At 61.5% G+C, this 45762-nt stretch carries 36 protein-coding genes and 4 pseudogenes; 28 read left to right on the forward strand and 12 right to left on the reverse strand.

Going from position 1 to position 45762, the window contains the following annotated elements; translation table 11 throughout:
* Positions 1–572: 572 nt before the first annotated feature.
* Positions 573–1451 carry a GNAT family N-acetyltransferase gene (locus XI09_RS07460; protein WP_271566302.1) on the reverse strand — a complete coding sequence of 293 codons (879 nt, stop codon included), beginning with the start codon at positions 1449–1451 and terminating at the stop codon, positions 573–575.
* A gap of 347 nt (positions 1452–1798) precedes the next feature.
* Here XI09_RS07460 and XI09_RS07465 point away from each other — a divergent pair, with 347 nt between their 5' ends.
* The 3 genes from XI09_RS07465 to XI09_RS07475 all read left to right on the forward strand — a co-directional run bounded on the left by XI09_RS07465 (position 1799) and on the right by XI09_RS07475 (position 4755).
* A complete protein-coding gene (locus XI09_RS07465; RefSeq protein ID WP_271566336.1) occupies positions 1799–2722 on the forward strand; it encodes a 2-hydroxyacid dehydrogenase in 924 nt (307 codons plus the stop codon).
* 13 nt (positions 2723–2735) lie between these two features.
* On the forward strand, positions 2736–3092 hold the full coding sequence (locus XI09_RS07470) for a cupin domain-containing protein (protein WP_271566303.1): 357 nt from the start codon (positions 2736–2738) through the stop codon (positions 3090–3092).
* A 205-nt stretch (positions 3093–3297) separates the two neighbouring features.
* Positions 3298–4755 carry an NAD-dependent succinate-semialdehyde dehydrogenase gene (locus XI09_RS07475; protein WP_271566304.1) on the forward strand — a complete coding sequence of 486 codons (1458 nt, stop codon included), beginning with the start codon at positions 3298–3300 and terminating at the stop codon, positions 4753–4755.
* 118 nt (positions 4756–4873) lie between these two features.
* On the opposite strand, the gene XI09_RS07480 is transcribed toward XI09_RS07475, so the two are convergent.
* Entirely contained in the window at positions 4874–5563 is a 690-nt protein-coding gene (locus tag XI09_RS07480; protein WP_271566305.1) for a haloacid dehalogenase type II, read from the reverse strand.
* A gap of 339 nt (positions 5564–5902) precedes the next feature.
* On the opposite strand from XI09_RS07480, the gene XI09_RS07485 reads away from it, so the two are divergent.
* The gene (locus XI09_RS07485) at positions 5903–7279 is read left to right on the forward strand and encodes an aspartate aminotransferase family protein (RefSeq protein ID WP_271566306.1); all 1377 of its coding nucleotides are present in this window, start codon (positions 5903–5905) and stop codon (positions 7277–7279) included.
* Positions 7280–7309: 30 nt separating this feature from the next.
* Here the strand turns inward: XI09_RS07485 and XI09_RS07490 are convergent, their stop codons facing one another.
* Together XI09_RS07490 and XI09_RS07495 are read right to left on the reverse strand one after the other, a co-directional pair.
* The gene (locus XI09_RS07490; RefSeq protein WP_271566307.1) at positions 7310–7786 is read right to left on the reverse strand and encodes an Lrp/AsnC family transcriptional regulator; all 477 of its coding nucleotides are present in this window, start codon (positions 7784–7786) and stop codon (positions 7310–7312) included.
* A gap of 113 nt (positions 7787–7899) precedes the next feature.
* Positions 7900–9225, reverse strand: coding sequence for an NAD(P)/FAD-dependent oxidoreductase (locus XI09_RS07495; RefSeq protein ID WP_271566308.1), 1326 nt, complete (start codon positions 9223–9225; stop codon positions 7900–7902).
* Between the two features lie 653 nt (positions 9226–9878).
* On the opposite strand from XI09_RS07495, the gene XI09_RS07500 reads away from it, so the two are divergent.
* The 15 genes and pseudogenes from XI09_RS07500 (at position 9879) to XI09_RS07570 (ending at position 29281) form a co-directional block, all read left to right on the forward strand.
* The gene (locus XI09_RS07500; protein ID WP_271566337.1) at positions 9879–11570 is read left to right on the forward strand and encodes an ABC transporter ATP-binding protein; all 1692 of its coding nucleotides are present in this window, start codon (positions 9879–9881) and stop codon (positions 11568–11570) included.
* The gene (locus XI09_RS07505) at positions 11567–13234 is read left to right on the forward strand and encodes a peptide ABC transporter substrate-binding protein (protein WP_271566309.1); all 1668 of its coding nucleotides are present in this window, start codon (positions 11567–11569) and stop codon (positions 13232–13234) included. The genes XI09_RS07500 and XI09_RS07505 overlap by 4 nt, the downstream gene beginning before the upstream one ends.
* 55 nt (positions 13235–13289) lie before the next feature.
* Entirely contained in the window at positions 13290–14240 is a 951-nt protein-coding gene (locus tag XI09_RS07510; RefSeq protein ID WP_271566310.1) for an ABC transporter permease, read from the forward strand.
* Between the two features lie 38 nt (positions 14241–14278).
* A complete protein-coding gene (locus XI09_RS07515; protein ID WP_271566311.1) occupies positions 14279–15157 on the forward strand; it encodes an ABC transporter permease in 879 nt (292 codons plus the stop codon).
* Positions 15158–15210: 53 nt separating this feature from the next.
* Positions 15211–16521, forward strand: a complete 1311-nt coding sequence (locus tag XI09_RS07520; protein WP_271566312.1) for an NAD(P)/FAD-dependent oxidoreductase — start codon at positions 15211–15213, stop codon at positions 16519–16521.
* A 73-nt stretch (positions 16522–16594) separates the two neighbouring features.
* A complete protein-coding gene (thrC, locus tag XI09_RS07525) occupies positions 16595–18022 on the forward strand; it encodes a threonine synthase (protein WP_271566313.1) in 1428 nt (475 codons plus the stop codon).
* Between the two features lie 33 nt (positions 18023–18055).
* A complete protein-coding gene (locus tag XI09_RS07530; protein WP_271566314.1) occupies positions 18056–19024 on the forward strand; it encodes a homoserine kinase in 969 nt (322 codons plus the stop codon).
* 18 nt (positions 19025–19042) lie between these two features.
* Positions 19043–20245, forward strand: a complete 1203-nt coding sequence (locus tag XI09_RS07535; protein ID WP_271566315.1) for a glycine C-acetyltransferase — start codon at positions 19043–19045, stop codon at positions 20243–20245.
* 19 nt (positions 20246–20264) lie between these two features.
* Positions 20265–21293: an L-threonine 3-dehydrogenase gene (gene tdh / locus XI09_RS07540; RefSeq protein WP_271566316.1), complete on the forward strand. Its 1029-nt coding sequence runs from the start codon at positions 20265–20267 to the stop codon at positions 21291–21293.
* 233 nt (positions 21294–21526) lie between these two features.
* Complete coding sequence (locus tag XI09_RS07545; protein WP_271566317.1) at positions 21527–22402, forward strand: GNAT family N-acetyltransferase; 876 nt, start codon at positions 21527–21529, stop codon at positions 22400–22402.
* Positions 22403–22428: 26 nt separating this feature from the next.
* Positions 22429–23598: an alanine racemase gene (locus tag XI09_RS07550; RefSeq protein ID WP_271566318.1), complete on the forward strand. Its 1170-nt coding sequence runs from the start codon at positions 22429–22431 to the stop codon at positions 23596–23598.
* Between the two features lie 73 nt (positions 23599–23671).
* The gene (locus XI09_RS07555; RefSeq protein WP_271566319.1) at positions 23672–25135 is read left to right on the forward strand and encodes an aldehyde dehydrogenase family protein; all 1464 of its coding nucleotides are present in this window, start codon (positions 23672–23674) and stop codon (positions 25133–25135) included.
* Between the two features lie 158 nt (positions 25136–25293).
* Positions 25294–26259, forward strand: a complete 966-nt coding sequence (locus XI09_RS07560) for a phosphotransferase enzyme family protein (protein ID WP_271566320.1) — start codon at positions 25294–25296, stop codon at positions 26257–26259.
* A 78-nt stretch (positions 26260–26337) separates the two neighbouring features.
* Positions 26338–27665, forward strand: a pseudogene (locus tag XI09_RS07565) (aspartate aminotransferase family protein).
* Between the two features lie 293 nt (positions 27666–27958).
* On the forward strand, positions 27959–29281 hold the full coding sequence (locus tag XI09_RS07570; RefSeq protein ID WP_271566321.1) for an NAD(P)/FAD-dependent oxidoreductase: 1323 nt from the start codon (positions 27959–27961) through the stop codon (positions 29279–29281).
* Between the two features lie 153 nt (positions 29282–29434).
* Here the strand turns inward: XI09_RS07570 and XI09_RS07575 are convergent, their stop codons facing one another.
* Positions 29435–30427 (reverse strand): hypothetical protein, encoded by a 993-nt coding sequence (locus tag XI09_RS07575; protein WP_271566322.1) that lies wholly within the window; start codon positions 30425–30427, stop codon positions 29435–29437.
* A 184-nt stretch (positions 30428–30611) separates the two neighbouring features.
* Here XI09_RS07575 and XI09_RS07580 point away from each other — a divergent pair, with 184 nt between their 5' ends.
* The 6 genes and pseudogenes from XI09_RS07580 to XI09_RS07605 form a co-directional block, all read left to right on the forward strand.
* On the forward strand, positions 30612–31241 hold the full coding sequence (locus XI09_RS07580; protein ID WP_271566323.1) for an RraA family protein: 630 nt from the start codon (positions 30612–30614) through the stop codon (positions 31239–31241).
* 33 nt (positions 31242–31274) lie between these two features.
* Entirely contained in the window at positions 31275–32279 is a 1005-nt protein-coding gene (locus XI09_RS07585; protein WP_271566324.1) for an amidohydrolase family protein, read from the forward strand.
* Positions 32280–32297: 18 nt separating this feature from the next.
* Positions 32298–32693, forward strand: coding sequence for a RidA family protein (locus XI09_RS07590; RefSeq protein WP_271566325.1), 396 nt, complete (start codon positions 32298–32300; stop codon positions 32691–32693).
* Positions 32694–32702: 9 nt separating this feature from the next.
* Positions 32703–33362 carry an RraA family protein gene (locus XI09_RS07595; protein ID WP_271566326.1) on the forward strand — a complete coding sequence of 220 codons (660 nt, stop codon included), beginning with the start codon at positions 32703–32705 and terminating at the stop codon, positions 33360–33362.
* Positions 33363–34016: an RraA family protein gene (locus XI09_RS07600; RefSeq protein ID WP_271566327.1), complete on the forward strand. Its 654-nt coding sequence runs from the start codon at positions 33363–33365 to the stop codon at positions 34014–34016.
* Positions 34017–34068: 52 nt separating this feature from the next.
* A pseudogene (locus XI09_RS07605) lies at positions 34069–34317 on the forward strand (TetR/AcrR family transcriptional regulator); the annotation flags it as partial.
* A gap of 340 nt (positions 34318–34657) precedes the next feature.
* Here XI09_RS07605 and XI09_RS07610 read toward each other — a convergent pair.
* The 7 genes from XI09_RS07610 to XI09_RS07640 are packed head-to-tail and all read right to left on the reverse strand — an operon-like array spanning position 34658 to position 41714.
* On the reverse strand, positions 34658–35968 hold the full coding sequence (locus tag XI09_RS07610; RefSeq protein WP_271566328.1) for a cytochrome P450: 1311 nt from the start codon (positions 35966–35968) through the stop codon (positions 34658–34660).
* A gap of 6 nt (positions 35969–35974) precedes the next feature.
* Positions 35975–37162 carry a cytochrome P450 gene (locus XI09_RS07615; RefSeq protein ID WP_271566329.1) on the reverse strand — a complete coding sequence of 396 codons (1188 nt, stop codon included), beginning with the start codon at positions 37160–37162 and terminating at the stop codon, positions 35975–35977.
* Positions 37163–37219: 57 nt separating this feature from the next.
* Positions 37220–37942, reverse strand: a complete 723-nt coding sequence (locus tag XI09_RS07620; RefSeq protein WP_271566330.1) for an ABC transporter ATP-binding protein — start codon at positions 37940–37942, stop codon at positions 37220–37222.
* Positions 37935–38687 carry an ABC transporter ATP-binding protein gene (locus XI09_RS07625; protein WP_271566331.1) on the reverse strand — a complete coding sequence of 251 codons (753 nt, stop codon included), beginning with the start codon at positions 38685–38687 and terminating at the stop codon, positions 37935–37937. The genes XI09_RS07620 and XI09_RS07625 overlap by 8 nt, the downstream gene beginning before the upstream one ends.
* Positions 38684–39682 (reverse strand): branched-chain amino acid ABC transporter permease, encoded by a 999-nt coding sequence (locus XI09_RS07630; RefSeq protein WP_271566332.1) that lies wholly within the window; start codon positions 39680–39682, stop codon positions 38684–38686. The genes XI09_RS07625 and XI09_RS07630 overlap by 4 nt, the downstream gene beginning before the upstream one ends.
* Positions 39679–40542 carry a branched-chain amino acid ABC transporter permease gene (locus XI09_RS07635; RefSeq protein ID WP_271566333.1) on the reverse strand — a complete coding sequence of 288 codons (864 nt, stop codon included), beginning with the start codon at positions 40540–40542 and terminating at the stop codon, positions 39679–39681. Before XI09_RS07635 ends, XI09_RS07630 begins: the two co-directional genes overlap by 4 nt.
* Before the next feature lie 8 nt (positions 40543–40550).
* Positions 40551–41714 (reverse strand): ABC transporter substrate-binding protein, encoded by a 1164-nt coding sequence (locus XI09_RS07640; RefSeq protein WP_271566334.1) that lies wholly within the window; start codon positions 41712–41714, stop codon positions 40551–40553.
* 177 nt (positions 41715–41891) lie between these two features.
* Between XI09_RS07640 and XI09_RS07645 the strand changes: the two are divergent.
* From XI09_RS07645 to XI09_RS07655, 3 genes and pseudogenes are all read left to right on the forward strand, one after another.
* A pseudogene (locus tag XI09_RS07645) lies at positions 41892–42382 on the forward strand (SDR family NAD(P)-dependent oxidoreductase); the annotation flags it as partial.
* Between the two features lie 505 nt (positions 42383–42887).
* Positions 42888–43076, forward strand: coding sequence for a hypothetical protein (locus XI09_RS07650; protein WP_271566335.1), 189 nt, complete (start codon positions 42888–42890; stop codon positions 43074–43076).
* Positions 43077–44380: 1304 nt separating this feature from the next.
* Positions 44381–45762 (forward strand): annotated as a pseudogene (locus XI09_RS07655) (hypothetical protein); the annotation flags it as partial.

Consider the following 45762-nt stretch of genomic DNA (forward strand, 5'->3'; position numbering starts at 1 on the left):
CACAGCAGAATCGGTGACCTTATGCCGTGGCGCTTCCGTAAGGCGTCAAGCCAGCTTCAATAGGGCCCCGGCTGAGCGCTTACCTACGAATCTGAGGCGCCGACGTTTGAGCCGGAGTTCTGCAAAATCTTGCAACTCCGCTTCAATGTGTCTCAATCAGGCCGCGCGGTGGCCGACGTGATGTGGAAAGGAGTCTCGTCGATCCTTGGTGGGTAGGCGCCCTCCGCCTTGTACCGTCGCGCGGCGAGGCAAGGATTCAGTTATCGTGTCCGACCGTGGATGGCCACTGAAGCCAACTTGCGCCATGTACACGTTTGCGGTACACGTTAGTCACACGGTTAGCCAGAAGATGCTGATTTTTCAGCGATATTTAGTCTCGCTCCAGGGGTGGCTCTGAGTCCCACTCTCTCCGCCATTTGCACGACTTTGTTTGCCAAACTACGATTTCGTGCGCTTGGGTTCGCTTCGCGAGCGACTCGTCCCTCTGCTGGTCGCCCTAGCCACGGCCCATCTCTGTAGGGTTGCGATCGGCCCCGTTGGCACCAGTCCCCGCGGAGCTTCGCTTCATAGCCTCAGCTCAACGCGTGACCGGCTAGCCCGTACACCCACGGCTCATTTTCCTTGCGGTTCAGGAATCGCCGGCCCTTAGACATCGTTGTTACGGTGTCGGTCATCCCGAGGCGGCTCTGTTGAAGGAATTCGGCAAACAGACCCGTCTGCTCCCGCGTATCGACGCGGACGAATTGTCCCGCGAGATCCTTAAGATGCACGGCGGTGAGATGGATCGCGTCACAATCATTGCTGGCGACGATCGGGCCGATCACATGGCCGCGCCCGAATTCGCGCTTCATGGAAAAACCGACGGCCTCTCCGCCGCGGCGCATGACGGAGATTGACGCACCTTCAGAAAGCAATGCGAGCAGCTTCTGCCGGTTAGTTCCGAACGCGCGTTCATCCAGTGCCGCGATCTCTCCGATGTTCGCCGTGGACAGCGGGCTCAATTCGCCTTCCAGAGGCGACACCGGCGGAGGTGGTGAGACGATCTCTCCTTGCCACAGATACACGGTGGCTTCCTTCGTGAACCCCAGCGACAGATATAGATGATAGGCGGCATGGGTTGAGTTGAGGGTCAAATTCCGGTCGCCACACCGCTCGAAAACCTGCTCCATGAGCCAGCGGCCAGTACCTTGTGCCTGGGTTCGGGGCGATGTGATCACCAGGCCAATCGTCGCGAATTCCTGGCTATAAGGGAACCACATCGCGCTGCCGAAAACGCGGTCTATGCCATCAACGGCGACGATGCCGTGGCCGGCGCGGCGTAGGAAATCCCAGTCCTTGGGGCGATGCGGCCAGCCGACACCGATCGAAAGCGCGTGGAGCAGCTTCACATCAACGTCATTGATGTCCTTGGCCACCAGTTCAAAGGACTTCACGCGTACCGTTCGTCCCATTCAGCTCATCCATTCCTTCACGGGGCTCAAAGCCCGCGGCCTATCCCCCGCCGGCCTTCTGCTGCGTGCCGCGGAAGCCCTCTTTTGCAGCAGCATAGCGCGGAAGGCCAGCAGGTTTCGCCTGTTTGGCAGGCGGTATTCGGAATGTTCCTCCGCCAGTGCAACTCGATTCAGCAGGGAAAGCTACTGGTTGCGGCCTATCGATAGCCGGCAACAGCAGGCAGGGTGAGGCCCAGTGAACGTTGAAGGCTTCGCTGGAGGGCTCGCCGCCTTTCCAGCCCTCGGTGGCCGGCCAGGCCGGTCTCAACGCGCCGCATCCCGGGCGAGGACCTGAGAGCACCACGTCGATGGCGTTCCTTTTCAATTCCGATGCTGCTCGGGCGGCGATTTTCCGGAAGGCCCTTGCGCGCGAGTTCCCTGATCTCGAATTCTATCATTCCAGCGAATGCTTCGAGCCGGAAAAGGTACGGTACCTGATAACCTGGAACGCGCCCGACGATCTCTCGCGCTTTCGAAATCTGGAAATGCTCTTTTCCATCGGTGCGGGTGTCGATCAATTCAAGCCGGAGACCATACCCGACCGCGTCAAGCTCGTGCGCATGATCGAGGATGGCATCATACGCATGATGCAGGAATACGTCGTGCTTGGGGTGCTGACACTCCATCGCGAGATGCTTGCCTATCGGGAGCAGCAGGGAAGAGGCCTATGGCAGGCTCTTGCAACGCCCCAGGCGGCCGATCGGCGCGTCGGCTTTCTGGGCCTCGGCATGTTGGCGCAAGCTGCGATTGATCGTCTGAAGCCGTTTGGATTTCCGCTTGCCGCGTGGAGCCGCAGCAACAAGAAGATCGAGAGTGTCACCTGCTTCCACGGCGATGGTCAGCTTGGCGACTTCCTGCGAGGAACCGATATCCTCGTCTGTCTTCTTCCCCTGACGGAGCAAACAAGCGGCATCCTGAACGCACAGCTGCTCTCTCTCCTGCCGGCGGGAGCAAGGCTGCTGCATGTCGGCCGCGGTCCGCAGCTTGACCAGGGCGCACTCATCGAAGCGCTCGACAGCGGGCGCCTCGCCGCAGCGACGCTCGACGTGACCGATCCCGAGCCGCTGCCGGAAGCCCATGCGCTCTGGTCGCATCCGAAGGTGATCATCACGCCGCATATCGCGTCCGTGACGCAACCGCATACGGCCGCGCAATCCGTCATAGAGAACATCCGGCGCCACCGCGCCGGACGAAATCCGATCGGCCTCGTCGATCGAACGCTCGGCTACTAACAGGAAAGATGCCATGTCACTTCTGATTGCCATCGACAGGAATCCGGACTTCGCACCGAAGAAGGCCGTGCCAGCTCCGGAACGGCTCATTTCGGGTAATCCGTCCTTCAAGACCTGGGCGCAGGACGCCTCGAAGGGTGAGAAAGTGCTGACGGGCGTCTGGGAGGCAACCCCCGGCGAGACCCATTCCATCAAGGGCACCACCTTCGAGTTCTGCCACATCATCTCGGGTCTTATCGAAATCGAGGAAAAGGGTGGCGAGACCAGGCGGTTTCGGGCCGGCGACAGCTTTGTGATGAAGCCGGGCTTTGTCGGCGTCTGGCGCACGATCGAGACTGTGCGGAAGATCTACGTCTGCCATTATGACTGAGACTCTATGCTGAGGGCAGCCCTGGAAGCGGCGCACCGAATATTCCACCATCAGGGCCGCGTCTAACCGGATTCAACGCGGCCAAACACTTCATTCTCGATGAAAAATGCGGCGTGCGGTCCTGTACTGCTTGCATCAGGCGGCATCGTCTCGCCAATCGCAAATCCAGCAGTGATGGCGGGATGTCGAAGACAAGGAGCAAGCCATGATTGCATTGAAGGACAAGGAACTGTTTCGTCAGCAAGCCCTGATCGGCGGCAATTGGCGGGATGCGAGCACGAAAGCCACCGTTGATGTCATCGATCCTGCGAGCCAAAGAGTGCTTGGCACCATTCCTGACATGGGCCGAGACGAGACCAAGGCAGCAATCGACGCTGCGGCGGCTGCATTCAAGCATTGGAAGACCAAGGCCCATGCAGAGCGCGCCGCGCTGCTGGAGCGCTGGTATGAGCTCATGCGACACCATGAGCAGGATTTGGCTCTTCTGCTCACGCTGGAGCAGGGCAAGCCACTGGCGGAATCGCTCGGCGAAATCCGCTATGGGGCCTCCTTCGTCAAATGGTTTGCGGAAGAGGCGCGCCGGATCAACGGATCGACGATCCCGTCACCCACCCTGGACCGCCGCATTCTGGTTTTGAAAGAGCCGGTCGGCGTCTGCGGGATCATTACGCCCTGGAATTTCCCCAACGCGATGATTACACGCAAAGTGGCACCCGCGCTGGCCGCGGGCTGCACTGTCGTCATCAAGCCTTCTGAATTCACGCCGTTTTCGGCCCTCGCGATCGGTGTGCTGGCCGAGCGGGCAGGAATTCCACCTGGCGTGATCAACATCGTGACGGGCATGCCGGCAGACATTGGCAAGGAGCTGATGGTCAATGAGACCGTCCGCAAGATCTCGTTCACGGGATCGACCCGCGTCGGCGCGCTGCTGATGAAAGGCGCCGCCGACAACATCAAGCGGCTCAGCCTCGAACTCGGCGGGAATGCGCCGTTCATCGTCTTCGACGATGCCGATATCGACCGGGCCGTTGAGGGCGCGATTGCATCTAAATTCCGCAACGGCGGACAGACATGCGTCTGCTGCAATCGCATTCTCGTGCAATCAGGCATCTACGATGCCTTTGCACAGAAGCTCGCCAGCAAGGTCGCGAAAATGAAGGTCGGCGCCGGCACCGAAGAGGGGGTCGCAATCGGGCCGATGATCAATGGCGCGGCGATCGAGAAGATCAGGCGGCACGTCGCGGATGCCCTGGACAAGGGCGCAAAGATTATCTCGGAGAGTGAGGCGGTGCCGGAAGGCCGGCAATATGCCCGGCCTCTCGTGCTCGGTGGCGCGACGACTGAGATGCTACTGGCTTCGGAGGAGACCTTCGGGCCGGTCGCGCCGCTTTTCCGCTTCGAGGCCGAGGAGGAGGCGATTGCGATCGCAAACGGTACGCCGTACGGCCTTGCCGCCTATTTTTATACCGAAAACCTGAAGCGTTCCTGGCGTGTTGCCGAAGCGCTGGAGTTCGGCATGGTCGGCCTGAACACCGGCCTGATCTCGACGGAGGTCGCGCCTTTCGGCGGTGTCAAACAGTCGGGCCTGGGACGCGAGGGATCTCAGCTCGGGATAGAAGAATATCTTGAGAGCAAGGCCCTCCATGTCGGCGGCCTGGACTGAGCGACCATCGGATCTGTATCTGAAACAAGAAAAGGGGGCGGCTGAACCGCCCCCTTTTCCTTGACCAGCGCAGATCTCTATTACTGAAGTGCCGCGAGAGATTCCGAAAGAACTGCGCTCAGGCGCTTTTGCGAAGAGGCTCCAGGCCGACTGCTGCAGCCAAGCCGCCGATGCCAGAGACCTCGGTGTATTCATAGAAGGGGTTCGCCGGCTCGTGACCGCGGTTCACCCATACCTTGCTCTTGATACCCAGATCGTAGGCGGTCATCAGATCGTAGCGGAACGAGGAGGAGACGTGAGTGATATCTTCCGGGCCGCAGCCCAGCTTGTCGAACATGTATTCGAAGCCTTTCATGTGCGGCTTGTAGGCGCCAGTCTCCTCGGCCGTGATGACCATGTGGAAGGGAGCGCCGAGCTTCTCCACGTTGGACATGATGAGGTTCTTCATGGAGTTCGACAAGATGACCAGCGGGATCTCTTTGGCAACCTTGGCCAGACCAGCCGGGACGTCGGCATGTGGACCCCACGTGTGGATCTCTTCATTGATGCGCTGGGCATGCTCCGGCTGAAAGACGATACCATTGCGCTTGCAGGCGCGCTCCAGCGCGTTGTGCACCACCTCGAAATACGGTTTCCAGGCGCCGAGAACCTCGTCCAGGCGATAGGCTGAAAAGTCCTTGATGAGCTTTGCCATCGCGGCGGCAGAAAGCTCCGAGCCGTAGACACGGGTCGCGGCGCCGGCCATGTCGAAATTGGTCAGCGTGCCGTAGCAGTCGAAGGTGATGTATTTCGGTCTGAATGTCGCCATAGCTCCAATCCTTGCGATCTCGCACCGCTTGCCGGTACGACACGCACCTTAGCGAGCAGCCGACGAGATAAAGCGCCGATGTCGCGGTGGTCGAGAGCAGATTGTGTCGTATCGCATCGGAGCCGTGGCAGAGAGTTGCGCGACGACGGCTCTCCTCGTTTAGCCTTAATGCCGTCCCCGCACCATGCCGGCATAAGATGCCACAGTGGTGCCCAATCAAAGTCAAAACGCCCTCCGTCCATGTCCTGCCTGGGAGCAACTGCTGTCTTCGGCAACTTATGTTGAGCCCGGACACAACGGGCTGCTCGCACAAACATCGCGGCCGATCTGGAGGACAATATGTTGAGCAACTCGCTAATTGAGCTCGATCGCGCGCATCTGATTCACCCGGTCTCTTCTTATCGAAGCCACGAGGCGACGGGCGTCCGCGTGCTGAAGTCAGGCAAGGGCGCGACGCTGACCGATGTCTCGGGACGTCAATTGCTGGACGGCTTTGCGGGTCTGTGGTGTGTCAATGCCGGCTACGGACAGGACAGCATCGTTGAAGCGGCTACGCGGCAGCTGCAGGAGCTGCCTTACGCGACGGGCTACTTCGGGTTGGGCTCCGACCCGGCGATCCGGTTGGCGGCCAGGTTGGCTGAATTGGCGCCTGGCGATCTGAACCATGTCTACTTCACACTGGGTGGCTCCGATGCCATCGACAGTACGATCCGGTTCATCAGGTACTACTATCATTCCAAAGGGAGGCCGCAGAAGGACCAGTTCATTTCCGTGGAGTCTGGCTACCATGGATCGTCGACGGCAGGGGCTGGCTTGACGGCGCTGCCCGCCTTTCATGCGGGCTTTGGGGTGCCCCACAGCTGGCAACACAAGATCCCCTCGCACTACGCCTATCGCAATCCTGTCGGTTCCCATCCCGAGGCTATCATCGCGGCATCGGTCGCGGCCTTGCGGGCCAAGATCGCCGAACTCGGCGCCGAACGCATCGCCGCCTTCTATGTCGAGCCGATACAGGGGTCAGGAGGCGTCCTCGTTCCGCCGCCGTCCTGGCTGAAGGCCATGCATGCGGTCTGCAAGGAGCACGATATTCTGTTCGTTGCCGATGAGGTCATCACCGGCTTTGGCCGTGTCGGTCCGCTCTTCGCCTGTGAAGAGGACGACGTCGTGCCGGATCTCATGACCACGGCAAAGGGGCTGACCTCGGGCTACGTGCCGATGGGGGCCGTTCTCATGTCCGACGGCGTCTACAACACGATTGCCGATGGCGCCGGCAAGGGGGCCGTCGGCCACGGCTACACCTATTCCGCTCATCCCGTCAGCGCAGCCGTTGGGCTCGCGTGCCTTGATCTCTATGAAAACGGCTTGCTGGAAAACGGTCGGAAGGCCGGGCACCGCCTGATGGAAGGTCTCCGCGCGCTTGCCGATCATCCGCTTGTCGGCGATGTCCGCGGTCGCGGGATGCTGGCTGCAATCGAGCTCGTGACTGACAAGGAGCTCAAGACGCCTCTGCCGGCGGAAGCCGACGCGGCGCGCCGCATCTTCGACCGCGCATGGGACAATGGTCTCGTGATCCGCGCTTTCGCGCAAGGCGTGCTGGGCTATGCGCCGCCGCTGTGCTGCACCGATGACGACATCGACGGCATTATTGAGCGGACAAAGACTACGCTGGACCAAACGCTCGAAGACAAGGACGTCCGCGCGGCGATGAAGGGATGATCACCTCGCTGCCGGTCGGCGCCATTGTTCTTAGCTATTGAAGATGCTTTCGAGCGGCAGGTGGGATTTCACGATCGGGGACTTCAGCACGACGAAACTGAAGTACTTGTCGATACCGATATCCATCTCGACCAGGCGTTCCATGACCGCCTGATATTCGCTGATTCCCGCGGTGATGAACTTGACGAGATAGTCGTACCCGCCCGAAACCAGATGGCATTCGACGACCGAATCGATCTTTTCGATCGTCGTGAGAAAGCGAGCGAAATCGATCTGCCGGTGATTCTTCAGGGTGATTTCAGCGAAGACCGTCAGAGTTTGCCCGAGCTTGGCAACGTCGATCTGGGCGGAATAGCCGGTGATGAAGCCCTCAGACTGGAGCCTCTTGACCCGCATCAGGCACGGGCTCGGAGAAAGGTTTATCAGCTCCGCGAGCTCGACGTTGGAAATGCGCCCGTTCTTCTGCAGTTCGCATAAAATCCTGATGTCGATCCTATCGAGCTTCATAGCAATGCCATCAGATGGGGCCGACAACGGCGTCAGGGCTTTGAGTCTTCAGCGTCATATGCATCTTCATAGCATCAACCAGCAGCTTTTCCCAACGAGGCGGAAACTGCAATTCAGAACTCGCTGACCTTGCCCCAGGCGCTCATTTTCAGCCGTTCCGGCCTGTAAGGACGTGGGTCGACGATCGGTGCCCGACCGGTGATGATGTCGGCGATCATGTGCCCGGTGCCGGGTCCAATCCCGAAGCCGTGGCCACTGAACCCCGCCGCAAGGATGAAGCCTGGAATGGATTCAACTTCGCCGATTGCCGGAATGCCGTCCGGTGTGCTGTCGATGTAGCCGGCCCAGACGTTTGAGATGGCGAGGTGCCGCAGCTCGGGGACCAGCTTGCACGCGCATCGATGCGTCAGCCGAATCTGCCTCATGTCGGGGCGGGGATTGAGCGTTCGGTTTAGCTCCATCGGGGTCACCTCGTCGAGCCTCCATTTCGCCAGGGATTCGTGGCCTTGCCGCATGCCCTCGAAGGCCCCGGGGCTGAGGCCTCGCCAGCGGCGGGCGAACATGGGGAGGAATTCGCGGCCGAACCTGACCTGCTGCGGCGTCGGATCGACTCGCGCGCGCCCGCTGATGGCCAGCGTGTATCCGCCATTGCCGCGTCGCGTGGCCGACACGAGCCCTGCGTAAAGGGCATCAGGCAGGCCGGCCGCGCCCGGGGCCAGGGCGAGAATCGAAGAGCGCACGGATGCCTGCGGGAAGCGAATTCCGAGCTGGTTGCAGAACGAAGATGCCCATGCGCCTCCTGCCATGACGACCGTCTTCGTCCGGATCGTGCCCGCCTCGGTCACCACGCCGTTGACCCGGCCGGCACTGAGCTCGATGCCGCGCGCGGCGCAGAGCTGGTGCACCGTGCCACCCGCCGCCATGATCGCACGCGCGGCGATGGGGACGGCTTTTGAAGTGTCCGCCGTCCCGTCTGTCGGCGAGAAGACGCCGCCCTTCCACTTGCGACCCGTCGCCTTGCCCCGACCGCTCGCCTCTTCCGAGCTCAACATATGCGTCGTGACGCCAACGGTCCTGGCGAAGTCTCGCCACTTGGCCCAGCCTGCCAGCTCATTCTCGTCGTTCGATAAATACAATAGGCCGCAGCGGCGAAAGCCCGTGTCTTCACCCGTTTCCTGGGCAACTCGTTCCCAGAGATCGAGGCTCTTGGTCGCAAGCGGCAGCTCGCGTGCGTCGCGGTTCTGTTGGCGGCACCATCCCCAGTTGCGGCTGGACTGCTCGGCGGCGACGCGGCCCTTCTCGAGCAAGGCAACCTTGAGGCCGCGACGCGCGAGATAGTAGCTTGTGAACACGCCTACGACGCCGCCGCCGATGACGACGACGTCCGCTTCACGAGGAAGGGATGGACTGGATTCGATATGCAGGAGCGGCGCGCTCATCCGACAGGGATCTCCGGTGGTCGCCGTAGCGTAACCGAGGAATTGCGGCAGCCCCCGCGGACTTTCGTCGAGAGACCGAATATCCTGCGGTTTACTGCCTTTGACGCAGGCTAATATTGCGAAAATACCTTGCTTGCGTCGCAGCTTGCAGGCGGCGAGACTGATGCACGTGCTCCTGCGATCCGTCGCGCGCCTTTCTGGCAGGGGCCACGGCAGGCCTGGCGGCGCAGATTGAAATGCCAAATCGGACTTCGTTTTCAGAAGTTCGTGCTGCCCCGATGCCGGCTTTCGGCGACTCCGCGGTGATTGAAATCATCAAGATCGGCAGAACGGATCGAAGGATCGAAGTTCATAGAGGCAACCCGCATGAGCCTTGTCCAGGAGCAGATCTTGGCGGAAGCGATCAAGCTATGAGGTCGGCGTCATCCATGCTTCGCTTCGATCGAACTGACCCGTTCGGTTGGCGCCGCGCTCCGAAGAAGAGTTCTTGCCTCTTGCGCGGGGAGGCCTGAATCATGTCGCAGCCTCCAATGGAGGAATGGCACGTCGAGCGTCAAATCATCGACCTGTCGAAGAAGCGTGGCAAGGCAAAGAACCGAAGGCGCGGCCCGCAGCAGGATGGCCGAACGAAGCTGAAAAGGGAGGATGTTCCGATGGCCTCTGGCAAGCCGGCTGCAGCCCCCGCCGATGTCGCGCTCTCGGTGCGGGAGCTGAGCGTAAGTCTGCCGCAAGGAATGGAGCGGGCCTACGCCATCGAGAACATCTCCTTTGATCTGAAGCGCGGACAAATTCTCTGCATCATCGGGGAATCTGGATCGGGCAAGTCGGTCACCGCCAATGCGATCATGGGGCTTCTGCCGAAGGTGATCAGGGTCACCTCTGGGGCGATCCACCTGAATGGGACGAACATCATAGGCCTCGCGCCTGAGAAGCTCCGCAGCCTGCGCGGCCGAGTCGTCTCGATGATCTTTCAAGATCCTCTCTCGGCGCTCAACCCGCTGATGACCGTGGGCGCGCAGATCGAGGAGGTGATGGCCGCGCACGACGCCGGCACGCCGGCCTCGCGTCGCAGCCGGGCCATAGACTTGTTGATTGAAGTGGGTCTGCCTGATCCGCAGCTCATGTATCACCAATATCCCTTCCGGCTTTCGGGCGGGCAGCGGCAGCGGGTGATGATCGCCATGGCTCTGGCCCTCGAACCTGCGATCCTGATCGCAGACGAGCCGACCACCGCACTCGACGTGACGACCCAGGCGCAGATCCTGCAATTGATCCGCGACATTCAGCGCCGCAAGGGAATGAGCGTCATGTTCATCACCCATGATTTCGGCGTCGTCGCGGAGATTGCCGACCACGTTGTGGTGATGGAGAAGGGCCATTGCGTGGAGCAGGGCAGTGCCGCGCAAGTGCTGAAGTCGCCCGGTCATCTCTATACGCGCCGTCTGATCGCAGCCGTGCCCCAGCTGACCGGCAAGGACCGCGTTCCCTCGGAAGCCGGGGAGCGAGCGTCGATCCTGAAGGTCGAATGCCTGGCAAAGACTTATCGCAGCGGCAGCGCGCTTTTCCGTACGCAGCGCATCGTGCCCGCGGTCAATGGGGTCAGCTTCGACCTCACGTCGGGTCGCACGCTCGGCGTCGTCGGGGAAAGCGGTTCGGGCAAGTCGTCGCTCGGGCGGCTGCTGATCAAGCTCATGGAGTGCGACGGCGGCTCGATTCTGTTCGAAGGCCGCGACATCGCCGGGCTTTCCGAAGCCGAGTTTCGGCCGCTACGGCCGAAGATCCAGATGATCTTTCAGGATCCTTTCGCATCGCTCAATCCGCGATCGACGGTCGGGCAAATTCTCACAGTCGGCCCGGTCGCGCATGGCATGCCTTATGGCGAAGCTTGCGAGCGCGCGCGGGAGCTTCTGTCCCATGTCGGCCTGGATGCAGGCGCCTTTGAGCGCTATCCGCACGAGTTCTCCGGCGGGCAGCGCCAGCGCGTCGGCATCGCTCGAGCGCTGATGTTCAAACCAAGATTGCTGATTGCCGACGAAGCGGTCTCGGCGCTCGACGTATCCATCCAGGCCCAGATCTTGAAGCTGCTCGACCAGATCCAGCGGGAGACCGGCGTCTCGATGATCTTCATCACGCATGATCTGCGCGTCGCAAGCCAAATCTGCGATGAAATCGCCGTCATGCATCGAGGACAAATCGTGGAACGCGGACCGCCGTCCCAGATATTCCTCGATCCGAAATCCACCTACACGCGAGAACTGGTGGCAGCGATCCCGGGCGAGCAACCCCGGAGCATGCCCGAACATGCAGAGTACGGCGGACAGCACAAGGGAGGAGAGACGTTATGACCAAGGGTTCTGCGACGACATCGAACTACTCGCGGCGTGATGCTCTGCGCATGGTGGCGATCGGCGGAGCTGCCGGCCTGATCGCGCCCAATCTATTGGGCAAGCCGGCCCACGCGCGCACTCCGACAAAGCCAACCGGGCGCGTGATCGTCGGCCTTGGACAAGAGCCGACCGTCTTCAATCCGCTGATGGCACACATTGAAGTCGATGATGGTGTGCATTTCTCGGTGTTCGATGCGCTCTTCCGCATCGACCCTCAAGGCGTCATTCAACCCAATCTTGCCGTGGAAGTGCCGGACCAAAAGAACGGGGGTATTTCGGAAGACGGTCTCAAATGGCGCATCCGTTTGCGTGACGACGTCCGCTGGCACGACGGCAAGCCTTTCAGCGCCGAGGACGTGAAATTCACGCTGGAACTGATCACGAGTCCCAACTTTCGGAGTTGGCGCACGGCTGGCCATGCCCTCGTGCGCGACATCACGGTGGTCTCGCCGACGGAGATCTCGTGGCGAATGGAGGAGGCCTTTGCGCCCTATCTGTCGTTCCTGACCGAAACCTTCATCGTCCCCAAGCACATCCTCGAGAAAGAGGCCAATCCGAACAACGCCGCCTTCAACCAGGCACCGATCGGTACCGGCGCCTTCAAGTGGGGCAAGAGGGTTGCTGGTGATCATCTCGAACTCGTTGCGAACACCGAATACTTCGGTGATGGCCCTCACATCGAGAGGCTGGTCTTCAAATACATTCCCGATCTCACGGTCCTCTACACCCAGTTCAAGAGCGGCGACATTGATCTCGTAGGCCAGCCTTACATCACGCCCGATCATTACGGGGAAGCCAAGACGCTGCCGAATCGGGTTGTGACGCTCCTCCCAAGGACCTCGTTCGAATCCTTCTACCTGAACCTCGAGCGCCCACAGTTCAAGGAGCTTGCCGTTCGCGAGGCGCTCTACGCGGCGATCGACAAGGAGGCGATCATTCAGGGGCTCTATTACGGCGTGCCGACCCCGACGGAGACGTTCATGCCGAGGCAGTCCTTCTTCTTCAACGCCAATCTGCCCTTGCACCAATTCGACGTGAATCGCGCGAGCAAGATCCTCGATCAAGCCGGCTGGGCAAAGGGCGCGGACGGCATTCGTGCCAAGAACGGCGTTCGCCTGTCCTTTTCCAATTCGACCACGTCGGGCGATCCGCTTCGCGAGCAGCTGCAGCAGTTCCTGCAGCAGACCTTTGCGCAGCTCGGCGTCGAGATGAAGATATCGAACCTGCCGGCCGCCGTGATGTGGGGCGAGTTCTGGATGCAATCGCAGTTCGATTCCGTGATCGTCGGCAGCTCGTATCTAATTGGCGCCGATCCGGATGTCACCAATCGCTTGCACTCGCGCTCGATCGGAGCGAAGGGCGGCCGCGGCTCGAACAACGCGCAGTATGCAAATCCGGAGGTCGATGCCCTCCTTGACAAAGGCGCACGCACCTTCGATCCCGAAGCGCGTCGCGCGATCTACTCTCGCGTGCAGGAACTCGTGCGCCGCGACCTGCCTTTCCTGCCGCTGTATCAGAGCAACTCGGTCGAAGGTCTCAAGAAGGGGATCAATGGATTCGTGCCGAATGGCAATACTCGCACCGAGTCCTGGAACGCGCTTGCCTGGTATTGGGCGAGCTGATGTCTTGCCGGACGGACCACGGCGGACGGCATTGTCACGCTAATGGAGGACTCGAATGTCCGCCTTCCTGCTGAATCGTGTCTTCCAGAGCATCGTGCTGCTGGTGATCGTCTCGATCATCGGTTTCACGGTTCTCAACCTCATGCCGGGCGGGCCCCTCGCGCAATTCGGGCTGGATCCCGGCATGACCCAGAAGGACGTCGAGCGGCTCGCTTCACAGCTGGGCCTCAATCGCCCGCTGTGGATCCAGTATCTCGATTGGGCCTGGCGACTGATGCAGGGCGACTGGGGCCACTCTTTCCGGGACGGCTCTTCCGTGCTTGCGGTGATCGGTCGCCATCTGCTGGCGACGCTGCTGCTGATGGGCACATCCACCGCATTGGCGATCGCGGCCGGCACGTGGATCGGAATCCGCGGTGCCACCCACCGCTATTCCCTCTTCGACTATTGCGCGACTGTCGGCGCCATGGTGGCGCTGTCCGTTCCGACGTTCTGGTTCGGCCTGATCGGCATCTACATCTTCACCCTGAAGCTGGGTTGGGTGCCCGCAGGCAACATGTACACGATCGGCGACGGCTCGGTGCAGGACTATCTGCATCACCTGATCTTGCCGAGTATGGTGCTGTCGCTCGTTCATGTCGCGATCTGGAGCCGTTACATGCGGACGGCGACGCTCGATGCGTTGAGTCAGGATTTCGTCAAGACAGCGCGGGCCAAGGGCGTGAGCGAGCGCCGCATCTTGCTGAAACATGTCATCGGCAATGCGCTGTTGCCGATGATCACGCTGGCAGGAATGCAATTGCCCAGCATTCTCACCGGCGCGCTGGTCACGGAGACCGTGTTCACCTGGCCGGGCATGGGGCGGCTGTTTCTCGACAGCCTTGGCTACAGCGACTATCCAGTCGTGATGGGGCTGTTGATCTTCTCGGCCATCCTGGTCGTGTTGGGCAATCTGATCGCAGACATCGTGATCGCAACCGTCGATCCGCGCATTCGCTTGGCCTGAGCCTGCGAACTCACGCCAGATAAGAGGAGCGAGTAGATATGACCGCCATCGTCGCGCACGCAGATCCGACCCGCTGGTGGCACAGCCGCGCTGTTAACCGCTTCATGCGTCACCATCTGGCACTCCTGGGAATCGCGATGATCACCCTGCTTGTGCTGGCGTGCGCCATCGGTCCCTATGCCTTGCCCTACGACTCGCTCCATATCGATCTGCGCGCTCGCTTTGCTCCGCCCCTGACAGGCCACCATTACTTCGGCACGGATCCCTTAGGGCGAGACCTCGCGGTGCGGCTGTTGATGGCCGGGCGCGTCTCGCTGGCGGTGGGATTCTCCGCGATGTTGCTGTCGACGTTGATCGGTACGCTCGTCGGCGTGACGGCCGGCTATCGCGGGGGCTGGGTCGGGGCGGCACTGATGCGGACGGTGGATGGCTTCCTGTCCTATCCCTCGATCTTCCTCGTGCTGGCGCTGGCCGCAACGCTGCGGCCGAGCCCGGTGATGATCACCGTGATCATTGCCGTCACGAGCTGGATGGAGACTGCGCGAATCGTCGAGGCCGAGGTCCGTTCGCTGCGCGAGCGCGAGTTCGTCCAGGCTGCGCGCATGGTCGGGCTTAGCAGGGCGCACATCATGTTCCGCGAGATCCTGCCCAATGCCATGGGTCCAATCATCGTCGCCGCAAGTCTGGCCGTCGCCCGCGCGATCCTTCTGGAGGCCTATATCAGCTTTCTCGGCTACGGCATCCAGCCGCCGCTGCCCAGCTGGGGCAACATGCTCAATGGCGCCCAGCAATATCTGGCGAGCGCTCCCTGGCTGGCCATCATTCCCGGTGCCGCCATTACGATGGCGGTAACGAGCTTCAATTTCATCGGCGATGGTCTGCGAGATGCCCTCGACGTTCGAAACGACCACATCTGAACGATTTAAACCGAGCCGCGGCTGAACCCAGCAACCATACGAGAAGCAAAGCCATGCACGCGCCGAGAGTTGCCGAGAAGGCCACGCCCTATTGGTGGGAAGCCGCGCCGCTTAAGCCGCCGCCTCAGCAGCCAATAGCCAAGAAGCTCGACGTGTTGATCGTGGGCGCGGGCTATGCAGGGCTCTCGGCTGGTCTGGTGCTGGCGCGCGAGGGCCGCTCGGTTGCGGCCTATGATGCCATGGACCCTGGCGAAGGAGCTTCGACGCGCAACGGCGGTATCACCAGCGGATCCATTCGGCCCGACTACGCGACGCTCACGCGCCGGTTCGGAGAAGAGAAGGCGCTGGCGATCGAGGCGGAAGGCAAGGCCGCGCGTGAGTTCCTGTACGATTTCATCAGGACGGAAGGCCTCGCCTGCGACTTCCAGCCGGTGGGGCAGTTCAAGGGCGCCTTCGGCTATGAGCAATACGAGGCCATGGCGCGCACCGCGGAGAGGCTCGCAAAGAAACTTGGAATCGAAGCTTACGCAGTTCCCTATGCCGAGCAGCGCAAGTACATCGGCTCCGATGTCTATCGCGGCGGTACGGTTCGGATGGACATCGGCGGGCTGCACCCGGCGGAATTTCACGCCGAACTGCTGCGGGTCGCGCTCGCTTCCGGATTGACAGTCCACGCGCGGACGCCCGTGATCTCGATCGACAGAGATGGCTCCGGTTTCCGCGTCGTCACCGCGGCCGGTCCGGTGCAGGCGCGTCAGGTGCTGGTGTGTACCAACGGTTACACCGATGGTGCCGTGCCCTTCCTGCGCCGTCGGCTGGTCCCGGTTCGCAGCCGGATCATTGCGACGGAGGAGCTTGCGCCCGAAGTCATGGCGCGGCTGATGCCGAAACGCATGATGATCACCGAGAACCGGGAGGTCGGCTTCTATTATCGGCCCTCGCCTGATGGCAAACGCATCTTGCTCGGCGGCCGCGACGGCTCTCGGGTCGGCGACCCCGTCGCTCCGAAGCTGCTTCTGCGCAAGGGCCTCGTGAATCTGTTCCCTGAGCTGGAGGCCGTCCGCCTCTCACACAGCTGGTTCGGCAATGTGGCCATGAACCGCGATATGATTCCGCGCATCTTCGAGAAGGAAGGTATCGTCTATGCCAGCGGTTTCTGCGGGTCGGGCGTGGTCTGGGCGCCATGGGTCGGTATGCATGCGGCCCACAAGCTCATGGGACACGAGCAGCGGGCGCGCACCGCGTTCGACTTCAGGCCTCCGGCCTTCATCCCGTTCTATCGAGGCAATCCGTGGTTCATGCCTGCCTTCATTCAGGGCTACCGGATGCGTGACCGGATCGCGATGTGGCGCGCCAGCCGTTGACGGCCGGCAGCACAGCTTACAGCCCAGGGTGTGAATTCCGGAGGCACTTCCGCCTCTCGAAAGAAGATTGACGATGCAGTACGTGTCCACGCGCGGCCATTCAGGCCGCAAGCAATTCTGCGAGGCATTGCTTGAAGGCCTCGCCCCGGATGGCGGGCTGTACGTCCCCGAGACCTATCCTCGCGTGGACCACGCCACGCTGGATGCGTGGCGTACGCTGTCCTACGCCAACCTGGCTTTCGAGATCCTGTCGCTCTATGTCGGCGATATTCCCTCCGCCGACCTGAAAGCCATCTGTGCAAAGACCTACACGCCGGAGATATTCGGAAAGCCTGACATCGCGCCGCTGCGAAAGCTGGAGACGGGACTTTACCTCCAGGAGCTGTCGAATGGTCCCACGCTGGCGTTCAAGGACATGGCCATGCAGTTGCTCGGCAATCTGCTCGAGTACGAGCTGGCGCGTCGGCAGGAGAACTTAAACATTCTTGGTGCGACCAGTGGCGACACCGGAAGCGCGGCAGAATACGCCATGCGCGGCAAGAAAGGGGTGCGGGTGTTCATGCTCTCGCCCCGCGGACGAATGAGCGCCTTTCAACAAGCTCAGATGTTCAGCCTCCAAGACCATAACATCCACAACATCGCGATAGATGGCGTCTTCGACGATTGCCAGGACATCGTCAAGCGGGTGGCGAGCGACCTGGAGTTCAAGCAGCAATACAAGATCGGTGCGGTGAATTCGATCAACTGGGCGAGGCTCCTTGCGCAGGTCGTCTATTACTTCTCCGGTTATCTGCAGGCGTCCGAACGGGGGGCGACAAGTGTAAGCTTTGCAGTGCCTTCGGGGAATTTCGGAAACATCTGCGCGGGGCATGTCGCGCGCATGATGGGGCTTCCAATATCCCGGCTGGTCCTTGCGACCAACGAGAACGACGTGCTCGACGAGTTTTTCCGCACCGGGGTGTATCGCGTCCGAAGTCGCGCTGACACGCTCGAAACGTCAAGCCCGTCCATGGACATCTCCAAGGCTTCAAATCTCGAACGCTTTGTATTCGACCTGTTAGACCGGGACGCAGAGCGAACCAGATCGCTGTTTGCTGATCAGCTCGGGGAGCGAGGCTCGTTCGACCTGAATGGAGAATCCAGATTTACAGAGGCAGCAGCCCGTTTCGGCTTCCGTAGCGGAAGGAGCACACATGCCGACCGGCTCGCGACCATCCGTGACACGTGGAAGCGCCGGAACACCGTGATCGATCCACATACGGCAGATGGCGTGAAGGTCGGGCGCATGCACGCGAGCCCCGAGATGCCGATGATTGTGCTCGAAACTGCACTGCCGATCAAATTCGCCGCGACGATCAAGGAAGCTCTGGACCGGGAGCCCGATCGCCCGCAAAGCTACGATGGCATTGAGAAGTTGCCGAGGCGAGTCAAAGTCCTTCCCGCGAATGCACAGGCTGTCAAGAACTACATCACCGAGATTGTGCGCGATAGAGCCTGCTGAACAGCAGATATCGGAACGAAGACCGCGTCAACCATGGCCGTATTCACGGAGCTGTCATTCGACCAAGTCGCAGCGTTCTTTCGAGCGCTGGGTCTCGGCGCGCCTCGTTTCGTTCGCGGGATCACCAGCGGAATTGAGAACACGAACTACTTCGTCGATACGGATCGGGAAGGCTACGTGCTCACCATTTTTGAGCGCCTCACATTCGAGCAACTGCCGTTTTACCTCCACTTCATGAAGCATCTTGCGGCGCGGGGAATGCCCGTCCCCAATCCGGTCGCTAACTCTGACGGCGCAATCCTTCACTCACTGAAGGGGCGGCCTGCCGCGGTCGTTAACAGGCTTCCCGGTGCAACCGAGACGGAGCCTACAGTCGCGCATTGTGGTGCCGTCGGAAAATTCCTCGCGCAGGTGCACCTGGCTGGGGCCGATTACCCGCGACAGCAGATAAATCCGCGCGGCCTCCAATGGTGGAACGAGGTTGTGCCGGTGGTCGGCCGCTATGCATCTGCTGGACAGCGCTCGCTGCTCTCGAGTGAATTGGCGTTTCAGAACCAGGTCGCTTTGTCCTCGACCTACCGGCAACTGCCCAAGGGACCGGTGCACGCTGATCTCTTTCGCGACAACGCCTTGTTTGAGCGGGGGCAGCTGTCCGGCGTTCTTGATTTCTATTTCGCCGGATACGACGCACTTCTGTTCGACATTGCAGTGTGCCTCAACGATTGGTGCATCGATAGTCCCGCCGGCCGTTACGACGACGAGCGAGTCATCGCCTTCCTCGGCGCATATGAGAGCGTCCGGATGCTGACTCCCTCGGAACGCTTGCTGCTTCCCGCGATGCAGCGCGCTGCGGCATTTCGGTTTTTACTCTCGCGCCTGTGGGACGTATATCTGCCCCGCAAAGCTACGCTCCTGAAGCCACACGATCCGGCTCACTTCGAGCGCATGTTGCGCGTGCTGCGTGGAGAGGTCCCCATGATGATCGCCGAAATGGCACCCTAGCGAGGATTGGGGGTAATTATGACGCCGACTCTCGAAGTCCGGGTTCGCGAGCTTCTCTCTCAGATCGAGGCCGATGGGCTGTACAAGCGCGAGCGCACGATCAGCAGTGCGCAAGCCGGACGGATCCGCGTGGTTTCCCAGGCTTTCGAGCGCGAACTCGTCAATCTCTGCGCCAACAACTACCTTGGCCTGGCCGATCATCCCGAAGTCATCGCAGCCGCCAAGCGAGGCTTGGATGAGTTTGGGTTTGGCATGGCGTCGGTACGCTTCATCTGCGGTACGCAAATCCTGCACCGTGAACTCGAGCGCACCATCGCTCGGTACTTATGTAAGGATGACGCCATCCTGTTCGCGGCCTCCTTCGACGCCAATGGCGGCGTCTTCGAGCCGCTCCTGGAGGCCGATGACGCCATCATTTCTGATTCTCTCAATCACGCTTCCATCATCGACGGCGTGCGTCTTTGCAAGGCGAAGCGCTACCGGTTCGCCAACGGAGACATGAACGAGCTCGAGGACCGGCTGAAGGAAGCGGACAGGAACGGGGCCGGCTTCAAATTGATCGCCACGGACGGCGTGTTCTCTATGGACGGATACGTGGCCAGACTTCCCGCGATTTGCAACTTGGCCGAGAGATACGGCGCCGTCGTCATGGTCGATGACTGCCATGCCACGGGCCATCTTGGCGAAGCCGGTCGCGGCACGCCCACGCTGACAGGCACAGGACATCAGGTCGACATCGTAACGGGTACGCTAGGCAAGAGCCTGGGCGGCGCCATGGGCGGCTTCGTCGCGGCGTCGCAACCCATCATTGATCTGCTTCGACAGCGAGCGCGTCCCTATCTGTTCTCCAACAGCCTCGCTCCAGCAGTGGCAGCGGGATCGATCGAGGCCATCCGGATTGCGGAAAGAGCTGACGACCGACGGCAGCGCCTGACTGCCCATGCCCGGCGCTTTCGGTCGGGGTTGGAACAGGCCGGATTTGAACTGCTCGCGGGGGAGACGCCAATCATTCCAGTCATGCTGCACGACGCACGGCTGGCGCAGGAAATGGCAGCCGCGCTGGATGAACGCGGCATCTATGTCTCCGCGTTCTTCTATCCCGTCGTCCCCAAAGGAAAGGCGCGGATCAGGACACAGATGTCCGCCGGCCTGTCCGAGAAAGACGTTGATTTGGCCGTTGAGGCCTTCACGGACGCCGGCAAAGTGCTTGGCGTGATTTGATGGCTAGAAAGGTGCTCTCATGAAAGCTCTCGTCAAAGCGGCAGCCGAACCGGGACTCTGGCTCGGCGAACGGGTGATCCCTCAGATCGGGCCGGATGACGTTCTCATCAAGATCAACAAGACCGGGATCTGCGGCACGGATATTCATATCTACGCTTGGGATGAGTGGGCGCAGCGGACTGTCCCTGTCCCGATGGTCGTCGGTCACGAGTATGCCGGTGAGATCGCCGAGGTAGGCGCAAACGTCACGAAGTTCGCAATTGGGCAGCGCGTTTCCGGCGAGGGCCATGTTGTTGGCACGAGCAGCCGCGCTGCGCGCGGAGGACGGTTTCACCTGGATCCTCAAACCAAGGGGATCGGTGTCAACATTCCCGGGGCTTTTGCGGAATATCTGCGTTTGCCTGCCTTCAATGTCGTGCCGCTTCCCGACACGATCGATGATGAGATCGGGGCTATCCTCGATCCGCTCGGCAATGCCGTCCACACCGCGCTGTCGTTCGACCTCGTCGGGGAGGATGTGCTCATCACCGGAGCAGGTCCTATTGGCATCATGAGCGCCGCAGTTGCCCGACACGTCGGCGCGCGGCACGTCGTGATAACCGACGTCAATCCGCAACGTCTGGCACTGGCATCTGACGTCGCGGACGTTGTTCCTGTCGACGTGACCAAGGAAGATCTTAGGTCCGTGACCCGGCGCCTCGGCATGAAGGAAGGTTTCGATGTCGGGCTCGAGATGAGTGGTGCTCCCGCCGCATTCGACCAGATCGTCGAGAATCTCGTGATGGGCGGCAAGATCGCCATGCTCGGCATTCCCGCTCGGCCGGCGACGGTCGACTGGACCAAGCTTGTCTTCAAGATGCTCACGGTAAAGGGAATCTACGGTCGGGAGATGTTCGAGACCTGGCACAAGATGCTTGCAATGCTCGAAAGCGGCCTCGACATCCGAAAGATCATCACCCACCGTCTGCCTGTCGCAGAGTTCAAGACCGGCTTCGAGATCATGCGGAGTGGCAATTGCGGCAAGCTCGTACTGGACTGGAAGGCTTGATGGCGTCAGCTCTGACGGCCCGCTTTCGAACGCCGTCTTGGCGCGCCGGCCGCTGACGGCAGATTGGCCGCGTCGAGCCACGAACAATGAAATTGTATGCCGAACTTTTCTCCAGTCCAATTGTGTAATGCTGTCTGGTGCAACGTACAGTGCGGACGATGCGAGGATCAGGTGGCCCTCACCGTCAATCAGGTACTGGCGACAAGTACCGCGAGCAAGAGAAACGTCGACCAATGATGAAGCCCGCAGCTTACCAGGCCGGAGATCGCGACGATCGAGCCGCGGTGCTGGTTCCATTCGCCAGATCGCACCTGGAAGGCGCCCTGAAGCTCTCGCAGGAGATGTCCTGGCCCTATCGGCTCGAAGATTGGGATGTCGCGCTACAGCTGGGCAAAGGCTTTGTTCTGGAACGCGCTGGGACGGTGATCGGGACCGCGGCATGGTGGGCGTATGGCGAAACCCATGCTTCCGCAGGTATGATCATCGTCGCGAAGACCGCTCAGGGCCGTGGCTATGGCGCCCGGCTTATGGATGCGTTGCTGACGTCCGCGCGTCCACGAAGCATTGCGCTGAATTCGACCGCGGAAGGCCAGGCGCTTTACCAGCGGCGCGGTTTCGTCCCCATCGGGGTCATCCACCAGCATCAGGGAATTCCCAGAGGACGCCATGAGCCGCCGCCGCCGGGGCTCGTCAGGCCAATGACTGCATCGGATTTCGAGAAGATCATGCGACTCGATCGCGACGCTGCGGGCTTGGAGAGACGACAGATGCTCGAAAAGCTGCTCCAAAGCGGTGATGGCTATGTTCTGCAGCGCGACGGCATGGCCCGCGGCTACGCCATCTCCCGGCTTTTCGGCCGCGGGCATGTCATCGGTCCTGTCGTCGCCGAAACCGCGACCGATGCACAGGCGCTGATCGAGGCTGCGCTCGCGCGGCTCGGCAGTGTTTTTGTCCGCATCGACACCTCTGCCACATCGCAGCTCGGGGATTGGCTCGAAGGCATCGGCCTGGAGCAGGTCGGCGATGCCACCACCATGATCTTGGGCACGCCGGCACCATCGAGCGGGCCGGCGCGCGTGTTTGCGATTCCCAATCAGTCTTTCGGCTAGGAGACATCGACGTGCTACGCAATGAGATGAGCGGAACGGATCACCAGAACTCCGAGACGGCTGCAACGCTCGGCACGCTGGCAACGCCAGCTCTCCTGCTCGACGAGCATCGGCTCGATCGCAATCTCGCCCGCCTGTCCTCGCGCATGGCGGAGCGGCGCGTCGTGCTGCGTCCCCACATGAAAACCGCGAAATCCATCGACGTGGCCCGACGGGCCTATCCGTTTGGATCGGGGCCGATCACTGTCTCTACCCTGGCGGAAGCCGAGTATTTCGCGCGGCACGGTTTTCGCGACATGACTTATGCGGTGGGTCTGGCGCCCCACACAGCTGAAAGAGCAATGCGTCTGCGCAAAGCAGGCGTTGATCTTAAGGTACTGCTCGATTCGCCGGAGCAGGCAAGAATGCTCGGCGCCGCCGGTCGTGCCGCTGGTGTGACACCGACCGCGTTCATCGAGATCGACTGCGATGGTCACCGCGGCGGGCTGACCGCGAACGATCCAAAACTCATTGCAGTCGCGGTCGCGCTGGGCGAGGCCGGCGTCAAGCTTGCCGGCGTTCTCACCCATGCCGGCGAATCCTACAGCCTGTTCACGCCCGAGGCTCTCGTCGCGGCCGCGGAGAATGAGAGAGCGGTGGCGGTTGCCGCGGCGGAGGCCTTGCGGGTGGCCGGGCACCAATGCCCCATCGTGAGCGTCGGCTCGACCCCGACAGCGCATTTCGCCGAAGACCTGACCGGCGTCACGGAAATGCGGGCGGGCGTCTACATGTTCTTCGACTTGGTCATGCACGGTGTTGGTGTCTGCACGACGGACGACATCGCGATCTCGGTGCTCGCTACCGTGATCGGCACGAAGCCCGAGAAGGGCTGGATTTTGCTCGATGCCGGGTGGATGGCGCTGTCGCGCGACCGCGGCACCGCGGCGCAGCGGGTCGACCAGGGATATGGTCTGGTCTGCGACGTGGCCGGCAAGGTCTATCCCGACCTGATCGTTTCGCAAGCAAGCCAGGAGCACGGGATCCTCGCCATCAGGCCCGGGTCGGCGCACGCTTTGCCCAATCTTCCGATCGGCGCGAAGGTCAGGATTCTCCCCAATCACGCCTGTGGGACGGCGTCGCAACATGAGTTGTACAACGTCGTCTCCGCCGGCAGCGACGCGATTCACGCCCGATGGCCCCGGATGCGCGGCTGGTAGGGCTGGCCGGCCATTCCCGCCCCCTGGTTCCTGCCGCTGATCGGCGCCTATACCGGATCAAGGATCGCTTCCAATGACCTCGCCCCTTCGACACCTGACCGAAGCCGGCTTCCTCCGAAAATTTTACATCGACGGAGAATGGCGGAAGCCGATCGGATCAGTTGCGGCCGCAGCAACCGTCGTCAATCCGGCGACGGAGCAGCCGATCGCCGACGTCGCGCTCGGCGATGACGATGATGTGGACTGCGCGATCGCAGCCGCCAGACGAGCCTTCGCCGGCTGGTCCATGACACCGCCTGCTGAGAGAGCGGCGCTGCTCGACCGGATGCACGCCTTACTTCTTGAGCGGCTGGAGCTGTTCGCGCAGGCGCTTACCTGCGAGATGGGAGCTGCGATCACCTATGCGCGCCGCGCTCAGGTGCCGTTGGCCGCCGAACATATCCGCGTCGCCCGCGACAATCTCGCGAATTATCCGTTCGTCACCCCACGCGGCAGAACCGCGGTCATGCGCGAGGCGATCGGCGTCTGTGGGCTCATTACCCCATGGAATTGGCCTCTCTATCAAATCACAGCCAAGGTCGGTCCGGCGCTCGCAGCAGGCTGTACAGTGGTGTTGAAGCCGAGTGAGCTGTCGCCGCTAAGCGCTCTGCTGTTCGCGGAGTTGATGGACGATGCCGATTTTCCGCCCGGCGTCTTCAACCTCGTCAACGGGACAGGTCCGATCGTGGGCGCCGGTCTGGCGTCGCATCCGTTGGTCGACATGATCTCGATCACCGGCTCGACGCGGGCCGGCGTTCTCGTCGCGCAAGCGGCGGCACCCACCGTCAAGCGCGTTGCCCAGGAGCTCGGCGGAAAATCGCCGAACATCATCTTGCCGGACGCCGATCTCAGCCGTTCTGTTCCGCTCGGCGTCGGCGCCGCCTTCCGCAATCTCGGCCAATCCTGCAGCGCGCCGACCCGGATGCTCGTGTACCGCCCGCAGATGGAAGAGGTCGAGACCCTGGCGGCGTCGACTGCTTCGGAACTGGTGGTCGGCGATCCCCTTGCGGAAAGCACGACCCATGGCCCGATCGCCAACCGGCCGCAGTTCGAGCGCGTGCAGGCGATGATCGGTGTCGGCCTGGAGGAAGGCGCCAAGCTCGTCATGGGCGGGCGAGGTCGGCCGGACCACCTGCGGATCGGCCTCTACGCGCGGCCGACGATCTTCTCGAACGTCCATCGCGGCATGAGGATCGCACGGGAGGAGATCTTCGGCCCAGTGCTGTCGATCATTCCCTACGACACCGTAGACGAGGCGATCGCGATCGCCAACGACACCGTCTACGGCCTCGGCGCCCATGTGCAGGGCACCGATATGGAGATGGTGCGGACCGTCGCCAGGAAGATCCAGTCGGGTCAAGTCCATCTCAATTATCCTGACTGGGACCCCAATGCTCCCTTTGGCGGCTACAAGCGTTCTGGCAACGGTCGCGAATACGGCATCGAGGGCATGGAAGAGTATCTCGAGACCAAGTCCGTCCTCGGATTTTATCGATGAATCCTGGCAGTCACCAGAAGCCGCTTTCAAGCCCAGGCATAGAAACACCCGTGATTGCAACAGTCGACCATCTTTCTTGCGCGTCAGCGTCAACCGAAACCTATTTTCGCGCGGCTGCGGCAGTCCTGGCCGTGCGGTCCGACTCCTCGGGACCGGACATGTCGGGGGCGCTGCTGAAGCGTCACTACGGAGTGACCGGCTCGATCGCGACGTTGTCCTCCGAGATCGAGCGCACCGTTGAAGTCGACACCCCGGACGGCCGCCGGTGCATCCTGAAGACGTCGACCAGACCGGAGGCTGTCGACAGCTTCTGCTTCCAGACCTCAGCCTTGGCAGGCTTGGAAGAGGCTGGGGGCTTCGTTGCACCCGCAGTGCTGCGCACGAGCAGCGGGGCATTGATGTTTGAGGAAGAAGGCATATGCGGGTTCTTGCAAACCCGGCTCGAGGGCATTCCGCTGCACCAGGTGATGCGCACTCCCGACCTGCTATTTCGGACTGGCCGCGCCCTCGCTCGGCTTGATTTAGCGCTTGCGCAAGTCAAGGTGCCTGCAGCCCATCGGCCCGTTCTTTGGCATGTCGAGTGCTGGTCGCGCCTGATGGAACTAGAGCAGTACCTACCAAGCGGGAGCGTTGCCGATTGCGTTCGCGCCGACATGGCCGAGTATCTGGAGTTTGTTGAGCCACAAATCTCGAACGTCGTCTGGCAGGTCACTCATAACGATCCCAGTCCGTTCAACATGATTGTGACTGGCCGGGGTCTGGGCTTCATCGATTTTGGTGACGGCTGCTGGAGCCCCAGGATTCAGGATCTGGCGATCGCAGCAAGCCACCTCGTATCAGATCCGACTCTTCCTCTCGGTGGCGCCGAACATCTCATTGGCGGCTATGCCTCTGTCATTGCGCTTTCGCCGCTGGAAGCAAGACTCCTCGTCGGACTGATGCGGGCGCGACAAAGCGCATTGATCTTGGTCAATTACTGGCGCGCCCACCTTTTTCCAGCCGACGCCCAGTACATCAAAAAGAACGTCGCGCGTGCCGAGCACGGCCTTTCTATCCTGGAGCCTATTGATGTCGCATCGGGCGAGGCGGCAGTCATGGCGGCAGTTTCGTCGTGCTTGCCGTGATGCCGCTTAGGTTCGCTCGATCGACAGGCCGTAAAATTGCGAAGTGACCACGGTATTCTTTCAGACGGGCAGCAGCACATGTCCACAGATCTCATGCCCAATCGCTACCGACCTGGCGAATCAAACCTTCCCAGGCGCGAATCCGAGCTGATTGCTCGTCGTGACAAAGTTCTGGGCGCTTCTTATCGGCTCCAGTACCGCCGGCCCGTGCACTTCGTTCGCGGCGAAGGTATGTGGCTGTACGATCCCGACGGGCGGGCCTATCTCGACTTCTACAATAACGTCCCGTGTCTCGGCCATTGCCATCCGGAAGTAAACGCGGCCATGGCGGAGCAGGCGGGCCGAATAAGCGCCAACACGCGCTATCTCGAGCCAAAGCTTGTCGATTATGCCGAGCGGTTGGTCGATACTTTCCAAAACGAGCTCGACCGCGTGGTGTTTACCTGCACGGGGAGTGAATCCAACGATCTGGCGCTTCGCATTGCGCGATGTGCGAGCGGCAACGAAGGCGTGATCGTTTCCACTTATGCCTATCACGGCACGAGTACTGCGACGGCCGAGGTTTCGCCCAACCTGGGCGACGCAGTCAAGCTCAGCCCGTTAGTGCGGATGGTGTCCCTACCCGGGCCAGCGGGCATACCGGAAGCCCAGGCTGCGGACTTTTTCGAGACACAGATTCGTTCAGCCATGATGGATCTGAACCGTCGTGGTATCGGCGTTGCGGCCCTGCTCATCGACAGTATTTTTTCCAGCGATGGCCTATGGATAGATCCTCCTGGCTTCATCGCGAGCGGAGTTGCGGCGGTGCAGGAGGCTGGTGGTCTCGTCATTGCCGACGAAGTTCAACCAGGCTTCGGACGAACTGCGCCTGTATGTGGGGCTTCGAGCGCCACGGGATCGTTCCGGATCTTGTTACCCTGGGCAAGCCGATGGGCAACGGATTTCCGATTGGCGCTGTCGTTGGTCGCAGAGCATGGATGGACCAATTTGGTGCCACCTCTCGCTATTCGAACACATTCGCTGGAAACACAGTCGGAATAGCAACAGCGAACGCCGTGTTAACGATCCTGCAGCGCGACCAAATCCCGCAAAAGGCGCTTTCGATGAGCCAGCGCCTTCGCGCCGGACTGGAGAAGCTTGCAAAGCAACGTTATGAGGTTCGCGCGATCCGGAACGCCGGTCTCTTCTTTGGCGTCGACATAGGGTCTGAGGGAACCCCGGCGCCAGGCCGTCGTGCGATGGCTTTGGACCTGGTCAATGCAATGCGGGATGACGGCGTGCTTATCAGCACGACCGGGGCCAATGAAGATACCCTTAAAGTGCGCCCTCCGCTCGTTTGCCAAGCCGAGCATGTTGACCTGTTCCTGGCAGCCATGGAGCGCGCGCTCATCAATATCGCACGCTAGATCGCAGACCTCATCGGGGCAGCACCCGTTCCGGGGGGCGAGCTGCGGCGCGGGCTACCAAACCCGATCACGCTTTAAACGAAATCTGCACCTGTCCTGGCAGCCATTACGCCGCCCCTGCGTCGAACTGGGACTTGATCGCGCTTGAGCAGCTTGTATCACTCAAGCGGTCAGAAACCGAACATCTTGCGAAGTCCTAGATGATTTCAGCACATTCTACCGAGCGCACGATGCGATGAAGGGCTGATCGGAACTTTGCTTCCGCATTCTTGGCAGCCGAGGTTCGTTGGAACATGTCGCCCCACGTCGAGCGCATTCACAGCGATGAGCGTCTCCCGGCCGAGGCCGACGTCGTTATCGTCGGCGGCGGCATCCTCGGCTCTACGGCCGCCTATTATCTCGCGAAGCGCGGCCTCTCCGTGGCGCTCCTCGAGAAGGGCCACGTCGCCTGTGAACAATCGAGCCGAAACTGGGGTTGGTGCCGCCAGCAGAACCGCGACCGGCGCGAATTGCCGCTGTCGGTGCTCTCCATGCGGCTGTGGGACGAACTCACGCGCGATATCAATCGGGACCTCGGATTTCGTCGCTGCGGTCTCGTCTATGCGACCCACGACGAGGCTGTGCTCGCCGGCTGGGAAAAGTGGCGCGAGGTCGCCAGGGAGTACGACGTCGATACCCGCGTGCTGAGTCGGGCGGAGGTGGCCGAGCGTGTCCCCGAAGCGCGCGACAAATGGGTGGGCGGGACCTATTCGGAGCGAGACGGCAAGGCCGAACCTGCGCTCGCCGCGCCGGCTATCGCTGAGGGGGCCAGAGTTCTGGGCGCCACGATCCACCAGGGATGTGCCGCGCGGGCGCTCGACTTGGCCAATGGCAAGATTGCGGGCGTGCACACGGAAAAGGGCTACATCAGAACCAACGCGGTGCTTTGCGCCGCCGGCGCCTGGTCCTCGCGCTTCCTTCGGCCGCTCGGGGTCAGTTTCCCCCAAGCGAGCATCCGTCAGACCGCGCTGCGATCCACCCCCACAATCAATATCGGCGAGGCGGTCTCGACACCCTACTGCACGATCACGCGCCGACTGGACGGCAGCTATACGCTTGCGATCAGCGGCAAGGCGAACCTCGAAATCACGCCCCAGGCTATCCGGTACAGCCGGGAGTTCATGCCGCAGTTCTTGCGTCGCCTGAAGAACGTCAGGCTTGGCGTCGGCCAATCGTTCGTTTCGGGGCCGGATTCGATGCCGGCGCTTCTGACCAACGATGATCGGATCTTCGAACAGAATCGCGTGCTGGATCCTCCGCCCTTGAAATGGCTGGTGAGCCAAGTGGTGGAGAGTGTCCGGAAAACCTTCCCCCAACTCGGCGAAATAGAGATCGATAGCGCCTGGGGCGGCTTCGTCGATTGCACGCCGGACGCAGTGCCTGTGGTGTCGCAGGTGGACGGGGTGGAAGGCCTCGTCCTCGCGGCGGGCTGTTCGGGGCACGGCTTCGGTTTGGGCCCGGGGCTCGGCTATCTGGCCGCAGAGCTTGTCGTAAACGACACGCCTTGCGTCGATCCCGCACCGTTCCGGCTGTCGCGTCTGGTCGACGGCTCGAAGCTGGACATCGCCGCCATCTGAAGATCGAGCCGGAAGTCAGGCCTGACGCGCACCAAGCGAAGTCAAGGTGTCGGCAGACGAGTGAGCGGGGACCCCCACGTTCCCGCGCTCGATCGGGCGGCAAACAGCTCGTCCTGGTATGTCCGCGATGTACCTACAGCACCTGCGATACCCTTATTCCCAAGTTGCAAACGCGATACCCGTGCCAGTCCCAGCAGCAGTACGATAAGCGGGATAGTATTCGGACCAGGTGTTGGTTAGTCCTTGAGACATAGCGGACGCCATCACCCAATTAAGGATCTCAGAAGAGCCCGAATTCAACTCGTTACGTGTCAGGCCTCGCAGGACTTGCGGATGCTTGCAACGAATGGCGTTGAGCACCTTGCGATCCAATTGCTCGTCCACCACGAAATGGCTGAGACCGCCGCTTGCGGCAACCGCAACGCGAAGGTCGCTCGGCGATTTTTCGATGATGCGCGCCAGCTTGGTGCCAATGTCGTAGCAGCGACTGGCTGTTGGCGCGTTCGGCGGATAGTAGGTATTGAGAAGCACCGGCACGACCGGGATGGCGCGTCCCCGGAATAGCCGCTCAATGATGAAGCCATAAGCGTGGCCAAATCCCGCCTTCAGCGGATCTTCGACCTTTGCAGCGGCTGCAATGTCGACGTCCTCGGCGATGAGGCTGCGGATCAGTTCGAGCGCGAACTGCGGCTGCCCCGGGAAGCTATGCACGGCGTCCATGGCATAGCCCTTCATCACGGTTCCGACCCAGCCCGGCGTCTGCGGTGTCAGGTGCTTTTCGTGTGTCAGGATCTCCTCGCCGTAGAAGATCGAGATTGCAGGCATGTTGGCGTGGCTGAACAGTTCGGCCTGATCGTCGCCGATGATCACGACCACGTCCGGTGCCACGGCTGCGAGGCGGTCGGCAATCGCATCGAGAGCCTTCTGCGAGGCGGCTTCGATTTCGAGAAATTTGGCTTCGGTCGCCACATCGCCATAAGGCGCGCCGTTTTCCTCTGCGAGATCGTCGTAGCTAATGAATCTGCCGTCGGCCAGGTTCAGCGCCTTGTTCTTCTTGTCGTCTTCCGCGCGCTCGCTCCAGCGCTTTCCCTCAAGTGCGAGCATCGGCGTATGCGATGCAGCGAAGCTGAAGACGACCTTGGCCATGGGGTGCTTCCTCCGATATTATATTTACCAAGTGGATAGTATTACACGCTCGATTTGACGATGCAATGTCCGATTTCTCTCAAACCGCCAGGCGAAAATCCGCTTGCAAATGTCGTCGAGTTATATATACCACATGGACTAATTAAGAATTCCTGGCAAATGCAATCGAGGAGGTCGTGTTCGGATGCCGATCTCGGCAGCGATCGAGGAGGCCCTCCTGAAGGCGGCCAGCGCATTGTCGTCTGCGACGCTTCATGAAGCGGCAGGAAGAGTGGGCGCCCTGCCCACCAACATCAAGCCGATTGATCCGACTATGACCATCTGCGCCCGTGCCTTTCCAGTGCGCTGCCCGCCCGGTGACAATCTTTGGATTCACCGCGCACTGGCCGCAGCGGCGCCTGGTGAAGCACTGGTCGTCGATACCGGTGCGGGGCGCGAATATGGGTACTGGGGCGAGATCATGGGGACGTCCGCCCAGGCGCGCGGCCTCGCTGGGCTTGTGATCTCCGGCGGGGTTCGGGACGTGGCGGCCCTACGGAAGCTCGGACTGCCTACATTTTCTGCGTGTGTCAGTATCCGCGATACGGTGAAGGATCCCAGCGCCGACGGCGCCTTCGGCGAGGCGGTGGCGATTGGCGACGTCCGCATCTCGCGGGGCGATCTGGTTTTCGGAGATGCGGATGGTGTTGTGGTGCTCACGCCCGACCAGGCCCGTAGCGCCGTCCGCGTCGGTATCGATCGTGACGCCCAGGAGCTCGCTATTCTCGATAGGGTTAGAGCCGGCGCGCTTACCCTCGATGTTTACAAACTCTGACCGCTCCGATGATAACCATAGGATGTCCGCATCATGATCATTGACGCTCACGCTCATCTCGTCGCGCCTGCCTCGCTTTATGCGCATCGCAGCAATCTGATCGTCGCGCGCGGGCAGTACGGCAAGTATCCCGCAGCGATTTCCGACGCCGAGCTTGAGAAGTCCGCAGCGCAGAATGTGGCGATCATGGATGGCGTCGGCACCGATTTGCAGGTGCTCTCGCCGCGGCCGTTTATGATGGTGCACGGCGAAAACCGTTGGGAGGATGTCGTCACCTGGGCCGAGGACAACAACGACATTATCGCTCGCACGGTGAAGATGCATCCCAAACGTTTTCGCGGGGTCGGCGGATTGCCGCAAGCGGTTGGCGCTCCGGTCGAGATGATGTTCGATGAAATCAAGCGCTGTATCGAAAAGCTCGGTTTCATCGGCGTGCTGCTCAATCCCGATCCATCCGAAGGCATTGGGAAGAGCCCGACTCTGGCCGATCCTTATTGGTTTCCGCTCTATGAATTCCTCTGCAAGCACGACATTCCAGCGCACATTCACAGTTGCGCCTGCTGCGGTCGCGAGACCTACGACGAGCATTTCATCACCGAGGAGAGCCTCGCCATCACCGCGATCACCCGCTCGGATGTGTTCAAGCGCTATCCGACGTTGAAGCTCATGGTCAGTCATGGTGGGGGATCGGTTCCGTTCCAGGTCGGGCGCTGGCGGTCCAATCGGCAGATGGCGATCGCCGCCGGCCGCCTGCCGAAGGACACTGAGAGTTTTGACGCGAGCCTGAAGCGCTTCTGGTTTGATACCGTCGTTCACAACAAGAAATCGCTGGAACTGCTGTTCGACGTGGTCGGCACCGATCGATGCATGTTCGGCACCGAGCGTCCGGGCAGCGGCGGCGGCATCGATCCGGAGACGGGCCGGCCTTTCGACGACCTCAAGCCGGTGATCGAATCGATCGCCGAACTGACGTCGGCCGACAAGAAGGCAATCTTCGAGAGCAACGCGCGCAAATTCTTCACCCGTCTCGACACCTGAGCAGGAGAGGAGATCAGCATGGCTGCACGGCGAAGCATCGAAGTCGAAGGGTTCGCCCACGGTGGGCAGCCCATTCCTGCAGCGTCCCGGGTCGGCAACATCATCATGACCGGGGGCGTGTATGGGCTCGATCCGGCGAGCGGAAAGATCCCCGACGACGTCGGCCGGCAGACCGAGCTGATGTTCGCGAATCTGAAGCGGATCATGGAGGCGGGCGGCGCGAGCCTCGACCAGATCGTCAAAATGACGGTCTATGTGAAGGTGCCTGAGGCGCGCGGCGCCGTGAACACCCAATGGCTCGCTGCGTTCCCCGATGCGGCATCCCGGCCGGCGCGACATACATTTCAGAACGATCACCTGCCGGCCAACATGCTGGTGCAATGTGATGCAACGGCCGTTCTCGATGGCACTTGAGGCCGCGCCATGGACAGCCTGATTGCGCGGCTCGCCGCCCTCGACACCTGCGCCGTGTCGGACGCGCTCGACAAGCTCGGTGTCTCCGGTGCAGTCGTCGGAATTTCCGTGTTGACGGGTCCGGTGAAGATTGCCGGACGCGCGGTCACCACCAAACTGGGCGCGCCGCTGCCGGGGCTGCCGAAACGGCATCTCGGCGCTGGCGCAGTCATGGCGTCGAATCCGGGTGATGTCATCGTCGTCGAGCATCGTGGCCGCACCGACGTCTCTGGCTGGGGCGGCCTGCTCAGCCGGGGAGCGGTTCGCCGGGGCGTCGCAGCCGTTCTGGTGGACGGGGCCTGCCGCGACGTCGACGAGAGCCGCGCACTCGGTCTACCGGTCTTTGCGCGGGCTGCGGTGCCGGTGACGGCGCGCGGGCGCGTCGCCGAGCATTCCTGCCAGGAGCCGATTACGTTCGGGACCGTTGCCGTCAAGCCGGGAGATCTCGTGATCGCCGACGGCAGCGGCATCGTCTTCGTCGATGCAGCACGCGCTGAGGAGATCATTTCGATTGCTGAAGACATCAGCGGGCGCGAGCGGCGCATGGCGGACGCTATCGACGCCGGCAAGGCGATCGGCGAGGTCTTGAGCGGCGACTATGAAGACATGCTCAAACGACGGGAGTCCTGAATGTCTGGCATCGCCGACGAACTGAAGCAGATCGGCACCACTACTTTATCCGATGCGCTGGATCGCCTCGGAATCGAGGGCCAGTGCCTGGGGATCAAACCGTTCGATCACCAGATGCGGCTTGCTGGACCTGCCTTCACCATCCGCATGCTGCCGGTTGGTGTCCATGGCGGCTCGGTCGGAGACTACATCGACGACGTTGCGCCTGGCCAGATCGTGGCGATCGACAATGACGGGCGGCTCGATGCAACCGTCTGGGGCGATATCCTCACCATGGTCGCTTCGCGCCGCGGCATCGGCGGCACCGTGATCGACGGCGTCTGCCGCGACATCGATCGCAGCCTCGAACTCGGCTATCCCATTTTTGCGCGCGGCAACGCCATGCGGACCGGCAAGGACCGCGTGACCGCCGACGCGGTCAACGTGACGGTCCAAATTGCCGGCGTCCGGATCGCCCCGGGCGATTGGCTGGTCGGCGACGGCGACGGAATCGTTTCGTTGCCCGCGTCCCGACTCGAGGAGATTTGCACTACGGCCCGCCAGATCGCCGCTGCCGAGACCAAGATCAGGGACGCGGTCGTCGCCGGCGAGCGTCTGGACAAGGCGCGCGAGCGCTTGCGCTACCACGCCCTGCAATCCAAGCCGGCGCGCTGAGGACCCTGCGCCGCCGCGTGGTTGACAAATCCGGTGGCCGGGCGGATAGCCTGTGACCAGATATGGCCTGCCTCGCGGGGACGTTTTGACATCCGATCTCACCAAGGAAACGCTCGACGAAGTCGTCAATCAGCGCCGCCGGCAGCAGCGTTCGCTCGACACGCGGGAGCGCATCCTCCAGGCCGCCTTTGAGGAATTCGCCGAGCGCGGTTTCGAGGGCGCCTCGACGCGGAACGTCGCTGCGAAGGCCGGGGTCCAGCATCCTCTGGTGACTTACCATTTCAAGAGCAAGGAAGGGCTCTGGCAGGCGGTCGTCACGACGACAAGCTTCAACTTCGGCCAGCATTTCCAGGTTCATCTTGCCGGAATGACCGAGAAGGACGAGGTTGCACGGCTGCGGCTGCTCCAGGAGCAGTTTGTTCGGTTCGCGGCCGCCAACCCGAACTTCCACTGGTTGATGTCGCATGAAGGCAAGCGGGACAGCGACAGGCTGACCTGGCTGGTCGAGGAGCGGGTGCGCAACTATTTCGACGTCATGGCCAAGCTGATCCGGACCGCTCAGAAGCAGGGCCGCTATGTCGAGGGCGATCCCTATCATCTCCAATATCTGTTCATCGGCGCGGTCACGCGTATCTTCATGCTCAGCGCAGAGGTCCAACAGGTGATGGGTCGCTCGCCTTTTTCCAAGAAGTTTGTCGACGAGCACGTCCGGACCTGCTGCGCCTTGTTCTTCCGCGAACCGGCAGAGGGTGCCCGTCCGGCGCGGGTTGGGGCGCCTCGCAAGGGAAAACGTGTCGCCAAATGATCGACAGACTCTTGAAGCCGCGCACCATCAGGTGACGAACACGTCCGGCCGTGTCGAGGTCGATATCGAACTCGCCTAGCTCGGCGAGAATGCCTGGCAGTATCGCGCGCAAGATCGAGCGGGTCGCGCTTGCTCCGAGGCAAATATGCGGTCCAAACCCGAAGCCGAAGTGACGAATCTTGCCGCGTGTGACGTCGAAGCGCTCGGCATCGGCAATGGCGGTCTCGTCGCGATTGGCCGACGCATAGAGCAGAGCGATTCGCGCGCCTGGCGGAACGTCGATTCCCGCAATTTCGGCCGGCGCCGACGTGGTCCGGGCGAAGCATTGCGTTGAGGTGTCCCAGCGGACAGCTTCTTCGATGGCGGCATCGATCAGGGTGGGATCACCAATCACGCGGGAGCGCTGATCGGGATGGCGCCAGAGCGCGTGCATCAGGTTCGGCAGGAAATGTCCGATCGATGCGTTGCCGGCGAGCAGCACGGTCATCATGTTGGCCACGATCTCGGCGTCACTGAGCGGCGCTCCTGCCGCCTGTGCCGCGATCAGGACCGAGAACAGGTCGTCGTCGCGCTCCACGCGGCGGCGCGCCAGTTCCGCGCTCAGCAACGCAATGACCTCGGCCCGATCACCCTCCGCGAGCGCTGGACCCGCGGGACCACTTTCGCCGCGGAACAGGCGCTCCGAAAGCTCGCTGGCCTTCCGCGCGGAATCAGGGCCAAGGCCGAGCATGCGGCCGAGCCCACCGAATAGCAGGGGACGGCTGATATCGGTGACGAAATCGCATTGTCGGCGGGGGCTCAGTACTTCAAGTCGCCGCGCGAGCTCAGCCTGAATCCAAGGCAGCACTAGCTCGATGCGCGCTGGTGTGACGCCGCGGATGATGATGCGCCGCAGCTCGTCGTGCCGGGGCGGATCGATTGATCCGAGCGTCTTGCCGACGCGAAGCGGGGAATCGCTCAGCGCGTTGCCGGCCGAGGACGAGAACAGATCGGGCCTCGCCAGCGCGTCCGCGATGTCGCGGTATCGGCTGACGAACCAGAGATTGGTCTTCGGGCAGTAATAGGCTGGCTGTTCGGCGCGCATCTGCCGATAGGTCGGATAGGGATCGTCGAAGAAGGAGTTGCTGGCGAGATCGAATGCGGTCATCGTCACCTACCAGCGAATCTGGAGCTTGTAGAATCCGCGTGCCATCATGTGGGCGACCCGCTCGGCATTTGCGATGTCGAGCTCGTATTCGCCGAGCGCCGGCAACAGCGGCGTCATGATGGTTCGCATCATGGCGCGCGCGGTGGGCGCGCCGAGGCAAATGTGAGGACCGGAGCCGAAGCCGAAATGGCGCGTCTTGCCACGGTCGATATCATAGGTGTCCGGATCAGGAATCACCCGTTCATCGCGATTGGCCGCCCCGTAGCAGACCACTAGGCGACTGTCGGCCGGGATCGTTACCCCATGCAGGGAGACTCCCTTTGTGGTCTGGCGTGCAAAGGACTGAGTCGAGGTGTCCCAACGCACGCCTTCGTTGACGGCTGCGTCGAGTTTTGTGGGATCCATCAACAATTTCTGGCGCTCGCCCGGATTCTGCCAGAGCGCATGAATTAGGTTCGAGAAGTAATGTCCGATGGACGCGTTCCCTGCCAACAGAACAGTCGACATGTTGCCGAGGATCTCCGCGTCGGAGAGCGGTGCGCCGGCCTCCTGGGCTTCGAGCAGGAACGAGAACAGGTCGTCGCTGCGGTCCTTGCGCCGACGCTCGAGTTGCTCGCCGAGCACGGCGAAGACGTCTTCCATCACGCCCGGCTTCGACACGGCGCCCATCGCGCTCGGGGCGGCATGAAACAGATCTCGCGACAGTTCGGCCGCGCGGGCAGCGGCGTGCCCGTCGAGACCGAGCATGCGGCCGAGCGCGGCATACAGAATGGGGCGGCTGATGTCGGCCATGAAATCGCACTCGCGGCGTTCACCGAAATCGTGCAGGAGACGTTGCACGTCGCGCTCGATGGCGGGCTGCATCGACTGGATTCGGGCAGGTGTGAATCCCTTCATCACGACGCGCCGCAGCTCATCGTGGCGTGGTGGATCCGTCGTGCCGAGCGTCTTGCCGATACGCAGTGGCGAATCGACCAGGGTATTGCCGCGCGACGAGGAGAAGGTCTCGAAATCGTTGAGGATGCGGGCGACGTCCTCGTTGCGGGTGATCACATAGTAGCCGCTCGGCTCGTGCCGGTAGACTGGATGATCGTCGCGCAGGATCTTGTAAGTGGGGTAGGGGTCGTTGACGAAGTCGCGGTCTTCGGGGTCGAAGCGAAAGCCCATGCGATCCTCCCGGTTCTTGTTGATCATTAAATATACCATATGGAAAAGATAATGAGCAAGCCGCCGTCCGCGCTAAGGCCTGCTTCAGGCGGCGCGGACCGGCTTCCTGATTCCAACATATTGCTCCAGCGCATCGCGATCCGCGGTGATTGCGCCGCTCGCCCCGGATCGCAACAGCAATCCCCTTTCGATGATGATTGCATGCTGCGTCAGCCCGAGTGCGAAGGTGGCATGCTGCTCGATCAGGACGACAGCCATGCTCTCGCCTTGTGTGATCTCGGCAATGCAGCGCGCGACGTCTTGCGCCACGACCGGCGCGAGGCCTTCGAGCGGTTCATCCAGCAGAAGAAGGCGGGGATTGGTGACCAAAGCGCGACCGATGGCCAGCATCTGTTGCTCGCCACCTGACAATTGATTGCCGAAATTGTCCCGGCGCTCCTTCAGCTTCGGAAACAATTCGTAGACGCGGTCGATCGTCCAGGCCCCAAGCGTCGCGGCGATCCGGAGGTTCTCCTCGACCGTGAGCGGCGCAAACACTTCGCGGCCCTGCGGCACCCATCCGATACCCATGCGGCAGCGCAGGTGAGGCGGCATGGTCGTGATATCTTTGCCGGCGAAACGTATCCGCCCCTTTCGTGGGGCGAGATGACCGGCGATGCCGAGCATCAATGTCGATTTTCCGGCGCCGTTGCGCCCCAACAGGGCGAGCGATCCGCCAACCCCGATGCTCAGCGACAGGCCCTGGACCACCACACCCTCGCCGTAACCGACGTCCAGGCTTTCGATCTCAAGCAGGGGCTCAGTCACCGGCGCTCCCCAAATAGGCGCGGCGCACCTCGGAATCGCGAGCGATCTCGCCGGGTGTGCCCTCGCACAGCACCGATCCGGCAACAAGCACGGTGATGATGTCGGCGAATCGAAAGACCAAGTCCATGTCGTGTTCGATGAAGAGAATGGCGACATCTCGCGGTAGCGCTTCGATCGCCTGCATGAGTTCAAAACTCTCGCCGGCGGGAACGCCGGCCGCCGGCTCATCCAGCAGCAGGACGCGCGGCCGGCCGGCGAGGGCGAGCGCGATCTCCAGCAGGCGCTGGCGACCATAGGCGAGTTCCGAGGTCGGACGCAGGCAGTCCCGGCCGAGGCCGACCGAGCAGGCCATTGCAAAGGCTTCGTCGGTGATATCCGTCTCCCGGTGCAGGGCCTGCAAAGGCCGGCCCAGACGGCCGTTCCGCCGCGCCACCGCCAGCATGATCGACTCCAGCGGTGACAGATGCGGAAACAGGGCGTTGATCTGGAACGTCCTGCCGAGCCCCAGCGCAACGCGCTGGTCGGTGGTCAGTCGGTTGATCGGCGCGCCCTCAAGCAGAATGCTACCGCTGGTAGGCGCCAGCACGCCGGTGAGCAGATTGATCAGCGTGCTCTTCCCCGCGCCGTTCGGTCCGATCAAGGCATGGCGGCCGCCGGCCTTAAGCCGAAGGTTGACCTCGTTGGTTACCTTCAGGGCGCCAAACTGCTTGCAGAGGACCTCTGTTTCGAGCGCCGGCGCCGTCATCGTGGAGGCCTCCTGCGCGCCAGATGGTTCACGAGCAGCGTCAAGGCGCCGACCAGGCCGCCTCGCGCCGTCAGCACCAGAGCGATGAGGATGAGCCCGAGCCAGAACATCCAGTACACCGGGTTGAGCGCGGAGAGCACGTCGCGTGCCCAGATGAAGGCTGCCGCGCCAATGAAGCCGCCGATCAGCGTGCCGATCCCGCCGACGATCAGCATGATCAAGGCCGCGACCGATCGCTCGAAGCTCAAGGTCTCCAGCGCGACGATTTGGGTGGTCTGCGCAAGCAACGCACCGGCCATGCCTGCGATAGTCGCCGAGATCGTAAAGGCGATCATCTTGCGGCGGGCGGTCGATACGCCAAGCATCGGAATGCGATCATGGTTCTCGCGCAGGCCCTTCAGCGCGAGCCCTTCGGGCGAATGGATGTAGCGGCGGGACACAAGATAGAGCAGGAAAGCTACAGCGTAGGCGTACCAGAACGCGGTCCGGCCATAGAGATCGAATTCGAAGCGGCCGAGCAATGGCCACATGTCAATGCCTTGCAGGCCGGTATCGCCGCCTGTCAGCCACGGCATGCGGCTTGCGGCCTCAAACAGCAGCAGCCCGATACACAGCGTCACCATCAGCACCGCCGCGCCCCGCACCTTGGCGATCACCGAGCTGAACGCAAGCCCGAGTCCGCCGGCGGCGAGCCCGCCGAAGAGAACGCCGGAGAGCGGTTCGCCCCAGCCGTGGGCGGCGAGCAGTCCCGCTGCATAGGCGCCCAGTCCGAAGAAGGCGGCATGGCCGAACGAGGGGATACCGCCATAGCCCAGCAGCAGATCCAGCGACATGGCAAAGAGCCCGCCGATCAGCATCTGCGTCAACAGGACGAGCTTGGCCGGAAATAGAAAATAGCTGGCGGCCGCCGCGAGCCAGAACGCGATTTCCAGGGTGGTCCACCGCGCGCGGCGGACGACCATCATCCGTGCCAGATCGAGCGTGATGTCGCTCATCGCGGACGACCGACGAGGCCCTGCGGCCGCACCGTCAGCAGGGCGAGCGCAGTGGCGTAGATGATGAACGCGCCGATCTCGGGCAGCAGATATTTGCCGACGACGTCGATGACCCCGAACAGCATAGCGGCGAGAAAGGTCCCGCGGAGCGAGCCCAGCCCGCCGACGCTGACGACGATCAACAGTTCGGTCAGGAACTTGATCGGGAAGTTGGGGTCCAGCCCCAGCAGCTTGACGCTGAGCGCTCCGCCGATCCCGGCCAGCGCCGATCCAAGGGCGAAGGCGAGAGCGTAGAGTTTGTCGACATCGATGCCGCACGAGGCCGTCATCCGGCGATTGAAGACGGCTGCCCTGATCTTCGCGCCGAAAGTCGTGTGCTCGATGAGACGGACGAGCGAGAGGAGCAGCACGAGGCCGGACACGATCAGGAACAGACGATAGCGGTTGAGGTCGACCGGCCCAAGGCTGAGATTGCCGTCCAGCCAGGCTGGCACGACGATGGCCATCTGCTCGGGACCGACGAGATAGGTCGCAGCCGCGATGGCGACATAAACGACGCCGATCGTGAGCAGGACCTGTTCGAGCTCGGATGCCTGGTAGAGCCGCCGGAACAGGGTGCATTCCAGGATCGCGCCCGTCGTCGCCGCAGTTAGGCCCGCCATGACGACGGCCGCGAGGAATGGCCAGCCCGCCTTGCCGATCAGCAGCGCGGCGGTGTAGCCGCCAACCATTGCCAGTGCCGCGTGAGCCATGTTGGCGAAGCCCATGAGGCCTAGCGTGATCGAGAGTCCTCCGGCCATCAGGAACAGCACGAACCCGTATGCGATGCCGCCGAGCAGGATATTGACGAAGCCGAGCATCGTGCCACCTACCGCGCGGAACCTGGATCCTTGACGTCGGGTGTCGATGCGAATTCGACGTTGACGATCTGTCCGTCGCGCTTCTCGACTTTGCGGAAATAGACGGTCTGGACGATTTCGCGGGTCGCCGGATCAATCGAGATTGGCCCGCGCGGGCTTTCGAATTTGATCTGCTTGAGAAGCTCCATCGTCCGATCGGGATTGAGCTCGCCCTCCTGGGCTTCGACCACTTGACGGATCGCCCTGAGGACGTCGTAGGCGACGACAGGCAGGAAATTCAGCGGACGGTCCGGCGCAACCGACTTGAACGCGCGGGCGAATTCCTTGTTGGCCTCTGAGTCGTGCGTTTGCGTGTAATGGAAGGCAGTGACCACGCCGAGCGCCGCATCCCCCGCCACAGGGAGCGAGGCTTCGTCCGTGATATCGCCAATGCCGATGATCTTGGCGGGATCGAGGCCTGCTTCCTTGAACTGGCGAAGGAAGATAGGCGGCAGCTCGCCGGCGGCCATGAAGACGAAAACGGCGTCCGGATTGGCGTCCTTGATCCGCTGAATGTAGGCGGAAAAGTCCGTTGCCTTGAGCGGCGCGCGCACCGAGCCGGCGATGGCGCCGCCAGCGGCCTTGAACTCGCGAATGAACATCGCTTCGGCGTCGAGGCCCGGTTCGTACTCGTGCACGAACGTATAGACGGACTTGAACTGCTGCTTGTTGGCATACGCCGCGAGCTGCTGCGCCATCTCGGCTGTCGTGAAGCCGAACCGGACGGCAAAGGGGTGTTTGGCGAGGATCCCCGATGTCGCGGAATTGACGATGAGGAGGGGGACTTTGGCGGATGTTGACAGCGGCGCTACCGCCATCGTGTTCGGCGTATAGTCCATTCCCGCGAGGAAATCGACTTTTTCGCCTACGATCAGTTCCTGGGCGAGCCGCCGCGCGACGTCGGGCGCCGGCCCCGTGGTGTCGCGCTTGATGATCTCGATCTTGCGGCCTGCGACCGACTTACCGAATGTCTTGAAGAACACCTCGATTGCCACGTCGGATGCGGCACCGGCGGCGGCGCCTGGACCGGTATAGCTCATCAGCCAGCCGATCTTGAGTGGCCGATCCTCTGCGCGAGCTGAAACAATGGCGGCGAGCATCGCCGTCGCCACGATCACTCCTCTGGCGATCATGCCGTCACCCTCCCTGAAAGGTTGCCCTGCTGGAAGTCTCTGGTGGACTCCTTGCTACAAAATAGACCATATGGAAAAATTATGCAAGACGAGGAAAAAGTCCGACCCATCTGATGCTGGCGCACCGGCAAGCGGAGAAAGACGCCGGGCGCTGGAATAACTCAAGCTCTCACAGGGATCATCGCGAACGCCCGCGACACTCTGGCAAACCCGTTTACCTCTTACGCGCCGGCCGATTACGAGGCCTATGCCTCGACTAACGTGACCGGCTTCTTTCATATGGCGCAGCGTGCCCTCGACATCATGGGCAAGCAGGGGGGCGGCCATGTGGTCACGATCACGACGAGTCTCGTCGACCAGCCGATGAACAGCGTCCCGGCCGCCCTGGCGTCGCTTACCAAAGATGCCTTGAATGCGGCCACCCGGGCGCTCGCGATCGAGTATGCGAGCACTGGCGTCCGCGTCAACGCCGTCTCGCCCGGGATCATCAAAACGCCGATGCATCCGCCGGAAGCGCATCAAGCCTTGGCCGCACTCCACCCTTGGGCCGGATGGGAGATATAGCCGACATTGCCGATGCGGTGCTGTACCTCGATGGGGCAGGCTTTGTGACAGGCGAAATTCTCCTCGTTGATGGAGATCAGGCCGCTGGCCACCACCGCATGTAGGAGGCGTCGCATTGGATACAGCAGGCTGCTGTTTAGCGATGTCTCGGCCCAGTCACTCGAACCCACGCTTCGGATGAGCCGATCCAGCAAATCGTGACGTGGCGGTTGGATTTTTCGTCGTAAGCCACTGATCTCTAATAGTCGGATTTTGGCTCAGTTGGAAAAATTCGCTTGAGAAATCAACGGTCGTGGCGTGTCTCTTAATCAGCGGGTCCCAGGTTCGAGCCCTGGTGCGCCCACCACGCAAATCAGGTACTTACGTCTGATTTCGCAAGTTCTGGAGGCTGTGCCTTAGATTGCGGGCCACTTCTGGGGCCACTTCTATAATATTTTTCTTGTAACGGCCGCTGAGCGACGGCAGCGGGAGAACGGGCCCTCTCAAGGCTGAAACAGGGGTTTGATTCCACTAGGGAGCGCCAGTGATCTTCCCTTCATTTTGATTTCCCCTTGATTCTTGGCAGTTTCCCCAAACTGACAGAATAGGTTTGGGGATTTCTGTTGCCTTGTGGTCTTCAAGCTTGATGATTGCGCGACGGCAACCGCGGCGGCGGTCTGCCTCGCGCGCATGGCGCGCAGCTTCGGCGAGAGTCAGGTGGCCCGGTGCGGCCCTGATCTCGTGAGCGGTCGCGCCAGCGTCTGCGAGGAGGCGGCCAAAGGTCTTGCGAAGGCCATGCGGCCGTCGATCGAGCGGTAGCCCGGCCTCCGTCGTCACATCGCGCATCCATCCGCTTTAGCCGTCGACCGTGAACGGCTTGCCCCATTCGGTCGTCAAGAAACAGACGTGCTTGTCGGTCCTCGAAGGCCTTCATTTCGGCATCCGTCCAAGCGCGGATTTTCTTCGACTTGCCGCGCTTGATCCGCTCCGATGGGTCTCGAACGAGCCACACTTCAAATCGTCCTTCGCATGCCTGGTCAGGATACGAAACTTTTCAGCGTGTCGATTTTCGCGCCCGGACGAATACCTGATCTGGATCGTCAGGCGCTGTTGAGTAGGTGTATTTGCCTTGAGCGTATCATCGATCGCGACGTAAGACGTAAAAGGCGAACAGAATTCCCGCGGCGCAATCCCTTCCGAGAAAAATCTCCCAGCGTCCGCCATTATTGGCAAGCGCAGGAGCCTTCGGCGTTGCCAACTCTTGGCGCGAGGCGACTTACTATTTCGTTCCGTAGACCGATGAAGTCCGCCGGCCCGGAACCGCGGTCGATCGCGAAGTTAATGAACTATATGCATGATCAACCTGAGGTATTCGATCTTCGGTCGATCAGCATGCGCGACCGTATTCTTCCGTGGTCCCGACGGAGTACCCCTTCTGAGTCGTTGCTCCGCCCAAGATTCTTAGCGAGCATCGCGACGTAGAAGCAGGGGCTACACGATTGCTTGCCCTACACGTCAGACGAATCCTCGACGCGGGGCCGCGCACATAAGAAACGCTATTGGAGAATCAATAAGCCATGCGCGGTCGTCAGGAGGCCGAGCATGAACGGGGCAGGAGCTATGGCGTCGGGGTCTTTTCACAACAGGCCAGAGTTTTTTCTGGCGGCGGCGCCTAGGCGCTGAACGAGCGCTCATTTGCCGGCGCTCTCCTGTGAGTTTATCCTCGAATGCGATTGCACCTGCTCTGCGTCAGCAGAGTGGAGTGTGTTGTGAGCCGCGCTTTATTCACCTCGAAGTCTTTACTAGCCGCCGGCTGGTTCGAAACGAAGTCTCGCCTCAAGGATAATCCGGGTTCCTTTCGACCATCGGATCTTTCGGTCGAGCCGTCTGTGACAATGGCGATTGCCCCCCGGGTGATGGCGACTGCGGTGATCGATTCAGTCGATCCGCTGTCCTCGCCAAGCGACGGCGCACCTTCGCTATCCCCTCGTCAAGACACGGCTGCAAAATTCCGAACGGCTAGGGCGGCCGCTAAACGGTCGCCCGAATCCGCCACGTTGCTCACCCGTGTTCGGGTTGCTTCCAAATAGCATTCATATTCGACGAGTTTTGAGATCAAAGACATGGCTACTCAGACAACCGGCGGCGGCAGCACCACTTCGTTCTCCAATACACCGCAAGCCCAAGACGATACGTTTACGAGTGCGCAAACCGGGCTCACGGAAAATAGCATAAATATTGTCTTTCTGAACGTAATGGCCAACGACCTTGGTGGGAATGCCAAGACACTTTTCTCAATCGACAATGGCATCAGTGCGGGTGGTTCAAGTCCAACGGACTTACTGACGCAAGATACTGCTCGCGCGGAAGCGACCAGCTCCGACTACAGTATGATGGGCGCCCACATTTGGATCACTTCGGATGGCAAGGTTGGCTACGATGCAAACACTTTAACCGCGGCTTTCCGAGGCCAGCTAGACGCTCTGCAATCAGGTCAGTTCCTCACCGATACCTTTACTTACGCTATTCGGCTTGGCAACGGTACGCTGAGCTGGGCCACCGCAACGGTGCAGTTTGCGGGATCGAACGATGCGGCTGTACTGGATCTTGATGCTAATAATTCGAGCGGTGTTAGCGGTTCCGGCTACCAAGCCACTTTCACCGAAAACGGTGTCGCGATTTCCATCGCCGATGTCGATGTCACGATTGCGGACGTCGACAACACAACGATGCAGTCAGCGACCATTCGACTGACCAATGCACAAGCGAGTGACATCCTTGCCATCAATGGCTCGCTTCCCAGCGGTATTACAGCAGCGATCGATACATCCGTTGCCGGGGAAATTACCGTCACGCTGACGGGTTCGGCGACCCTTTCGGCTTACCAAAGTGCGATCAAGCAGGTCGTATTCAGCAACTCCAGCGAAAATCCGAGCACGGTTGATCGCACCATCACGGTGGTAGTGAACGACGGCAGCGCCTACAGCAATACGGCGACTTCGACAATCCATGTCACAGCGGTAAACGATGCTGCTGCCTTGGATCTCGATGCCAACAACTCGAGCACCGTGACGGGCTCCGGCTACGCGACGACTTTCACCGATACTGGGGCTGCGGTTGCGATTGCCGATTCCGACGTCAGTATTGCCGATCCCGATAACGCGACTATGCAATCGGCAACGGTGACCCTGACGAATGCCAAGGCCGGTGACGTATTGGCCATCAGCGGGGGGCTGCCGTCAGGGATCGTTGCCAATATCAATACGTCAGTTTCCGGCATAATTACTGTGACGCTGACGGGTTCGGCAAGCCTCGCCTCCTATCAGGCCGCGCTGCATCAAGTCGTTTTCAGCACCAGTGCTAACCCAGATACATCTGACCGCAACATTTCGGTTGTCGTTAACGACGGTAGCGTCAACAGCAATACGGCGATCTCGACGATTCACGTTGTAGATGCCACGAAACCAACTGTTACGTCGGTGGCGCTGAACGATGCGCATATCAC

It is taken from the genome of Bradyrhizobium sp. CCBAU 11386 (genome assembly GCF_028128955.1).
In the GTDB taxonomy this organism is placed as follows: domain Bacteria; phylum Pseudomonadota; class Alphaproteobacteria; order Rhizobiales; family Xanthobacteraceae; genus Bradyrhizobium.

Coding starts and splice junctions, on each gene's coding strand:
- XI09_RS07460 (WP_271566302.1), bottom strand. CDS start 1,451: ATGGGACGAACGGTACGCGTGAAGTCCTTTGAACTGGTGGCCAAGGAC.
- XI09_RS07465 (WP_271566336.1), top strand. CDS start 1,799: ATGGCGTTCCTTTTCAATTCCGATGCTGCTCGGGCGGCGATTTTCCGG.
- XI09_RS07470 (WP_271566303.1), top strand. CDS start 2,736: ATGTCACTTCTGATTGCCATCGACAGGAATCCGGACTTCGCACCGAAG.
- XI09_RS07475 (WP_271566304.1), top strand. CDS start 3,298: ATGATTGCATTGAAGGACAAGGAACTGTTTCGTCAGCAAGCCCTGATC.
- XI09_RS07480 (WP_271566305.1), bottom strand. CDS start 5,563: ATGGCGACATTCAGACCGAAATACATCACCTTCGACTGCTACGGCACG.
- XI09_RS07485 (WP_271566306.1), top strand. CDS start 5,903: ATGTTGAGCAACTCGCTAATTGAGCTCGATCGCGCGCATCTGATTCAC.
- XI09_RS07490 (WP_271566307.1), bottom strand. CDS start 7,786: ATGAAGCTCGATAGGATCGACATCAGGATTTTATGCGAACTGCAGAAG.
- XI09_RS07495 (WP_271566308.1), bottom strand. CDS start 9,225: ATGAGCGCGCCGCTCCTGCATATCGAATCCAGTCCATCCCTTCCTCGT.
- XI09_RS07500 (WP_271566337.1), top strand. CDS start 9,879: ATGGCCTCTGGCAAGCCGGCTGCAGCCCCCGCCGATGTCGCGCTCTCG.
- XI09_RS07505 (WP_271566309.1), top strand. CDS start 11,567: ATGACCAAGGGTTCTGCGACGACATCGAACTACTCGCGGCGTGATGCT.
- XI09_RS07510 (WP_271566310.1), top strand. CDS start 13,290: ATGTCCGCCTTCCTGCTGAATCGTGTCTTCCAGAGCATCGTGCTGCTG.
- XI09_RS07515 (WP_271566311.1), top strand. CDS start 14,279: ATGACCGCCATCGTCGCGCACGCAGATCCGACCCGCTGGTGGCACAGC.
- XI09_RS07520 (WP_271566312.1), top strand. CDS start 15,211: ATGCACGCGCCGAGAGTTGCCGAGAAGGCCACGCCCTATTGGTGGGAA.
- thrC (WP_271566313.1), top strand. CDS start 16,595: ATGCAGTACGTGTCCACGCGCGGCCATTCAGGCCGCAAGCAATTCTGC.
- XI09_RS07530 (WP_271566314.1), top strand. CDS start 18,056: ATGGCCGTATTCACGGAGCTGTCATTCGACCAAGTCGCAGCGTTCTTT.
- XI09_RS07535 (WP_271566315.1), top strand. CDS start 19,043: ATGACGCCGACTCTCGAAGTCCGGGTTCGCGAGCTTCTCTCTCAGATC.
- tdh (WP_271566316.1), top strand. CDS start 20,265: ATGAAAGCTCTCGTCAAAGCGGCAGCCGAACCGGGACTCTGGCTCGGC.
- XI09_RS07545 (WP_271566317.1), top strand. CDS start 21,527: ATGATGAAGCCCGCAGCTTACCAGGCCGGAGATCGCGACGATCGAGCC.
- XI09_RS07550 (WP_271566318.1), top strand. CDS start 22,429: ATGAGCGGAACGGATCACCAGAACTCCGAGACGGCTGCAACGCTCGGC.
- XI09_RS07555 (WP_271566319.1), top strand. CDS start 23,672: ATGACCTCGCCCCTTCGACACCTGACCGAAGCCGGCTTCCTCCGAAAA.
- XI09_RS07560 (WP_271566320.1), top strand. CDS start 25,294: ATGTCGGGGGCGCTGCTGAAGCGTCACTACGGAGTGACCGGCTCGATC.
- XI09_RS07570 (WP_271566321.1), top strand. CDS start 27,959: ATGTCGCCCCACGTCGAGCGCATTCACAGCGATGAGCGTCTCCCGGCC.
- XI09_RS07575 (WP_271566322.1), bottom strand. CDS start 30,427: ATGGCCAAGGTCGTCTTCAGCTTCGCTGCATCGCATACGCCGATGCTC.
- XI09_RS07580 (WP_271566323.1), top strand. CDS start 30,612: ATGCCGATCTCGGCAGCGATCGAGGAGGCCCTCCTGAAGGCGGCCAGC.
- XI09_RS07585 (WP_271566324.1), top strand. CDS start 31,275: ATGATCATTGACGCTCACGCTCATCTCGTCGCGCCTGCCTCGCTTTAT.
- XI09_RS07590 (WP_271566325.1), top strand. CDS start 32,298: ATGGCTGCACGGCGAAGCATCGAAGTCGAAGGGTTCGCCCACGGTGGG.
- XI09_RS07595 (WP_271566326.1), top strand. CDS start 32,703: ATGGACAGCCTGATTGCGCGGCTCGCCGCCCTCGACACCTGCGCCGTG.
- XI09_RS07600 (WP_271566327.1), top strand. CDS start 33,363: ATGTCTGGCATCGCCGACGAACTGAAGCAGATCGGCACCACTACTTTA.
- XI09_RS07610 (WP_271566328.1), bottom strand. CDS start 35,968: ATGACCGCATTCGATCTCGCCAGCAACTCCTTCTTCGACGATCCCTAT.
- XI09_RS07615 (WP_271566329.1), bottom strand. CDS start 37,162: ATGATCAACAAGAACCGGGAGGATCGCATGGGCTTTCGCTTCGACCCC.
- XI09_RS07625 (WP_271566331.1), bottom strand. CDS start 38,687: ATGACGGCGCCGGCGCTCGAAACAGAGGTCCTCTGCAAGCAGTTTGGC.
- XI09_RS07630 (WP_271566332.1), bottom strand. CDS start 39,682: ATGAGCGACATCACGCTCGATCTGGCACGGATGATGGTCGTCCGCCGC.
- XI09_RS07635 (WP_271566333.1), bottom strand. CDS start 40,542: ATGCTCGGCTTCGTCAATATCCTGCTCGGCGGCATCGCATACGGGTTC.
- XI09_RS07640 (WP_271566334.1), bottom strand. CDS start 41,714: ATGATCGCCAGAGGAGTGATCGTGGCGACGGCGATGCTCGCCGCCATT.